Annotated in this window: 45 protein-coding genes (2 of these 45 cut by a window edge); 32 read left to right on the top strand and 13 right to left on the bottom strand. The window is 58.3% G+C overall.

The annotated features are described in order from the left end of the window. Nucleotides 1-24: the 5' portion of a glycerol-3-phosphate 1-O-acyltransferase PlsY gene (gene plsY / locus CPA59_RS18235; protein ID WP_159077958.1), read on the bottom strand. It extends 618 nt beyond the left edge of the window; only the first 24 of its 642 coding nucleotides appear in the window; the start codon lies at nt 22-24; its stop codon lies off the left edge, out of view. Nucleotides 25-131: 107 nt separating this feature from the next. Between plsY and folB the strand changes: the two genes are divergently transcribed. Then, entirely contained in the window at nt 132-494 is a 363-nt protein-coding gene (folB, locus tag CPA59_RS18230) for a bifunctional dihydroneopterin aldolase/7,8-dihydroneopterin epimerase (protein WP_038666140.1), read from the top strand. Nucleotides 495-669: 175 nt separating this feature from the next. Next, nucleotides 670-1,491: an undecaprenyl-diphosphate phosphatase gene (gene bacA / locus CPA59_RS18225; protein ID WP_038666142.1), complete on the top strand. Its 822-nt coding sequence runs from the start codon at nt 670-672 to the stop codon at nt 1,489-1,491. Nucleotides 1,492-1,539: 48 nt separating this feature from the next. Here the strand turns inward: bacA and CPA59_RS18220 are convergent, their stop codons facing one another. Next, nucleotides 1,540-2,787, bottom strand: coding sequence for a multifunctional CCA addition/repair protein (locus CPA59_RS18220; protein ID WP_107760306.1), 1,248 nt, complete (start codon nt 2,785-2,787; stop codon nt 1,540-1,542). Nucleotides 2,788-2,938: 151 nt separating this feature from the next. Continuing rightward, the gene (locus CPA59_RS18215) at nt 2,939-3,559 is read right to left on the bottom strand and encodes a TIGR04211 family SH3 domain-containing protein (protein ID WP_107760885.1); all 621 of its coding nucleotides are present in this window, start codon (nt 3,557-3,559) and stop codon (nt 2,939-2,941) included. Nucleotides 3,560-3,866: 307 nt separating this feature from the next. On the opposite strand from CPA59_RS18215, the gene CPA59_RS18210 reads away from it, so the two are divergent. The 5 genes from CPA59_RS18210 (at nt 3,867) to CPA59_RS18190 (ending at nt 12,013) form a co-directional block, all read left to right on the top strand. Further along, nucleotides 3,867-5,198, top strand: a complete 1,332-nt coding sequence (locus tag CPA59_RS18210; protein ID WP_107760304.1) for an inorganic triphosphatase — start codon at nt 3,867-3,869, stop codon at nt 5,196-5,198. A gap of 112 nt (nt 5,199-5,310) precedes the next feature. Then, nucleotides 5,311-8,160 (top strand): bifunctional [glutamate--ammonia ligase]-adenylyl-L-tyrosine phosphorylase/[glutamate--ammonia-ligase] adenylyltransferase, encoded by a 2,850-nt coding sequence (gene glnE, locus CPA59_RS18205; protein WP_107760302.1) that lies wholly within the window; start codon nt 5,311-5,313, stop codon nt 8,158-8,160. A 133-nt stretch (nt 8,161-8,293) separates the two neighbouring features. Further along, entirely contained in the window at nt 8,294-9,721 is a 1,428-nt protein-coding gene (hldE, locus tag CPA59_RS18200) for a bifunctional D-glycero-beta-D-manno-heptose-7-phosphate kinase/D-glycero-beta-D-manno-heptose 1-phosphate adenylyltransferase HldE (RefSeq protein ID WP_038920083.1), read from the top strand. A gap of 11 nt (nt 9,722-9,732) precedes the next feature. Next, nucleotides 9,733-11,784, top strand: a complete 2,052-nt coding sequence (ligA, locus tag CPA59_RS18195) for an NAD-dependent DNA ligase LigA (RefSeq protein ID WP_049853854.1) — start codon at nt 9,733-9,735, stop codon at nt 11,782-11,784. Between the two features lie 7 nt (nt 11,785-11,791). After that, nucleotides 11,792-12,013 (top strand): DUF3820 family protein, encoded by a 222-nt coding sequence (locus CPA59_RS18190; RefSeq protein WP_049853855.1) that lies wholly within the window; start codon nt 11,792-11,794, stop codon nt 12,011-12,013. Between the two features lie 237 nt (nt 12,014-12,250). On the opposite strand, the gene CPA59_RS18185 is transcribed toward CPA59_RS18190, so the two are convergent. From CPA59_RS18185 to garD, 5 genes are all read right to left on the bottom strand, one after another. Then, complete coding sequence (locus tag CPA59_RS18185) at nt 12,251-12,619, bottom strand: FlxA-like family protein (RefSeq protein ID WP_038920081.1); 369 nt, start codon at nt 12,617-12,619, stop codon at nt 12,251-12,253. Nucleotides 12,620-12,741: 122 nt separating this feature from the next. Then, entirely contained in the window at nt 12,742-13,104 is a 363-nt protein-coding gene (locus tag CPA59_RS18180; protein WP_038920080.1) for a FlxA-like family protein, read from the bottom strand. 176 nt (nt 13,105-13,280) lie between these two features. Further along, nucleotides 13,281-13,613: a hypothetical protein gene (locus CPA59_RS18175; protein WP_022634696.1), complete on the bottom strand. Its 333-nt coding sequence runs from the start codon at nt 13,611-13,613 to the stop codon at nt 13,281-13,283. A gap of 158 nt (nt 13,614-13,771) precedes the next feature. Continuing rightward, nucleotides 13,772-15,307, bottom strand: a complete 1,536-nt coding sequence (locus CPA59_RS18170) for a PAS domain-containing methyl-accepting chemotaxis protein (RefSeq protein ID WP_100850056.1) — start codon at nt 15,305-15,307, stop codon at nt 13,772-13,774. A 584-nt stretch (nt 15,308-15,891) separates the two neighbouring features. Continuing rightward, on the bottom strand, nt 15,892-17,466 hold the full coding sequence (gene garD, locus CPA59_RS18165; RefSeq protein WP_107760300.1) for a galactarate dehydratase: 1,575 nt from the start codon (nt 17,464-17,466) through the stop codon (nt 15,892-15,894). Between the two features lie 787 nt (nt 17,467-18,253). On the opposite strand from garD, the gene CPA59_RS18160 reads away from it, so the two are divergent. From CPA59_RS18160 to CPA59_RS18135, 6 genes are all read left to right on the top strand, one after another. Then, nucleotides 18,254-19,606, top strand: coding sequence for an MFS transporter (locus CPA59_RS18160; RefSeq protein WP_038920077.1), 1,353 nt, complete (start codon nt 18,254-18,256; stop codon nt 19,604-19,606). Nucleotides 19,607-19,626: 20 nt separating this feature from the next. Continuing rightward, nucleotides 19,627-20,988: an enolase C-terminal domain-like protein gene (locus tag CPA59_RS18155; protein ID WP_038920076.1), complete on the top strand. Its 1,362-nt coding sequence runs from the start codon at nt 19,627-19,629 to the stop codon at nt 20,986-20,988. Between the two features lie 15 nt (nt 20,989-21,003). Then, entirely contained in the window at nt 21,004-22,344 is a 1,341-nt protein-coding gene (gudD, locus tag CPA59_RS18150; RefSeq protein ID WP_038920075.1) for a glucarate dehydratase, read from the top strand. 87 nt (nt 22,345-22,431) lie between these two features. Then, complete coding sequence (gene garL / locus CPA59_RS18145) at nt 22,432-23,202, top strand: 2-dehydro-3-deoxyglucarate aldolase (protein WP_022634690.1); 771 nt, start codon at nt 22,432-22,434, stop codon at nt 23,200-23,202. A 68-nt stretch (nt 23,203-23,270) separates the two neighbouring features. Further along, nucleotides 23,271-24,161 (top strand): 2-hydroxy-3-oxopropionate reductase, encoded by an 891-nt coding sequence (gene garR, locus CPA59_RS18140; protein ID WP_038669312.1) that lies wholly within the window; start codon nt 23,271-23,273, stop codon nt 24,159-24,161. 272 nt (nt 24,162-24,433) lie between these two features. Beyond that, on the top strand, nt 24,434-25,576 hold the full coding sequence (locus CPA59_RS18135; protein ID WP_107760298.1) for a glycerate kinase: 1,143 nt from the start codon (nt 24,434-24,436) through the stop codon (nt 25,574-25,576). A 106-nt stretch (nt 25,577-25,682) separates the two neighbouring features. On the opposite strand, the gene barA is transcribed toward CPA59_RS18135, so the two are convergent. Then, nucleotides 25,683-28,454: a two-component sensor histidine kinase BarA gene (barA, locus tag CPA59_RS18130; RefSeq protein ID WP_038920073.1), complete on the bottom strand. Its 2,772-nt coding sequence runs from the start codon at nt 28,452-28,454 to the stop codon at nt 25,683-25,685. 60 nt (nt 28,455-28,514) lie between these two features. Here barA and rlmD point away from each other — a divergent pair, with 60 nt between their 5' ends. The 7 genes from rlmD to CPA59_RS18095 all read left to right on the top strand — a co-directional run bounded on the left by rlmD (nt 28,515) and on the right by CPA59_RS18095 (nt 39,495). After that, nucleotides 28,515-29,849, top strand: a complete 1,335-nt coding sequence (rlmD, locus tag CPA59_RS18125) for a 23S rRNA (uracil(1939)-C(5))-methyltransferase RlmD (RefSeq protein ID WP_107760296.1) — start codon at nt 28,515-28,517, stop codon at nt 29,847-29,849. A gap of 9 nt (nt 29,850-29,858) precedes the next feature. Then, nucleotides 29,859-32,096, top strand: a complete 2,238-nt coding sequence (gene relA, locus CPA59_RS18120; protein ID WP_038666178.1) for a GTP diphosphokinase — start codon at nt 29,859-29,861, stop codon at nt 32,094-32,096. Nucleotides 32,097-32,159: 63 nt separating this feature from the next. Then, complete coding sequence (gene mazG / locus CPA59_RS18115; RefSeq protein WP_049853858.1) at nt 32,160-32,957, top strand: nucleoside triphosphate pyrophosphohydrolase; 798 nt, start codon at nt 32,160-32,162, stop codon at nt 32,955-32,957. Nucleotides 32,958-33,183: 226 nt separating this feature from the next. Next, nucleotides 33,184-34,821, top strand: coding sequence for a glutamine hydrolyzing CTP synthase (gene pyrG, locus CPA59_RS18110; RefSeq protein ID WP_038920069.1), 1,638 nt, complete (start codon nt 33,184-33,186; stop codon nt 34,819-34,821). 97 nt (nt 34,822-34,918) lie between these two features. After that, nucleotides 34,919-36,217: a phosphopyruvate hydratase gene (gene eno / locus CPA59_RS18105; RefSeq protein ID WP_038666183.1), complete on the top strand. Its 1,299-nt coding sequence runs from the start codon at nt 34,919-34,921 to the stop codon at nt 36,215-36,217. Between the two features lie 488 nt (nt 36,218-36,705). Then, on the top strand, nt 36,706-38,280 hold the full coding sequence (locus CPA59_RS18100; protein WP_038920068.1) for an MFS transporter: 1,575 nt from the start codon (nt 36,706-36,708) through the stop codon (nt 38,278-38,280). 75 nt (nt 38,281-38,355) lie between these two features. Further along, nucleotides 38,356-39,495, top strand: coding sequence for a glycoside hydrolase family 105 protein (locus tag CPA59_RS18095; protein ID WP_107760294.1), 1,140 nt, complete (start codon nt 38,356-38,358; stop codon nt 39,493-39,495). A gap of 70 nt (nt 39,496-39,565) precedes the next feature. On the opposite strand, the gene CPA59_RS18090 is transcribed toward CPA59_RS18095, so the two are convergent. Further along, the gene (locus tag CPA59_RS18090; protein ID WP_107760292.1) at nt 39,566-40,540 is read right to left on the bottom strand and encodes an MBL fold metallo-hydrolase; all 975 of its coding nucleotides are present in this window, start codon (nt 40,538-40,540) and stop codon (nt 39,566-39,568) included. 387 nt (nt 40,541-40,927) lie between these two features. Between CPA59_RS18090 and queE the strand changes: the two genes are divergently transcribed. Further along, nucleotides 40,928-41,599, top strand: a complete 672-nt coding sequence (gene queE / locus CPA59_RS18085; RefSeq protein WP_038920065.1) for a 7-carboxy-7-deazaguanine synthase QueE — start codon at nt 40,928-40,930, stop codon at nt 41,597-41,599. A 39-nt stretch (nt 41,600-41,638) separates the two neighbouring features. On the opposite strand, the gene queD is transcribed toward queE, so the two are convergent. After that, a complete protein-coding gene (gene queD / locus CPA59_RS18080) occupies nt 41,639-42,007 on the bottom strand; it encodes a 6-carboxytetrahydropterin synthase QueD (RefSeq protein WP_033569254.1) in 369 nt (122 codons plus the stop codon). 130 nt (nt 42,008-42,137) lie between these two features. Continuing rightward, the gene (locus tag CPA59_RS18075; RefSeq protein ID WP_107760290.1) at nt 42,138-43,472 is read right to left on the bottom strand and encodes a glycoside hydrolase family 28 protein; all 1,335 of its coding nucleotides are present in this window, start codon (nt 43,470-43,472) and stop codon (nt 42,138-42,140) included. Between the two features lie 537 nt (nt 43,473-44,009). Between CPA59_RS18075 and CPA59_RS18070 the strand changes: the two genes are divergently transcribed. Beyond that, complete coding sequence (locus CPA59_RS18070) at nt 44,010-45,299, top strand: ABC transporter substrate-binding protein (RefSeq protein ID WP_082170929.1); 1,290 nt, start codon at nt 44,010-44,012, stop codon at nt 45,297-45,299. Between the two features lie 18 nt (nt 45,300-45,317). Here the strand turns inward: CPA59_RS18070 and CPA59_RS18065 are convergent, their stop codons facing one another. After that, on the bottom strand, nt 45,318-47,051 hold the full coding sequence (locus tag CPA59_RS18065) for a hypothetical protein (RefSeq protein ID WP_107760288.1): 1,734 nt from the start codon (nt 47,049-47,051) through the stop codon (nt 45,318-45,320). Nucleotides 47,052-47,343: 292 nt separating this feature from the next. Here CPA59_RS18065 and cysJ point away from each other — a divergent pair, with 292 nt between their 5' ends. The 10 genes from cysJ to ispD form a co-directional block, all read left to right on the top strand. Next, complete coding sequence (gene cysJ / locus CPA59_RS18060) at nt 47,344-49,167, top strand: NADPH-dependent assimilatory sulfite reductase flavoprotein subunit (protein WP_107760286.1); 1,824 nt, start codon at nt 47,344-47,346, stop codon at nt 49,165-49,167. Beyond that, nucleotides 49,167-50,882, top strand: a complete 1,716-nt coding sequence (gene cysI / locus CPA59_RS18055) for an assimilatory sulfite reductase (NADPH) hemoprotein subunit (RefSeq protein ID WP_107760284.1) — start codon at nt 49,167-49,169, stop codon at nt 50,880-50,882. The genes cysJ and cysI overlap by 1 nt, the downstream gene beginning before the upstream one ends. Nucleotides 50,883-50,894: 12 nt before the next feature. Continuing rightward, nucleotides 50,895-51,629, top strand: coding sequence for a phosphoadenylyl-sulfate reductase (locus CPA59_RS18050; protein ID WP_038920060.1), 735 nt, complete (start codon nt 50,895-50,897; stop codon nt 51,627-51,629). 445 nt (nt 51,630-52,074) lie between these two features. After that, the gene (cysG, locus tag CPA59_RS18045) at nt 52,075-53,496 is read left to right on the top strand and encodes a siroheme synthase CysG (RefSeq protein ID WP_107760282.1); all 1,422 of its coding nucleotides are present in this window, start codon (nt 52,075-52,077) and stop codon (nt 53,494-53,496) included. Nucleotides 53,497-53,506: 10 nt separating this feature from the next. Next, nucleotides 53,507-54,415 carry a sulfate adenylyltransferase subunit CysD gene (cysD, locus tag CPA59_RS18040; protein ID WP_038920058.1) on the top strand — a complete coding sequence of 303 codons (909 nt, stop codon included), beginning with the start codon at nt 53,507-53,509 and terminating at the stop codon, nt 54,413-54,415. Between the two features lie 11 nt (nt 54,416-54,426). Beyond that, nucleotides 54,427-55,854 carry a sulfate adenylyltransferase subunit CysN gene (gene cysN / locus CPA59_RS18035; protein ID WP_107760280.1) on the top strand — a complete coding sequence of 476 codons (1,428 nt, stop codon included), beginning with the start codon at nt 54,427-54,429 and terminating at the stop codon, nt 55,852-55,854. 1 nt (nt 55,855) lies between these two features. Further along, a complete protein-coding gene (gene cysC / locus CPA59_RS18030) occupies nt 55,856-56,479 on the top strand; it encodes an adenylyl-sulfate kinase (protein ID WP_049853867.1) in 624 nt (207 codons plus the stop codon). A gap of 123 nt (nt 56,480-56,602) precedes the next feature. Next, entirely contained in the window at nt 56,603-56,947 is a 345-nt protein-coding gene (locus CPA59_RS18025) for a DUF3561 family protein (protein ID WP_049853868.1), read from the top strand. A gap of 215 nt (nt 56,948-57,162) precedes the next feature. Then, on the top strand, nt 57,163-57,501 hold the full coding sequence (gene ftsB / locus CPA59_RS18020; RefSeq protein WP_038920054.1) for a cell division protein FtsB: 339 nt from the start codon (nt 57,163-57,165) through the stop codon (nt 57,499-57,501). Between the two features lie 2 nt (nt 57,502-57,503). Continuing rightward, nucleotides 57,504-57,671 carry the start of a 2-C-methyl-D-erythritol 4-phosphate cytidylyltransferase gene (gene ispD, locus CPA59_RS18015; protein WP_107760278.1) on the top strand. It continues 561 nt past the right edge of the window, so 168 of the gene's 729 nt are visible here — the first part of the coding sequence; the start codon lies at nt 57,504-57,506; the stop codon falls past the right edge of the window.

Genomic DNA, 57,671 nt, shown 5'->3' with positions numbered 1-57,671 from the left:
CATTCCGGGCGCGATAACACTCATAAACGGCTTCCGTCCAATAAAGGTCGTTTTAAGTTCAGCATCTGTGGATAATACGCACTTTCTGCCGGAAGTGGTATCCGGCGGCGGCAAAAACAGGGGATGACGTGATGGATATCGTGTTTATTGAAGAACTGAGCGTAATCACCACCATCGGTGTTTATGACTGGGAACAGACCATCCAGCAGAAGTTGATGTTCGATATCGAAATGGCCTGGGATAACCGCCCGGCCGCCGCCAGCGACGACGTAGCCGATTGCCTGAGCTATGCCGATGTCAGCGAGGCGGTGATTGAACTGGTCGCCGGCGGGCGATTTGCGCTGGTGGAGCGGGTGGCTGAAGAGGTGGCGGCCACACTGATGCAGCGCTTCGGCATTCCCTGGCTGCGGCTGAAGGTCAGCAAGCCCGGCGCGGTAGCGCAGGCGCGCAGCGTGGGCGTGGTGATTGAACGCGGCGTCCGTCCGTCAGCATGAATCGGTTGGCGATCATTTCGGCGCAAACACAGACCCTTCTTAAGGTAATCAAAAGATAATATCTCTATTTTAAGTTGGTCCCCAAAGCGTGGGACATCTTCGATGTGCTTTATACGTTGCGGCTTGCTGACGGCAAGGCCGCTTTTTTATGTGGCAGGTAGGGAGTTAACGGTCGATGGCGGATCTGCATTCGTTGCTGGTGGCGTTCATTCTTGGGGTGGTGGAAGGGCTCACCGAATTTCTGCCGGTGTCATCCACCGGGCATATGATCATTGTCGGTCACTGGCTGGGGTTCGAGGGCGACACCGCCAAGACCTTTGAAGTCATCATCCAGTTGGGGTCGATCCTGGCGGTGGTAGTGGTGTTCTGGCGGAGAATGTTCGGTTTGATCGGCATTCATTTCGGGCAACCGCCGCAGCATGAAGGGCGCGGCAAAGGCCATCTGACGCTGGCGCACATCGTGCTGGCGATGATCCCCGCCGTGGTATTGGGGCTGGTGTTGCATGACTTCATCAAGTCGCTGTTCAATCCGGTTACCGTGACTTACGCGCTGGTGGTCGGGGGCGTGCTGTTGCTGCTGGCGGAGTGGTTTAAACCGAAAAAAGCGAAGGCGGAAGGGCTGGATGACATCAGCTATCTTCAGGCGTTCCTGATTGGCTGTTTTCAGTGTCTGGCGCTGTGGCCGGGGTTCTCGCGTTCCGGCGCGACCATTTCCGGCGGGATGTTGGTCGGGGTCAATCGCTACGCGGCGTCCGAATTCTCCTTTATTCTTGCGGTGCCGATTATGCTGGGCGCGAGCGGGCTGGATTTGTACAAAAGCTGGCATTTCCTGTCGCTGTCCGACCTGCCGATGTTCGCTACCGGTTTCTTGACCGCGTTTGTGGTGGCGATGATCGCCATCAAGACTTTCCTGCAACTGATTAAGCGCATCTCTTTCGTGCCGTTCGCCATTTATCGCTTCATCGTGGCGGCCGTGGTGTGGCTGGTGCTGATGTAATGCCGCCGGGATGCACCGATGCATCCCGACGATAATGGTGTTATGTGCTTATGATGCCGGCCCGGCAGCTTCGGCGCGCCGGGCTTTCCATTGTTCCAACGCGGCGCAGCGACGGCGCTGCAACTCTTCCCTGATCGCGGCATGCTGGAATCCGGCCGCCACCACTTCCGCGCTGGTTATACTGCTGGCGGCAGCAAAGGCTTCACGCAGATAGTCTCCCTGCGGATAGGGCTGTTGCTCCAGTCCGGCCCGCCCGCGTGCGTCCGCCTCGCTGGCGAGGAGCAACTGTTCCAGACGCTGGGGTTTGCGCCAGACATCGATGGCGTCAAACAGCTTCAGCAGGGTTTTGGGCTGCAGTATCTGCACGGTGTGGACCACATCATGGTATTCGGCCACCAGACAGGCCAGATCGCGCAGCGCGTTAGGCACCCGCAATCGCTGGCACAAGGCCTCCACCAGCGGCACGCCGGCCGGGCCGTGACCATGATGGCGCGGCCACAGTTCCGGCGGCGTCAATCCTTTACCGAGATCGTGACACAGGGTGGCGAAGCGGATATCAAGCGCCGGGCTGAGGCGGGCGGCCATCGCCAGACTCATCATCACGTGGATGCCGGTGTCGATTTCCGGATGCCATTGGGCGGGAGCCGGCACGCCGTAAAGACTGTCGACTTCGGGGAACAGCACCGCCAGCGCGCCGCAGTCGCGCAGCACCTGAAAATAGACCTGCGGATCCTGAGTGGCGAGGGCTTTTTCCGTTTCTTTCCACACCCGTTCCGGCGTCAGGAAATCCAGCTCGCCGTTGCGGGTCATCGTCTGCATCAGGTTCAGGGTTTCTTCGGCAATCAGAAAACCGAGGTGGGCATAACGGGCGGCGAAGCGCGCGACCCGCAGCACCCGCAGCGGATCTTCGCTGAAGGCGCCGGATACATGGCGCAGGAGCCGATTTTGCAAATCACGCTGACCGTCGTAAGGGTCAATCAACCGCCCGTCTTCATCCTGCGCGATGGCGTTGATGGTCAGATCGCGCCGTTGCAGATCCTCTTCCAGCGTGATGTCCGGCGTAGCCTGGCAGGTAAACCCGGTATACCCATTGCCGGATTTGCGCTCGGTACGCGCCAGCGCATACTCCTCTTTGCTCTCCGGGTGCAGGAAAACCGGGAAATCCCGCCCGACCTGCTGGTAGCCTTGCTGCAACAGCATTTCCGGCGTGGCGCCGACCACCACCCAATCGCGTTCGGTGACCGGCCTGCCCAACAGGCCGTCGCGCACTGCGCCCCCTACAAGGTAAATCTTCAAACCCGGCTCCCGATGTTAGGCTGTGTCGATAATTGAAATAATAACCAACCGTAACCGAAATGATAGTTAACGATAATTTCGGTTATTGTTGATTAACATCCTCTCGAACACAACGGGGCGTCCGTGCGGCTGGCGAGCCGGTGTTCAGGTGTTACCCCATCCAACGGTCGTTCTTTTTGCGTCTGGGCAACAGGTGCGGCAACAGCAGCCCCAACACCAAACCACCGCCCGCCACGCCTCCGCCGTACATAAACCACTGCATGATCAGCGTGCGCTGCTTGTCGTCCAATTGCAGGTTGGCTACCTCAAGTTTTTTCTGCGCCACTTCCAACTGGGTTTTCAGCGCCTGATTTTCTTTTTGCAAAGAGGAAAGGGTACCGTCACTGGCGGCGACTTTCTGGCGCAGGTCGACGGTGCGCTGGTTCCAGTCCTGATCGACGCTGTTAAGCTTGTCCGTCAGCGTCTTGACCTGATTTTCCAGTTCCGGCACCCGGGTTTTCAGGCTGGGCGTCTGGCTGAGCTGGTCAAGCTGAATCCAGCTGGTGCGGCCTTTTTCGTCACGAATCTGTGCGTAACCGGCACCGTCGTTGGCGCTGATGAGCGTCACGGCTTCACCGGCATTCAACGTGCCGACGATACGATACTGGTTGCCCGGACCGCTGCGGGTGTAGGTGACAAGTTCATCGGAGATGTAGCGTTTTTCTTCCGCATGCAGGCCCAATGTTGTGGACAGGCCCAGGATCGCGGCAAGGAACAAGGGTAATTTATTCATCATATTCAATATATTAAGTTCATTGAGATTCTGCGGTTAGCGCGCCCAGTCTGACGATGCCGCCGGCAAACCTGAATGGGAACAGTCTTACTCTTGGTTTTGTAAACTTGGTTTTGTAAATCAGTGCGTTGGTTAATTCGTGATGAGGACTCAAGCATAGCCAAAATTCGGCGATGGCGAAAACCGGTTGCATACGCCTTGTGAGAACGCTCGCAGGGCGTTTGCGACGCCATGCCGCAAAAGTGGCAACCTGAGATAAAATGTTATTTACTGGCGACATTTCCGCAATATCCGGTAGTGCAAGACTATGAGCGAAGAGATCGAGTTAAAATTTATCATTCACCCCGATGCGGTGGAGACGGTCAAACAGGGCCTGAAAAACTGGCAGAGCGACGTGGGGCACAGCAACCATCTGCATACCCGTCAACTGGCGAATATTTATTACGAGACCGCCGACGCTTATCTGCGCCGGCATGGCATTGGGCTGCGTATCCGCGGTGAAAACGGCCGTTATGAGATGACGGTGAAGACCGCGGGGAAAGTGGTGGGCGGATTACATCAACACCCGGAATACAACGTGGATCTGCCCGGGCCGCAACTGGATATTCGTCTGCTGCCTGCGGAGATTTGGCCGGAGGATTGCGATATCGATGCGCTGGCTCTGGCGTTGCAGCCGCTGTTCAGCACCGATTTTCAGCGGGAAGCCTGGGTGGTGTCCCACCATCAGAGCCTGATTGAGATCGCCATTGATCAGGGCGAGGTCAGCGCCGGCGAATTCGTCGAACCGCTGTGCGAACTGGAACTGGAGCTGAAAAACGGTCGCACCGCGGATTTGCTGGCGTTCGCCAGCGAACTGGCCGACATCGGCGGCTTACGGCAAGGGAGCCTGAGCAAAGCCGCCCGCGGCTATCATCTGGCGAAAGGCAATCCGGCCCGGCCGCGCAGCGAGCTGGGTTTTCTGCCGGTGGAGCCGAAAATGACGCTCGATCAGGGCATTGCCGCCGGACTGGAATATGCGTTCAGTCACTGGCAATACCATGAGGAACTGTGGGCGCGCGGCGATAATGCGGCACGCCAGGCGTTGCTGGAAGCCGGCGCGATGATGCGGGAACTGCTGGTGCTGGTCGGGGGCGTGGTGCCGCGTAAGATAACCTCGGAATTCCGTGCGGCGTTGACCCATCTTGAAGAGGGGATCGAGCGTACGGAAACGGCGGGTACGCTCTGCTACAGCGCCGATTACCTGAAGGGCAAACTGATTCTGACCTCGTGGTTGGTAAAACACGGCTGGCGCGGCTACATGGACAACCGTGAGCTGATGCGGTTGCAGAGTTCCTGGAAGCGCTTTGCCGATATCATGATGAGCCGCGGGCTGGCTGAACTGAAAGCCGTATTCAGCCATGCGCTGGATGCGTTGCATTACGCCCAGCAATTGCCGCGCTTGCAGCGAGGCGTGTACGCCTTTTTGCTGCTGGGCGGCTCTTATCCGCCGGAGGAGGCCCACCGCTATCTGCAGCCGTGGCGTGAGCTGATGCAACTGATTGAAGCGCTGTCCGCCGGCCAGAGTATACCCAGCGAACTGGAGCACTGCCGCAAGCAGGTGCTCGAACAGCCGCCGTTCTGGCTGCACAGCGGCCAGTAATCCGCCTGTCGCGCTTCGGGGTTATCGCTTTTCCGGCACCGGCAAGGCGGATAACCCCGGTTCAACATTTTATTGAAGCTGCCTGACGGGGCAGCTGTGCAAGGATATCGCCATGACCTGTCATCCCGCATCGTTGTTTCCGCTGTCTGAACCACTGACCGAACAGGCGCGCCATGAGGCGGAACGTCTGTTGACTTCCGATCCGACGCCTCTGGCCGATGAGGCGATGGCAGTGCTGATTTGCAGCGAGTTCGTTAGCGACGCGCTGGCGCGCTATCCGGAGTGGCGGCAGGAGATGGTGCGGCAGCCGCCCCAGCCGGAAGAGTGGCGGCAGTATGCGGACTGGCTATCGCAGACGTTGAGCGGCGTCAGCGATGAAGCGGCGTTAATGCAGGCGCTGCGCCTGTTCCGCCGCCGCATCCTGACGCGCATCGCCTGGGGGCAATGGCTGCAGCTCAGCACCACCGTGCAGACATTGCAGCAACTGAGCGTTCTGGCGGAGGTGTTGATCGTCGCCGCCCGCCAGTGGTTGTATGACGCCTGCTGCCGCGAGTGGGGCACGCCGTGCAATGCGGCGGGCGAGCCTCAGCCATTGCTGATTCTGGGCATGGGCAAACTCGGCGGCGGCGAGCTGAATTTTTCCTCGGATATCGACCTGATTTTCGCCTATCCGGAAAACGGCCAGACCCGCGGCGGACGCCGGGAGCTGGATAACGCCCAGTTCTTTACCCGCCTCGGCCAGCGGCTGATCAAAGCGTTGGACCAGCCGACCGTGGACGGCTTCGTTTACCGGGTGGACATGCGCCTGCGGCCGTTTGGCGACAGCGGCCCGCTGGTGATGAGCTTCGCCGCGCTGGAAGATTACTATCAGGAACAGGGGCGCGACTGGGAGCGGTATGCGATGGTCAAAGCCCGATTGATGGGCGGCGATGACGACCATTACAGCCAGGAGTTGATCCGCATGTTGCGGCCGTTCGTGTTCCGCCGCTATATCGATTTCAGCGTGATTCAATCGCTGCGCAACATGAAGAGCATGATCGCCCGCGAAGTGCGGCGACGAGACCTGCGCAACAACATCAAGCTGGGAGCGGGCGGCATCCGCGAAGTGGAGTTCATCACCCAGGTGTTTCAACTGATTCGCGGCGGCCGCGAGCCCACGTTGCAGGGGCGCTCTCTGCTGCCGACGCTGACGCAGGTCGGCGAGCTGGGGCTGTTGACCCCGGCGCAGGCGGCTCAACTGCGCGAGGCTTATCTGTTTTTGCGTCGGCTGGAAAACCTGTTGCAATCAATCGCCGACGAACAAACGCAAACCCTGCCGGAAGACCCGCTTAATCAGGCGCGGCTGGCGTGGGGGATGCGCTGCGACGACTGGTTGCAACTGAGTGAACGCTTACATCAGCAGATGCATGCGGTGCGTGCGGTGTTCCATGAGCTGATTGGCGATGACGCGCCCGACGGCAGCGAAACCCCGGAACACAGCCATTACAGCAGCCTGTGGCAGGATGGCCTGGATAGTACCGACCTGGCGACGTTGGCGCCTGACCTGACCCCGGAGGTGTGCGAACGGCTGTTGGCGCGGGTGACGGATTTTCGCGCTGATTTATCCCGCCGTACCATCGGGCCGCGCGGGCGCGATGTGCTTGACCAACTGATGCCGGCGTTGCTGGCGCAGGCCTGCGGTCACGCCAACGCCGACGTCATCGTGGCGCGCCTGACGCCGCTGTTGCTGGGTATCGTCACCCGTACCACCTATCTGGAACTGTTGCTGGAGTCGCGCCCGGCGCTGACGCAACTGATTCGTCTGTGCGCCGTGTCGCCGATGATAGCCAGCCAGCTGGCGCGTTATCCGTTGCTGCTGGATGAACTGCTGGACCCGGCTAGCTTGTACCAACCGACCGCGCTGAATGCGTACGCCGACGAATTGCGTCAATACCTGATGCGCGTGCCGGAAGAGGACGAAGAGCAGCAACTGGAAGCGTTGCGTCAGTTCAAGCAGGCGCAGCATCTGCGCATCGCGGCGGCGGATATTGTCGGCGCGCTGCCGGTCATGAAAGTGAGCGATCACTTAACTTATCTGGCGGAGGCGATCATCGCCGCCGTGGTACAGCAGGCGTGGAACCAGATGGTGGCGCGTTACGGCCAGCCTGCCCACCTGCATTCTCATTCCGGGCGCGGGTTCGCCGTGGTGGGGTACGGCAAGCTGGGCGGCTGGGAGTTGGGCTACAGTTCCGACCTTGATCTGGTGTTCCTGATCGATTGCCCGGATAACGTGGCGACCGATGGCGAACGCAGCATCGACGGCCGTCAGTTCTATTTGCGGCTGGCCCAGCGCGTGATGCACCTGTTCAGCACCCGCACCTCGTCCGGCATCTTGTATGAGGTCGACGCCCGTTTAAGGCCATCGGGAGCGGCGGGGATGCTGGTGAGCACCGTGGCGGCGTTCGAGGATTATCAGCGCAATGAAGCCTGGACCTGGGAACATCAGGCGCTGGTGCGCGCCCGGGTGGTGTATGGCGAACCCGCTATTCAGCAGCAGTTTGAGCAGATTCGCCAGCGGATTCTGTGTCGTGAGCGCGATGGCGATGCGCTGCGTACCGAAGTGCGGGAAATGCGGGAAAAAATGCGTCAGCACCACGCCAGCAAAGACCCGGGGTTTGATATCAAGGCCGACGCCGGCGGTATCACCGATATTGAGTTCATCGCCCAGTATCTGGTGCTGCGTTACGCGGCGCAGGAGCCGCGGCTGACGCGCTGGTCCGATAACGTGCGCATTCTGGAACTGCTGGCCCGCCACGGCGTGATGGCGGAAGAAGAGGCTGACGCTTTACGGCTGGCTTACATCACCCTGCGCGATGAAATCCATCATCTGGCGTTGCAGGAACTGCCCGGCCGCGTTGGTCAGGATCGTTTCAGCGCCGAGCGGCGGCAGGTGCAACAGAGCTGGCAAAAGTGGCTGGAGTGAGACGCGCCGCGCAAAACGGCCCACCAGGGCGCTGTGGCTACCCGGTGAGTGTGGTAGTTGAGTGTGATGGTGTGGTAGTTGAATGTGATAGTATAGCGCGCGTTAAAAATGAACCTGTTTTTGGAGCCAGGGAATGAAAGTAACGCTACCTGATTTTCGCCACGCCGGTGTTCTGGTTGTGGGTGACGTAATGCTGGACCGCTACTGGTACGGCCCGACCAGCCGTATTTCGCCGGAAGCGCCGGTGCCGGTGGTCAAGGTGGATACCATCGAAGAACGTCCCGGCGGCGCGGCCAACGTGGCGATGAACATCGCCGCGCTGGGAGCGGGTTCGCGTCTGGTGGGGTTGACCGGCATCGATGATGCCGCCCGCGCCCTGAGCGCCAAACTGAACGAAGTCAACGTCAAATGCGACTTCGTTTCCGTTCCCACCCATCCGACCATCACCAAGCTGCGTGTGCTGTCGCGCAACCAGCAACTGATCCGCCTCGACTTTGAGGAAGGGTTCGACAGCGTCGATCCGCAGCCGATGATTGAACGCATCCAGCAGGCATTGCCGAAAATCGGCGCGCTGGTGCTGTCCGACTACGCCAAAGGGGCGCTGGTGCATGTACAGAGCATGATCCAGACCGCCAGAGCCGCCGGCGTGCCGGTGCTGATCGACCCGAAAGGCACCGATTTCAACCGTTATCGCGGTGCGACTCTGCTGACGCCGAACCTGTCTGAGTTCGAAGCGGTGGCTGGGCGCTGCAAAGATGAAAACGATCTGGTGGAACGCGGCGTGAAGCTGCTGGCGGAGCTGGATCTGTCTGCGCTGCTGGTCACCCGTTCCGAGCAGGGCATGACGTTGCTGCAACCGGGCAAAGCGCCGTTGCATCTGCCGACGCAGGCGCAGGAAGTGTATGACGTCACCGGCGCCGGCGATACCGTAATTGGCGTGCTGGCGGCGGCGCTGGCGGCGGGCAAACCGCTGGAGGAAGCCTGCTTCCTGGCCAACGCGGCGGCCGGCGTGGTGGTCGGCAAACTCGGTACTTCGACGGTAACGCCGATCGAGCTGGAAAACGCCATTCGCGGCCGTGCCGACACCGGCTTTGGCGTCATGACCGAAGCACAGCTGAAAGACGCGGTGGCGCTGGCGCGTCAGCGTGGCGAAACGGTGGTCATGACTAACGGGTGTTTCGATATTCTGCACGCCGGACACGTCTCCTATCTGGCTAATGCGCGCCGTCTGGGCGATCGCCTGATTGTGGCGGTGAACAGCGATGACTCCACCAAACGCCTGAAAGGGCCGAGCCGTCCGGTCAATCCGCTGACGCAGCGTATGATCGTGCTGGGCGCGCTGGAAGCCGTGGACTGGGTGGTGCCGTTCGAGGAAGACACGCCGCAACGCCTGATTAGCGAAGTCCTGCCGGATATTCTGGTGAAGGGCGGCGACTACAAGCCGGAAGACATCGCCGGCAGCAAGGAAGTATGGGCCAATGGCGGCGAGGTGCGGGTGCTGAACTTTGAAGACGGCTGCTCGACCACCAATATCATCAACACCATCAAAGCCAGAGACTGACGGGCGCGCTTATGTTGGAAAAAGAGTCGAAGCCTGCCGACGATATCTCCACCGTGTCGGTGCAGATTGAAGCGCTGCGCGCTCAACTGCGCTATCACGAGTACAAATATCATGTCGAGGATGCGCCGGAAATTCCCGACGCGGAATACGACAAGCTGATGAATGCGCTGAAAACGCTGGAGCAGGTGCATCCTGAACTGGTGACGCCCGATTCGCCGACCCAGCGGGTCGGCGCTGCGCCGCTGGATGCGTTTGACACGATAGCGCATGAAGTGCCGATGCTGTCGCTGGATAACGTCTTCGACGAGACCAGTTTTCTGGCGTTCAGCAAACGTATCAACGACCGTCTGAAAAATGATGGCGAGTTGGCATTTTGCTGTGAACTGAAGCTCGACGGTCTGGCGGTCAGCCTGCTGTATGAAAACGGTCTGTTGGTGCGCGCGGCGACGCGCGGCGATGGCACCACCGGCGAGAATATTACCGCCAATATTCGCACCGTCGGCGCGATTCCGTTGCGTCTGCGCGGCGACAACATCCCGGAACGGCTTGAAGTGCGCGGCGAAGTGTTCATGAAACACAAGGGATTCGAAGCCCTGAATGAGGAAGCGCGCCGTACCGGCGGCAAGGTGTTCGCCAACCCGCGGAATGCCGCGGCCGGTTCGTTGCGTCAACTGGACCCGCGCATCACCGCTACCCGCCCGTTGACCTTTCTGTGCTATGGCGTTGGGATGGTGGAAGGCGGAACCCTGCCGGACACCCACTGGCAGCGGCTGATGCAGTTCCGGGACTGGGGGCTGCCGGTCAGCGACCGCATCCGCCTGTGTACCGGCAGCGATGCGGTGCTGGATTTCTACCGTCAGGTGGAACAGGAACGCGAGACGCTGGGGTTCGACATCGACGGCGTGGTGATTAAGGTCAACGAGCTGACGCTGCAGGAACGGCTGGGGTTTGTCGCTCGTGCGCCGCGCTGGGCGGTGGCGTTCAAGTTCCCGGCGCAGGAGCAGTTGACCTGGCTGCGCGACGTTGAATTTCAGGTCGGCCGTACCGGCGCGATTACGCCGGTGGCGCGGCTGGAGCCGGTCGCCGTCGCCGGGGTGGTGGTCAGCAACGCCACGCTGCACAATGCCGATGAAATCGAGCGTCTGGGGATTCAGATTGGCGACCGGGTTGCAGTAAGACGCGCCGGCGATGTGATCCCGCAGATTGTCAGCGTGGTGCTGTCCGAGCGCCCGGCGGATGCCCGCCCGGTGGTGTTTCCTGAGCAGTGCCCGGTGTGCGGTTCAGAATTGGAGCGGGTAGACGGCGAAGTGGTGACCCGTTGCACCGGCGGCCTGTTCTGCGGCGCGCAGCGTAAAGAAGCGTTGAAGCACTTCGTTTCCCGTCGCGCGCTGGATGTGGAAGGGATGGGCGATAAGATTATCGACCAACTGGTGGAGAAAGAGTACGTCAAGACGCCGGCGGACCTGTTTCGCCTGAGCGCTGGTATTCTTACCGGACTTGACCGTATGGGGCCGAAATCGGCGCAGAATCTGGTGAATGCGCTGAATAAAGCCAAATCCACCACCTTTGCCCGTTTCCTGTATGCGTTGGGGATCCGCGATGTCGGTGAGGCGACCGCCGCCAGTCTGGCGTCGCATTTCGGTACGCTGGAGGCATTGCAGTCCGCCGATCTGGAGGCGCTACAGCAGGTGCAGGACGTCGGCATCGTGGTGGCGACCCATGTGCGTAATTTTCTTGATGAAGCGCACAATCAACAGGTGATTCAGGACTTGATCAGCGAGAGTATTGGCATTCACTGGCCGGCCCCGGTAGTGGTGGATGTTGAGGCTTCGGATAGCCCGTTCGCCGGAAAAACCGTGGTATTGACCGGCTCGCTGACGCTATTATCCCGTGACGAAGCCAAAGATCGCCTCACGGCGTTGGGGGCGAAGGTCAGCGGCAGCGTGTCGAAGAAAACCGATCTGGTGATCGCGGGCGAAGCGGCCGGTTCCAAGCTGACCAAAGCGCAGGAGCTGGGCATTGAGGTCATCGATGAAGCGGAAATGATGCGCCTGCTGGGGTGAGGGGAACATGGAAAAAGCGGATCTGCTGGCGATAGCCAATACGCCGATGCCTTTTGGCAAATACAAAGGCCGGATGCTGATCGACTTGCCGGAAGAGTATCTCCTCTGGTTCGCCCGCAAGGGCGAATTCCCGGTCGGGCGGTTAGGGGAGCTGATGCAGATTACGCTGGCGATCAAGATGGAAGGGTTGCAGGGGCTGGTTAAGCCGCTGCGCCGTCCCCAGCCCTGATACATTGTGGTTCGAATGGGTTGTGCTCTGGAACGTTATCATCTGGGCAGGTTGTTATCAGATTGAGGTTGTCATGGCAGGAGTCCACCGCCGATGATCTCACCGCTTCGCTGTTCTCTGGCGTCTCTATTATTCACGCTGCCTGCCGTATCGAGTCCCCTGAAATAAAAAAGCACCATTAATCCTCTCGATAATGATGCTTTGTTCATGCCAGACAATAATCAGTCAGCTACAGGATTAGATGTAGATATTGATGCTGTTCTCATCCGTCGGCGCGTTGACGCCTTCCTGAGGTTTGGTCGATTGCACTGATGACGATACATCAGACTGTTGGGACTGAGACTGCTGCGTTTTCTGCTGCTGCAACTGCTGAATCTGTGCCTGCAACTGCTGGATTTGCGCCTGAATCAGTACCTGCTGTTGTTTATAAACTTCCTGCTGATTTGCATCCTGGGTTGATGCCAGCTGTGTCGCCAGTTTTGTCGCCTGCTGAGTCAACTTCTGGATCTGTTGATTGAGCTGGGCGATCTGCTGATCAACGCTGGTACCGCTGCTGCCCGAGGATGCAGAGACGGCTGATGTTGCCGAGCCGATAGAGCTTGCCATAAATTCCTCCTGAAAATAGCCATAGTGGCTATGCCGTTATCGACATAGCCCAGCTGCATCCTTACTGGCTTTTCGCTTTCCTGACGATAAACATACAAATACATCAGGATAATAACATCCCGTCAGATGTAGGTATCGATTGTGCGATCGGATGAAAGCGGGTTGGTCTTTTCCTGTTTCTCGGTCTGCGAAGAGACAGCGTCAGTCGCTGATTGTGATTGCTGCTGCGCTTTCTGTTGCTGCAGTTGCTGAATCTGCTGCTGTAATTGCTGGATTTGCGCCTGGACCATTTTTTGTTGCTGCTGCAACAATTGGCGTTCTTCATCGCTCTTGGCTTCGAGCATTTTCGCCACAGTTTTACTCAGATCTTTGGTCAAGGTCTGAATCTGTTTGGTGAGTTGCATGATCTTTTGCTCAATGCCTGCAGTGCTGGTACCTGCTGATCCTGAGGCCGCTGATGTTGCTGAACCGACGGAACTTACCATACCTACCTCCTTTGCTTCCTGAGAAATAATCTACTTCCTAAGAATGATCACACCTGCGATATGGCTATCGGCACCGCTCTCTGGTGACTTTAGCGTCCTTTGTGCCGCTTCCCTAAAAAAGCAAAACCCGCTGTCTGGCAGCGGGCTTGGTTATTCGGTTTCACGCTCTTGACCAATCAAATGTAAATATCGATCGCATGTTCGGCAGACGGACGATTGACGCCTTCAACCGGCTTGACCAGCGGTTTGCTTTCCTGCGGCGGCGGCACTTGCTGAGTCTGCAACTGTGCGATTTGGCCTTGCATCACCACAATCTGAGCCTGCATCGACTGCTGCTGTCCGTTAATCGTGGTTTCCTGCTGCTTTTTAGTGCTCTCGCCCGATGTCTCGGCGGCTTTCAGGTTTTGCAGATTGCGATCGGAAACCTTCTGTTCAGTGTTGGTTTCGACGCTGGTGGATGCTGGCACCGGCATCACTGCAAACGCAGAGCTGGTAATTGGACTCAGCATACATCCTCCTGATTATGTCGTCTGGGCAGGGGACTGTCCCTGCTATCTTTATTATCGGCACCTGGCGCGATCTTATGAGTGATTATTAACCAAAAAGCGAATTCTATCTACCCTTTGTTCGGGGCGAGGCGTAAAGAATTGTATCTTTACGCCAACCATTATTTCCCGTAGACATTAATCGCATCGGTCAACCGCAGAGCCTGTCTGCTGAGGCAGGTGGCGAACTCGGCTGACTGATCGACCATGCCGGTATTGCCGGCGGTCATTTGCTCGATTTGGGCAATCGAGTCGTTGATCAGCGACAGCGCGGCGGTTTGTTCGCGGGTGGCGTTGCTGATCTCGCTGATCATGGTCGCGACCTGTTGCACGTCGTTGACGATGTCCTGAATATGCTGACCGGCTTTGTCCACCAGCGCGCTGCCGTTTTCAACGCTGGTCATGTTGGCGTCGATCAGCGTTTTGATTTCGCGGGCGGCAGACGCGGAATGTTGCGCCAGGCTGCGTACTTCCGCCGCCACGACGGCAAAGCCGCGTCCTTCCACACCGGCCCGCGCCGCTTCCACCGCGGCATTGAGCGCCAGAATGTTGGTCTGAAACGCGATGCTGTCGATGACGCCGATGATATCGACGATTTTGCGGCTGGCGTTTGAAATCGCCTCCATCATACCCACCGCTTCAGCCATGATATCGCCGCCTTTACCAGCGGACAGGCTGGCGTTTTGCGCCATATTGGTCGCCTGCGTGGCGGTGTCCGCGCTCTGTTGAACCGCGACGGTAATCTGCTCGATGGCTGCCGCTGTCTGTTGCAGATTGGCGGAGGTTTCCTCGGTACGCGCGCTCAGATCGCCGTTGCTGTCGGCCAGTTGCTGGCTGACGCTGTTGATGCCCGCGACCTGCGTGCCGACGTCGTCCACCAGCGAATGCAGGTTCAGCCCGAACTGATTGACCACCCGCAGCAGCAGGCCGATTTCATCCACCCGGTTGAGGTGGATACTGTCCGCCCGACGGCCGGACACCACCTGTTGCGCCTGGCGCAGAATCAAACGCAGCGGATGCGCGATTTGCCGTTGCAGAAATCGATCGAGCGCTACCATCAATAGCAGGGTGGCGACCATCGACGTTGCGGCGCCGAAACCCAGTAAGATCAGCGCCAGCGGCACCAGACCGCCAAGCAGAACGGCCAGCCGTAACCGCGAGCGCACCGATAGCCGCTGGAACAGGGACAGAACCGAGAACAGACCGGTCCGGACCACCAGCCCTTTATAAAACCGGATATGGCGGGCCTGCTTATTCTGTACCGCTTCGTACAAGGGTTCCGCAGCCTGAATTTCTTCCGCTTTGGGGGTATTGCGCACCGAAATATAACCGGCGAGCTGATTGTGGTGATAAACCGGCGTGACGTTGGCGCGTACCCAGTAATGATCGCCGTTCTTGCGACGGTTTTTGACCAGACCGGTCCAGCTGTCTCCCTGCTGCAGCGTGTACCACATGTCGGCGAAGGCTTCGATGGGCATATCCGGATGACGCACGATATTGTGCGCCGTTCCCATCAATTCGTCTTCATCAAAACCGCTGACGCGAATAAAGGCGGAATTGGCGTAAGTGATGTGGCTTTTAACATCCGTGGTCGACATTAATGTGGTGTTGTCATCCAACAGGTATTCCTGTTGTGTAATAGGTGCATTAACCCTCATTGGAAACCCCGATGCTGTGTATCAGTAATATATCGTGAGAATAGAAGGGCCGACGTGTGAGCACGGCCTGATTAATCACACGGGCTGAGAGGTGTGTTGAATAATCGTTTTTATTTTTTTAACGCAAAGTTAAAAGATGCGAAAAAAAGGGCGCTTTAAAATTCAAAGCATCCCTGCGTAAAGTTGTTCCATTTTTTTGTAAGGGGGAATTTATGCTTTGCGTCTTTGTGTTGTCAATCAAATCATTTTTTGAGCAGCGTTTTTTTTACCTTCTTTGAGTTTATTAAATATTGTTCGATTTTTTCTTAAACTTAGGATTACAATAAAAACGTTTTATTAACAGCAATAACGAAAAAGTGCGTTATAAAAATAAAAGGCAATAATGCGAATTATTAAGTGAAATTAAATGGTGACTCAATGAAAGGAACGGCGGGTTATTTTCTGTCGTAAATAAATTTACGTAGATGATATCTCTAATTAATGTCGGCGGATTAAAAGGCGACGGGCGGAAAATATTTTAAAACGTTCGCCGCCGGATGAACCATCCGGCGGCGAACAGGGCGATTTACGTCTAACTGCGTATATCAGGTCACCGGCGCCGGGTTGAACACCGACAGGGCGTTGTGCAGACCCCATTGATCGGACCAGGTTTTTTTCTTGCCGCTGGCGATATCCAGAATAAAGCGGAACAACTGCCAGCCCACATCCTCAATAGTGGCTTCGCCGGTGGCGATGGTGCCGGCGTTGATATCCATCAGGTCATGCCAGCGTTCCGCCAGCGCCGTGCGGGTCGCCATCTTGATAACCGGTACGGCTTTCAACCCGTAAGGGGTGCCGCGTCCGGTGGTGAATACCTGTACCGTGATGCCGGAAGCCAGTTGCTGGGTACCGCACACAAAGTCGCTGGCGGGCGTGGCCGCGTAAATCAGGCCGCGTTTGGTCGGGCGCTGACCCGGCGACAGCACTTCGACAATCGCGCTGGTGCCGGATTTGGCGATTGAACCCAGCGCTTTTTCCACCACGTTGGCCAGGCCGCCTTTCTTGTTGCCGGGAGACGGGTTGGCGCTGCGGTCGGTTTTGCCGCTGTCCAGATAATCGTCATACCAGGCCATCTCTTCCAGCAGGCGTTTACCCACCTCTTCATTGATGGCGCGCGGCGTGAGCAGATGGATGGCGTCGCGGACCTCGGTGACTTCGGAAAACATCACCGTGGCGCCGCAGCGCACCAGCAGATCGGAGGCGAATCCCACCGCCGGGTTAGCGGTTACGCCGGAAAAGGCGTCGCTGCCGCCGCACTGCATGCCGACCACCAGTTCGGAAGCCGGCACCGTTTCGCGCTGACGGCGGTTGAGCTGTTGCAGATGTTTATCCGCCATGCTCAGGATGTCGTCCACCATAGATTTGAAACCGACATGATGTTCATCCTGCAGCCGCACGATACTGGTGTCGTCCAGTGAAATGGCCTGTACATCCGGCGTACCCTGCAGCAGACGTTCCGGCTGGAGTTTTTCGCAGCCCAGCCCGACCACCAGCACTTCGCCGCCGAAATTTGGGTTCAGCGCCAGGTTATGGATGGTGCGAATCGGCACTACCGCGGCCGGGGCATTGATCGCCACGCCGCAGCCGTACAGATGGTTCAGCGCTACCACGCCGTCCACGTTGGGGTAACGGGGCAACAGGTCGCGTTCGATCAGCGTGACGACATAATCCACCACGCCGGCGACGCAGTGTACGCTGGTGGTGATGCCAAGCAGGTTTTTGGTGCCGACGCTGCCGTCCGGGTTACGGTAGCCTTCAAAGGTATAACCTTCCAGCGGCGGCAGAGACGGTGGAACCCGGGTCGCCAGCGGCAAGGTTTCCAGCGCCGGGGCGTTGGGCAATTCCACCAGAGATTCATCGATCCAACTGCCGCGGGCGATGTCTCTGAGGGCGTAGCCGATGATTTCGCCATAACGGACGATGGAGTCGCCGAGGGCGATATCGCTTAATGCCACTTTGTGGCCCTGTGGTACGTGCTCTTTCAGTTCCAGGCCGCAGTTGAATCGGGTGCCGGCTTTCAGGCCGTTATTGTTAACGACAATGGCAACATTGTCAGACTCATGGACCTTGATATAAAGCGGCCGCTCACTGGCCACACCCTTGTTTGTGTTATCTGACATGGTGCTAACCTTTATTATGTTATACCCGTCATGCATCAGGTTGCCGGGATGTCGGCGGCGCTACCGGCCCGTACTCAGGCCTGCCGCCCACCGAGTTCAAATCGGCTCGCGCCGGTTTGTCACTTACCTCAGCCGCTGACTGCGATAAGTTCCCTGGGAGTTCACTCGGTCGCCGCGTTACAAGGCTCGTTATGAGCCTTGCCCTGAAGGGCCAACGCGAACGTTTTGTCCTGCAACCCGAATTATTGGGGTATATAACGCTGGTTAAAGTTATAACGCGCGGTTTATTTTCACTGCTGCTAATAATGACTTTGCTCGGCACCAGTATAGGGGAGCTTTCCTCATCCGGGCATTATGCAATTGACTGACATCCTGATGCGCTGTGCTTAATTTCTCTGGCGAAGAAACAACATGCAGTGAGACTTGTCACATTATTCCGTTCCCCTGTCTTTTCCCGCCTTATCGACACCGTCGCGCCCTGTGACCAGAACGACAAAAAACGGCGTTTTCGTGAAATGACTCCCAATTCGTTAGGCGATTGCAAGAATCCGTGTTGGTGATGATGGTAATTGTTGGGCGCTTGTCCAGTGAGGCTCCCAGGGCCGCCCTTTATAATTCTCCCCAGAAGTCGAAGAGGTCTCGTGGTTTATTTTTGCTGTTCTGTTTGTTCCTTTGCTCAGGTTTCAAACCATTACCGACTCTTGATTTCATTCTGGTAACCCAACCCTACATTGTGTTGTTATTCGGAATGAATGAGCTAACCGCTATCTGAAAGTAGGAGTTCATCATGAATACCGTCAGCACAGCAGCAGGCGTATTACAAAAGAAAACCAACGCCCGTTACTGGATTGTCGTGATGCTGTTTATCGTCACGTCATTCAACTATGGCGACCGCGCCACGATCTCCATCGCCGGTTCCGCCATGTCCAAAGAGATTGGTCTTGATGCCGTGGGCATGGGCTATATCTTCTCCGCGTTTTCCTGGGCTTATGTCATAGGCCAAATCCCCGGCGGCTGGCTGCTTGACCGCTTCGGTTCCAAGCGGGTCTACTTCTGGAGTATTTTCACCTGGTCGCTGTTTACCCTGTTGCAAGGGTTCGTGGATCTGTTCCACGGTTCAGCCATTGTGATTTCACTGTTTATGCTGCGTTTTATGGTGGGATTGTGTGAATCCCCGTCCTTCCCTGGTAACAGCCGTATCGTTGCGGCCTGGTTCCCGGCGCAGGAACGCGGCACCGCTGTCGCCATCTTCAACTCCGCACAGTATTTCGCCACCGTTATCTTCGCTCCCATCATGGGCTGGCTGACGCACGAAGTAGGTTGGGCGCACGTGTTCTGGTTCATGGGCGGTCTTGGCATGATCATCAGCTTCCTGTGGCTGAAAGTGATTCACGACCCGAAAGATCACCCGAGCGTGAACAAGGCGGAACTGGAGTACATCGAAGCGGGCGGCGCGCTGGTCAATATGGATGCGGCGGCGACTAAAAAAGAGGTCGCCCGCGGCGAGAAATGGCACCAGATTAAGCAATTACTGACTTCCCGCATGATGATGGGGATTTATCTTGGTCAATACTGCATCAATGCGCTGACTTACTTCTTTATCACCTGGTTCCCGGTGTATCTGGTGCAGGCTCGCGGCATGTCGATTCTGAAAGCCGGCTTTGTGGCCTCTATCCCGGCGATCTGCGGTTTTGTCGGCGGCGTACTGGGCGGGGTGATTTCCGACTTCCTGATGCGTCGTACTCAGTCACTGACTGTCGCGCGTAAAACGCCGATTGTGCTGGGTATGCTGCTGTCCATGTCGATGGTGATTTGTAACTACGTCACCACGGAATGGGTGGTGATTGCGGTGATGGCGGCAGCCTTCTTCGGTAAAGGCATCGGCGCGCTGGGTTGGGCGGTAATGGCGGATACGGCGCCGAGGGAAATCAGCGGCCTGAGCGGCGGTCTGTTCAACATGTTCGGCAACATCTCCGGCATTGTGACCCCGATTGCCATCGGTTACATCGTCGGTAGCACCGGCTCTTTCAACGGCGGCCTGATTTATGTCGGTATCCATGCGCTGGTGGCGATTCTGAGCTTCCTGTTCATCGTGCAGGATATTAAACGTATCGAATTGAAACCTTATCAATCCCGCTGATGCAGGGTAAGGACGTGACTATGAGCAGTACGCAAGATTCCCCCGTCATTACCGACATGAAAGTCATCCCCGTCGCGGGCTATGACAGCATGTTGCTCAACATTGGCGGTGCGCACGGGGCGTATTTCACCCGCAACATCGTGATTCTGAAAGACAACGCCGGGCACACCGGCGTAGGTGAAGCGCCGGGCGGCGAGGTGATTTACAACACGCTGACGGCGGCAATCCCACAGGTGGTGGGGGCGCAGGTGGCGCGCATGAACCATCTGGTGCATCAGGTTCACAAAGGCAACCAGTCTTCGGATTTCGACTCGTTCGGCAAAGGCGCCTGGACGTTCGAATTGCGGGTCAACGCTGTCGCCGCACTGGAAGCCGCCCTGCTGGACCTGCTGGGTCAGCACCTGAATGTACCGGTGGCCGAGTTGCTGGGGCCGGGCAAGCAGCGCGACGAGGTGACGGTGCTTGGTTACCTGTTCTACATCGGCGATCGCACCAAAACCGATCTGCCCTACCTTGAAGGCGAGCAGGGCAAGCATCCGTGGTATCACCTGCGTCACCAAAAGGCGATGGACAGCGAGGCGGTGGTGCGGCTGGCGGAAGCGGCGGCCGATCGCTACGGCTTCAAAGACTTCAAACTGAAAGGCGGCGTACTGCCGGGCGAACTGGAAGTCGACGCCGTCAAGGCGCTGAAAAAACGTTTTCCGGATGCCCGTATCACGGTGGACCCGAACGGCGCCTGGCTGCTGGACGAAGCGATTGGCTTGTGCAAGGACCTGAACGGCGTGCTGACTTACGCCGAAGACCCGTGCGGCGCCGAGCAGGGTTTCTCCGGCCGCGAGGTGATGGCGGAATTCCGCCGCGCCACCGGTTTGCCGGTCGCCACCAACATGATTGCCACCAACTGGCGTGAAATGAACCATGCCGTGATGCTGCAGGCGGTGGATATTCCGCTGGCGGATCCGCATTTCTGGACCATGCACGGTGCGGTGCGGGTGGCGCAACTGTGTGACGAGTGGGGATTGACCTGGGGTTGCCACTCCAACAATCACTTCGATATTTCGCTGGCGATGTTTACCCATGTGGGCGCCGCGGCGCCCGGTAAACCGACCGCCATCGACACCCATTGGATCTGGCAGGAAGGTCAGCATCTGACCAAAGAACCGCTGCAGATTGTGAACGGCAAAATCAAGGTGCCGGAACGCCCGGGGCTGGGTATCGAGCTGGATATGGAACAGGTGATGAAAGCTCATGAGCTACACAAGAAACTGCCGAGCGGCGCGCGTAATGACGCGGCGGCCATGCAGTACCTGATCCCCGGCTGGAAATTTGATCGCAAGCGCCCGGTGTTCGGACGCGAGTTACCTAAGAATTCAACGTTTTAACAGAAGGAAACTATCATGACGTCGCAAAGTTCCACCCCGGTTATTACCAGTATGCAGGTGATCCCTGTCGCCGGGCACGACAGCATGTTGCTGAACCTCAGCGGAGCGCACGCGCCGTACTTCACCCGTAATATCGTGATCCTCCAGGACAATGCGGGCCATACCGGCGTGGGTGAAATCCCTGGCGGCGAGAAAATCCGCCAGACGTTGGAAGATGCCGCTGCGCTGGTAGTGGGTAAAACGCTGGGCGAATACAAAAACGTGATGACCGCGGTGCGTAACCAGTTCGCCGACCGCGATGCCACCGGCCGCGGTCTGCAAACGTTCGACCTGCGCACCACCATTCACGTGGTGACGGGAATCGAAGCCGCGATGCTGGACCTGCTGGGTCAATTCCTGAACGTGCCGGTGGCGGCGTTGCTGGGCGATGGTCAGCAGCGTGACGCGGTGGAGATGCTGGGTTATCTGTTCTACATCGGCGATCGCAACAAGACCGACCTGCCGTACCAGAATCAGTCGAATGAAAAATGCGACTGGTATCGCCTGCGCCACGAAGAGGCGCTGACGCCGGAAACGGTAGTGCGTCTGGCGGAAGCGGCGTACGAAAAATACGGCTTCAACGATTTCAAACTGAAAGGCGGCGTGCTGGCCGGCAGCGAAGAGGCCGAAGCGGTCACCGCGCTGGCTAAACGCTTCCCGCAGGCGCGCATTACGCTGGACCCGAACGGCGCCTGGTCGCTGAACGAGGCGATTGGTCTTGGCAAACAACTGCGCGGCGTGCTGGCTTACGCCGAGGACCCGTGCGGCGCCGAACAGGGCTTCTCCGGCCGTGAAGTGATGGCGGAATTCCGCCGCGCCACCGGGCTGCCCACCGCCACCAACATGATCGCCACCGACTGGCGTCAGATGGGCCACACTATTTCCCTGCAGTCGGTGGATATTCCGCTGGCGGACCCGCACTTCTGGACCATGCAGGGGTCGGTGCGCGTGGCGCAGATGTGCCACGAGTGGGGATTGACCTGGGGCTCGCATTCCAACAACCACTTCGATATTTCGCTGGCGATGTTCACCCACGTGGCTGCCGCCGCGCCGGGTCGGATTACCGCCATTGATACCCACTGGATCTGGCAGGAAGGTAATCAGCGTTTGACCAAAGAGCCGTTACAGATCGTCGGCGGCATGGTCGAAGTGCCGAAGAAACCGGGTCTGGGCGTCGAACTGGATATGGATCAGGTGATGAAGGCCCATGAGCTGTATAAAAACATGGGGCTGGGGGCGCGTAACGACGCCGTCGGCATGCAGTACCTGATCCCCAACTGGACGTTTGATAACAAACGTCCTTGCCTGGTTCGCTAATCCATCGCTGTTCGTTAATTATCGACAGTCGTTAATTGAGGTGCGCCGCCTCATCCGGGGCGGCGAGGTAAAGAGTAAGGACAAAACATGAAGACGCCACTGTTGCCTAACCAATTTCGCCAGGATTTACAGCAGGGGAAAACCCTGATCGGTTGCTGGTGCGCGCTGGGTAATCCTATTTCCACCGAGGTATTGGGACTGGCCGGGTTTGACTGGCTGGTACTGGACGGCGAGCACGCGCCGAACGATATCAACACCTTTATCCCGCAACTGATGGCGCTGAAAGGCAGCCACAGCGCGCCGGTGGTACGTCCGCCCTGCAATGAGCCGGTGATCATCAAGCGATTGCTGGATATTGGTTTCTACAACTTCCTGATCCCGTTTGTGGAAAGTGAAGAAGAGGCGATTCGCGCCGTGGCGTCGACCCGTTATCCGCCGGCCGGTATTCGCGGCGTGTCGGTCGGTCATCGCAGCAACGCCTACGGCACCGAACCGAACTATTTCGCCACCATTAACGACAACATCACCGTGCTGGTGCAGATCGAAACGCAGGAAGGGGTGGACAACCTGGACGCGATCGCCGCGGTGGACGGCGTTGACGGTATTTTCGTCGGCCCGGGCGACCTGTCGGCCGCGCTGGGGTATCTGGGGCAGCCCAACCACCCGGAAGTGCAGAAAGTGATTCGCCATATTTTTGAACGCGCGGCCGCCCACGGTAAGCCGAGCGGCATTCTGGCGCCGGTGGAAGCGGATGCCCGTCGCTATCTGGAATGGGGCGCGCGTTTTGTTGCGGTGGGCAGCGATCTGGGCGTGTTCCGCGGCGCTACGCAGGCGCTGTGCGACAAATTCAAAAAGTAACTTGGATTAATCAGGGCCGCATCGGCCGTAAACATATCTGACCATGTCACTGAATGGACAACGAGGTTATCGCAATGAAAATTGGTTTTATTGGACTGGGTATCATGGGCAAACCGATGAGCAAAAACCTGATCAAAGCGGGTTACTCATTGGTCGTGCTGGACAGAAACAGCGCGGCGGTCGCTGAAGTTGTGGCGGCGGGCGCCACCTCGGCTGAAACGGCGAAAGCCGTGGCTGAGCAGAGCGATATCGTGATTACCATGTTGCCGAACTCCCCTCACGTTAAAGAGGTGGTGCTGGGTGAAAACGGCGTGATTGAAGGCGCGCGTAAAGGCACGGTGGTGATCGACATGAGTTCCATCGCCCCGTTGGCCAGCCGTGAAATTGCCGCGGCGCTGGCGGAAAAAGGCGTCGAGATGCTGGACGCGCCGGTCAGCGGCGGCGAGCCAAAAGCGATCGACGGTACGTTGTCGGTGATGGTGGGCGGCGACAAGGCGGTCTTCGACCGTAGCTATGAGGTGATGAAGGCGATGGCGGGTTCGGTGGTACACACCGGCGATATCGGCGCGGGCAACGTCACCAAGCTGGCGAATCAGGTCATCGTGGCGCTGAATATCGCCGCCATGTCGGAAGCGCTGGTGCTGGCGACCAAAGCCGGCGTGAATCCGGACCTGGTGTATCAGGCGATTCGCGGCGGTCTGGCGGGCAGCACCGTGCTGGATGCCAAAGCGCCGATGGTGATGGACCGCAACTTCAAGCCCGGTTTCCGCATCGACCTGCATATCAAAGATCTGGCCAACGCGCTGGATACGTCTCACGGCGTCGGGGCGCAGCTGCCGCTGACCGCCGCGGTGATGGAAATGATGCAGGCGCTGAAGGCCGATGACCTGGGCGGCGCCGACCACAGCGCGCTGGCTTGTTATTACGAGAAACTGGCGAAAGTGGAAGTTACTCGGTAGTTGACGGGGCGGCGTCGGCGCAAGGCGCGGGGCCGCCCGGTTGACGGAACATTTTTGACTTGCGCCGGTTCCTGGTTGTGTCCCGCAATTGTGCGTGACAGCGGCTGGCGGTCAAATCGCAGCGAGATCGGACGCGAACCGCGTGGTTGGGGAAGCCCAGACACACGTCGGGTCGCGCGGGATACTGCGTTTTGGCCCCGGCTCTGCGCCGGCGACGCGAATAATTGCGGGACACAGCCTACAGCGCGGGTAGTTGATGACGCGAGTCGTTTATGAAAATAGTTATCGCACCGGATTCTTACAAAGAGAGCTTATCCGCCCAGGAAGTGGCGACGCAGATTGAGGCCGGTTTTCGGGAGGTGTTCCCCGACGCCAGCTACGTGAAACTGCCGGTCGCCGATGGGGGAGAGGGAACCGTGGAAGCCATGGTGGCGGCAACCCGCGGTAAAATCGTCAAGGTGAACGTCACCGGTCCGCTGGGCGATGATATCGACGCTTTTTTCGGGCTGTCAGGGGATGAAAAAACGGCGTTTATCGAGATGGCGGCCGCCAGCGGGCTGGAACGGGTGCCGCCGCATCTGCGCAATCCGCTGCTGACCACCAGCTATGGCACCGGCGAGCTGATTCGCAGCGCGCTGGATCACGGCGTTCGCCACTGTATTATCGGCATCGGCGGCAGCGCCACCAACGATGGCGGCGCAGGGATGATGCAGGCGCTGGGCGCGCAGTTGCTGGACGACGCGAAGCAACCGATCGGGTTTGGCGGCGCGGAGTTGGCGCGGCTGGCGCACATTGATATTCATTCGCTGGACCCGCGTATCCGGCAGTGCCGGTTTGAGGTGGCTTGCGATGTCACCAATCCACTGACCGGCAAGCAGGGCGCATCGGCGATATTTGGGCCGCAGAAAGGCGCCACCGAGGCGATGGTAGAACAGTTGGATCAGGCATTACGCCACTATGCGGGCGTGATCCGCAACGATCTGGATATCGACGTGGAGCAGGTGCCGGGCGCGGGCGCCGCCGGCGGCATGGGCGCGGCGTTGCTGGCGTTCTGCGGCGCGGAATTGCGTCGCGGCATTGAGATTGTCACCGAAGCGTTAGGGCTGGATGCGTTGGTCAGGGACGCGTCGCTGGTGATCACCGGCGAAGGCCGTATCGACAGCCAGACTATTCACGGCAAAGTGCCGATCGGCGTTGCTTCTGTGGCTAAACGCTACCACAAACCGGTGATCGGCATTGCCGGCAGCCTGACCGCCGACGTAGGCGTGGTGCACGATCATGGGCTTGATGCGGTATTCAGCGTGCTTTACAACATCTGTTCGCTGGAGGAAGCGCTGGACAACGCCGCCGCCAACGTGCGGATGACTGCGCGCAATATTGCCGCCACCATCAAACTGGCGCAGGCGATTTCCTGAGCTCGTCGCTGGCCGTCACCGCGACGGCTGACCAACCGGCAGGCGCTGCCTTTGCGTGCATCCGCCTGCCTGATGGTATTTCTGGTTTGTTATCGCCGCCGGCGTTTCAGGCTGAGGCTTCCAGCCGTTTGCGTGCCGCTTTTTCCACATTGGTCATTTCGTCCATCAACTCCAGCCATTCCGGCTCCAGTTCATCAGCCGACAGGCCTTTGCGCAGCGACTGTTCGAGGTAGTGACAGATCTGTTTGAGCCGCGGTACGCCGCTATAGCTGCAACTGCCGTGCAGTTTGTGAATGATGTCGACCAGATTGTCCGGTGAGTTGCCCGCCAGCACCGCGTCTACCTGCTGACGGACATCCGGCAGAAAATCCAGCAGCATCGCCAGCAGGTCGCGCGCCAGATCCGGTTTGCTGGCGGCCTGCCGCAACGCCAGATCCCAGTCCAGCGACAGCGGCGATTGCGCCGTGACCGCCATCATCGGCATCGGCGGCGCGGGCAGTTCGCTGGGCGTTTTACAGGCATGGCGCAGCAGCGTCTGGCGCAGCATCTGTTCGTCGATGGGTTTGGACAGATAATCATCCATACCCGATTGCAGCAGCACTTCGCGCTCGCCGCTCATGGTGTGCGCGGTTACCGCCACGATTGGCGTATGCGCGTGCTGCGACAATCGGCGGATATGCTCGCTGGCCTGCAGGCCGTCCATGCCGGGCATCTGTATATCCATCAGAATGATATCCAGATGGGTACCCTGCGCGCGGGCGATAGCGTCGGCGCCGCTTTCGCACAGAATGATGTTTTCCACCTGTTCTTCCAGCAGCGCGCCGATCAGCTTCAGGTTGGCCGGGTTGTCGTCCACCGCCATCACGCTGAGCGGCAAACGGCTGAGCGACGCGGCGGGCGGCGGTAGCGCTCGCTCGCTGCTGTCCTGGCTAAACAGGCTGTTATCCTGCAGCATCGGCAGCAGCCGCGGTGCGGTGATGGGCTTGCTCAGGCTGGCGTGGATGCCGAACGATTTCAACTGCTCCGCTTCCATTTCCGCCATGCTCGGCAGCGCCAGAATCACGCAGGAGGCCAGGCGACAGAAGTCACGAATCTGCGGCGTGAAATCCAACAGCGTATTGCGGTAGTGGATCGGTACGCCGATCAGCAGGATGTCGAAGGTGCGTTCCGGCAACTGTTCCATCGTCGGGCTGTAGCTGACGGTCAGCGGCGTATGCACCAGAATGTCCAGCGTCGCCTGAGCCGCCGCCGGGTTAGCTTCCACATAGGCCAGATGTTTGCCCTGCAAACTATCAAAGTGATAATCAGGCTCCAGCACGTGCGGGTTCATCTGTAGATTAACGGTACACCAGAAGGTGGTGCCCTGATTCAGTTTGCTGTGGAAACTGATGTCGCCGCCCATTTCCCGCACCAGCCGCTGGGTAATCACCAGCCCCAGACCGGTGCCGCCGTGCTGGCGTGAAATACTGGTATCCGCCTGACGGAACGCCTGAAACAGCTGGGTCTGCTGCGCTTCGGCAATGCCGATGCCGGTATCCTTGATCTGGATTTCCAGCAGCACCTGCAAACTCTCCTGCCTGCGCTTTTCGATGCGGATATCAATGTTGCCCTGTTCGGTAAATTTGATGGCGTTGCCCAGCAGATTGGTGATGATTTGCTGCAAGCGCAGCGGGTCGCCGACGAACTGTTCCGGCACGTCATGCTGGATGTTTAGCGTCAGTTCCAGCCCTTTCTCATGGGCGGTATGCGCCAGCAGCATAATCACTTCATCCAGCGTGTTGTGCAGCGAGAACGGGATATTCTCCAGCACCAGTTTCCCGGCTTCCAGCTTGGAGAAGTCCAGTACGTCATTGATGATATTGAGCAGATTGTTGGCGGAGCGCTCAATGGTTTGCAGGTAATCTTTCTGGGTCGGCGTCAGTTGGGTTTTCAGCGTCTGGCGGGTAAAGCCGATGACGCCATTGAGCGGCGTGCGCAGTTCGTGGGACATGTTGGCCAGGAACTCGGATTTGATGCGCGCCGCTTCCTGCGCCCGCTTTTTGGCCAGATCCAGCTCGACGTTCTGGATCTCCATCTGTTCCAGCGTTTCGCGCAGGTCATAGGTAGCCTGATCGATGTTTTGCTGCATCTCCTCATGATAGGCGGTGAGCGACATCGCCATCGAGTTGATGCCGTTTTTCAGCATGTCCAGCTCGCCCAGCATGTGGCCTTCCACCCGGCTGTCCAACTGGCCGCGACGGATACGGTCCACCGTTTCCACCATGTTGCGGATGGGGATGGTGACATCGCGCATCAGCCGATAGGCCAGCAGCATCGCCACGCCCATGCAGAACAGCAATAGCATCGCGGCCATGAACATCTCGCGGTATTGCTGCAACCGGATGGTGTTCAAATCCAGCTCGACTGCGACATAACCCATCGGCGCCTGCCGGCTGATCAGCGTACCGGCGGAGACTTCGCCTTCGTTTTCGATAGGCATCTGCAACACCAGGCACTCTTCTTCGTTTTGCAGCCGCAGGGCGGTCGGCAGCGGATTGCCGGACGGCACCTGCAACAGCTGGCCGTGGGGGTTATTGGGGTTGCTGGTGACGATGAGCTGGTTGCGGGCGTCGAATACGCTGATGGTGCGCACAATGCCGGAATGATGACGATGCAGCATATTGACCAGTTGCCGCAGCGATTCCGGCTGACGCTGGGTCAAGGCATAGGCGCTGTTGACCGCCAGCGGTTGAATGATACTGGCGCCGGCGTCGGCCAACTGTTCCTGCAACTGGTTATAGCGGTGGATGACGAAAAAACTACTGAGCAGCAGACCGATCAGCATGGTCGGGGCCAGAATCAGTATCATCATACGTGCGCGCAGACTGTATTTGGTCATGAGGTTCCAATGTGGGACAATTAAGGTCGACTATTCCATTAAATCAATGACAGCACACTTATGGCGCAATTCTACTCTCCAAACCGGCGCGTGACGACCCGGCAAACCCTTACCGTGACGGCGAATGATCTGGATCCATTCGGACAGGGAGTAGCCCGCCATCAGGGAAAAACGCTGTTCATCCCCGGCGTGCTGCCGGGTGAGCAGGCCGAGGTGCAGTTGACGGAAGAGAAACGCCAGTTTGCCCATGCCCGGCTGCGGCGGTTGTTGACCACCAGCGAAGAGCGCGTGACGCCGCGCTGCCCGCACTTTTCCGTTTGCGGCGGTTGCCAGCAACAGCATGCCAGCCAGCCGTTGCAGCACCGCAGCAAGGCGGCCGCGCTGACACACCTGATGACGCGGGAAACCGGCGCCGTCCCGCCGGAGCCGGAGGTGATCGCCGGATCGGCCTATGCCTACCGCCGCCGCGCGCGCCTTGCATTATACTATCAGGCGAAAACGCGCCGGTTACAGATGGGCTACCGGCAGGCGGGATCGCACGATTTGGTGGATATCGGCGCCTGCCCGATTTTGCGGCCGGAACTGGAAGCGCTGCTGGCGCCGTTGCGCGATTGTCTCGGGCAGTTGCAGGCCGTCCGGCGGCTTGGGCACGTGGAGCTGGTGCTGGCCGAGCAGGGGCCGTTGGTGATCTTGCGCCATCTGGATCCGTTGCGCGACGCTGACCGTCAGGCGCTGACGGCGTTCGCCGCTCAGCATGGCGCGGCGCTGTTTGCGGCGCCGGAAGCCGGCGCGCTGGAATGCCTGCACGGCGACATGCCGTCTTATCGCATCGCCGGATTATCGCTGGCGTTCAGCCCGCGGGATTTCATTCAGGTCAATGACGACATCAACCAGCGTATGGTGGAGCGGGCGTTGACGTGGCTGGATCCGCAGCCGCAGGACCGGGTGCTCGACCTGTTTTGCGGCATGGGCAATTTTACCCTGCCGCTGGCGGCGCGCGCCGCCAGCGTGGTCGGGGTCGAAGGCGTGGCGGCGCTGGTGGACAAAGGGCGGGAAAACGCCCAGCGCAACGGGCTGACGCAGGTCACATTTTATCATCATGACCTGGAAGAGGACGTCACCCGGCAACCGTGGGCGTCGATGGGATTTGATAAGATACTGCTCGATCCGGCCCGCGCCGGCGCGCCGGGCGTGATGCCGCAGATTGTGAAACTGGCTCCCCGGCGGGTGGTGTATATATCCTGTAATCCCACCACGCTGGCGCGGGACAGCAAGGTGCTGATGGCCGCCGGTTATCGTCTGGCCCGGCTGGCCATGCTGGATATGTTTCCACATACCGGACATCTTGAGTCGATGGCACTGTTTTTGCTTGGTTCCGATGGCTCGGTAAAGTAGGGAGAAATTATGGTTGCGGTAAGAAGTGCGCATTTGAATACTGAAGGCAAGTTCGTGCCGGACGCGTGGATTGCCTCCCTGGGTATCGCCAGTAAAACGTCGTGCGAACGCCTCGCCGAAACCTGGCGCTACTGCGAAGAAAAAACAGAAGGCCACCCTGATGCGATGCTGCTGTTGTGGCGCGGCATCGAGATGGTGGAAATCCTCTCCACGCTGAGTATGGATAACGACAGCATGCGCGCGGCGATGCTGTTCCCGCTGGCGGACGCCAACGTGGTGGATGAAGAAACGCTGCGGGAAACCTTCGGCAAGAATATCGTCAATCTGGTGCATGGCGTGCGCGATATGGATGCGATTCGCCAGCTCAAGGCCACCCAGCACGATTCGATGGCCTCCGAGCAGGTGGATAATATCCGCCGTATGCTGCTGGCGATGGTGGAAGATTTCCGTTGCGTGGTGATCAAGCTGGCGGAGCGTATCGCCCACCTGCGCGAAGTGAAGGACGCGCCGGAAGAAGAGCGCGTGCTGGCGGCCAAAGAGTGTACCAATATCTACGCGCCGCTGGCTAACCGGCTGGGTATCGGCCAGCTTAAGTGGGAACTGGAAGATTTCTGCTTCCGCTATCTGCACCCGGATGAGTACAAACGCATCGCCAAACTGCTGCACGAACGCCGTATCGACCGTGAGCAGTACATCGACGATTTCGTCAAAAACCTGCGCGCCTCTATGGCGAAAGAGGAGCTGAAGGCCGAGGTGTATGGCCGGCCTAAACACATCTACAGCATCTGGCGCAAGATGCAGAAGAAATCGCTGTCGTTCGACGAACTGTTCGACGTGCGGGCGGTGCGTATCGTGGTGGAGCGGTTGCAGGACTGCTACGCCGCGCTGGGGATCGTGCATACCCACTATCGTCACCTGCCGGATGAGTTCGACGATTATGTCGCCAACCCCAAACCCAACGGTTATCAGTCGATCCACACCGTGGTGCTGGGGCCGGGCGGCAAGACGCTGGAAATTCAGATTCGTACCCGGCAGATGCACGAAGACGCGGAGCTTGGCGTCGCCGCACACTGGAAATACAAGGAAGGCGCCGCCACCAGCGGACGTTCCGGTTACGAAGAGCGTATCGCCTGGCTGCGTAAATTGCTGGCCTGGCAGGAAGAGATGGCCGACTCGGACGAAATGCTCGACGAAGTGCGCAGCCAGGTGTTCGACGACAGGGTCTATGTGTTTACGCCCAAGGGCGATGTGGTGGATTTGCCGACCGGTTCCACGCCGCTGGATTTTGCCTATCACATCCACAGCGACATCGGCCACCGTTGCATCGGCGCCAAGGTGGGCGGGCGTATCGTGCCGTTCACCTACCAGTTGCAGATGGGCGACCAGATCGAGGTCATCACCCAGAAGCAGCCGAACCCGAGCCGCGACTGGCTGAACCCCAATCTGGGGTACATCACCACCAGCCGCGGACGTTCCAAAATCCACAACTGGTTCCGCAAGCAGGATCGCGACAAGAATATCCTGGCGGGCAAACAGATTCTGGAAGACGAACTGGCGCATCTCGGCGTGAGCCTGAAAATGGCCGAAAAACTGCTGCTGCCGCGTTACAACATCAATTCGATGGATGAATTGCTGGCCGGCATCGGCGGCGGCGATATCCGCCTTAATCAGTTGGTTAACTTCCTGCAGTCGAAGGTGAACCAGCCGAGCGCCGAAGAGCAGGATCGCGAGGCGCTGCGCCAGTTGACGCAGAAATCCCAGCAACCGGCCCAGCGCGCCAGCGCTAAAGACAACGGCCGGGTGGTGGTGGAGGGCGTCGGCAACCTGATGCACCACATCGCGCGTTGCTGTCAGCCGATTCCGGGCGACGATATTATCGGTTTCATCACCCGCGGACGCGGCATTTCCATCCACCGTGCGGACTGCGAACAGCTCGACGACCTGCGCAGTCACGCGCCGGAGCGTATTGTCGAAGCGGTATGGGGCGAAAGCTACTCCAGCGGCTATTCGTTGGTGGTACGGGTGACCGCTAACGATCGCAGCGGCCTGTTGCGTGACATCACCACCATTCTGGCTAACGAAAAGGTCAATGTGTTGGGGGTTTCAAGCCGCAGCGACGTGAAGCAGCAGCTCGCCACTATCGACATGGACATCGAGATCTACAACCTGCAGGTGCTGGGCCGGGTGCTGGCCAAGCTCAATCAACTGCCGGATGTGATCGACGCCCGGCGCTTGCAGGGCAATTGATACTGTTGTTACTACCCTAAGGCGGGCCTGTCCCGCCTTTATCATGTCATTATCAGGATTATTATGAATTCATCCGCCATCGAGCGCTTACTCCACATCATGCAGCAACTGCGCGACCCGGAAACCGGTTGCCCGTGGGATCGCGAGCAGACGTTTGACACCATCGCCCCTTACACGCTGGAGGAAACCTACGAGGTGCTCGACGCCATCAGCCGTAAGGATTTCGACGACCTGCGCAGCGAACTGGGCGACCTGCTGTTTCAGGTGGTGTTTTACGCCCGCATGGCGCAAGAGCAAGGGCTGTTTGATTTCTCGGACGTGTGTGACGCCATTAGCGACAAGCTGGAACGCCGCCATCCGCATATCTTCGGCGATGCCACGCTGCCGGACAGCGACGCGGTGCTGGCTAACTGGGAGCAGACCAAGGCGCAGGAGCGGGCGGAAAAAGATCGTCATTCGCAGTTGGACGACATCCCGCAGGCGCTGCCGGCGCTGATGCAGGCGCATAAAATCCAGCAGCGCTGCGCCGCCGTCGGTTTCGACTGGACCACGCTCGGACCGGTGGTGGACAAACTGTACGAAGAGATCGACGAGGTGATGGTCGAAGCGCAGCAGGCGGTGATCGACCCGGAAAAACTGGGCGAAGAAATTGGCGATATGCTGTTTGCGGCGGTCAATCTGTCTCGCCATCTCGGACACAAGGCGGAAATCGCACTGCAGCAGGCCAATCGCAAGTTCACCCGCCGTTTCCAGCAGGTGGAGCAACTGATTGGCGAAAGCGGCAAATCCCTTGCCGACGCCACGCTTGATGAGATGGAAGCAGCCTGGCAACAGGTAAAAGCATCAGAAAAAAAGGATTGAAATCATTTCCTGAACGAAAGTCGGGTTTTCCCCGGTTTTTGGCGCTATCCGGCTGATTTTAAACCCGGTCATCGTCTCCCGCGTGGGTGGGAGATACCGCATCAGCCGGAGCCTGTCAACGTCACAAAGGGTAAAACGATCATTTGTGACGCCTCCCAGGTTCGGGTATACTACTTTCCCGTCCTGGTCTTTCCATCGTCCTTAAACCTAAACTTTCAGGTTCAGCATGACAACTAATTATATTTTTGTGACCGGCGGGGTCGTATCCTCTCTGGGTAAAGGCATTGCCGCAGCCTCTCTCGCGGCTATTCTCGAAGCCCGTGGCCTCAACGTGACCATCATGAAACTGGACCCGTATATCAATGTGGATCCGGGCACGATGAGCCCGACGCAGCACGGCGAAGTGTTCGTCACCGAAGATGGCGCCGAAACCGACCTCGATCTGGGTCACTACGAGCGTTTTATTCGCACAAAGATGACGCGCCGCAATAACTTCACCACCGGACGCATTTATTCTGACGTTCTGCGCAAGGAGCGTCGGGGCGACTATCTGGGGGCGACCATTCAGGTTATCCCGCACATCACCAACGCCATTAAAGAACGCATTATCGAAGGCGGCGAAGGCCACGACGTGGTGCTGGTGGAAATCGGCGGTACGGTCGGCGATATCGAATCGCTGCCGTTCCTTGAAGCGATTCGCCAGATGGCGGTGGAAGTGGGCCGCGAGCACACCCTGTTCATGCATCTGACGCTGGTGCCGTACATGGCGGCGGCGGGTGAAGTGAAAACCAAGCCGACCCAGCACTCCGTGAAAGAACTGCTGTCCATCGGTATCCAGCCTGATGTATTGATCTGCCGTTCCGACCGCACCGTGCCGGCTAACGAACGCGCAAAAATCGCGCTGTTCTGCAACGTGCCGGAAAAAGCGGTCATCTCGCTGAAGGATATTGATTCTATTTATAAAATTCCGGCGCTATTGAAATCTCAGGGTCTGGACGATTATATTTGTAAACGATTCAGCTTGAACTGTCCGGAAGCAAACCTGTCAGAATGGGAACAGGTTATTTACGAAGAAGCCAATCCGGGCGGCGAAGTGACCATCGGCATGGTCGGCAAGTACGTAGAACTGCCGGATGCCTACAAGTCAGTGATTGAAGCGCTGAAACATGGCGGTCTGAAGAACCGCCTGACGGTCAACATCAAGCTCATTGATTCGCAGGACGTGGAAACGCGCGGCGTCGATGTGCTGAAAGGGTTAGACGCGATTCTGGTGCCGGGCGGGTTCGGCTACCGCGGGGTGGAAGGGAAAATCATGGCGGCGCGCTATGCCCGCGAGAACAACATCCCGTACCTTGGCATCTGTCTGGGTATGCAGGTGGCGCTGATGGAGTTCGCCCGCAATGTCGCCGGTATGGAAGGCGCCAACTCCACCGAGTTTGTGCCAGACTGTAAATACCCGGTGGTGGCGCTGATTACCGAATGGCGTGACGCCGAGGGTAATATCGAAGTGCGCAGCGAAGACGGCGATCTCGGCGGCACCATGCGCGTAGGCGGGCAGCAGTGCCATCTGACTGAAGGCAGCCTGGTGCGCCAGATGTACGGTGAGCCGACGATCATTGAGCGTCATCGTCACCGTTACGAAGTCAACAATATGCTGTTGAAACAGATTGAGGCGGCGGGATTGCGTGTTGCTGGTGTCTCCGCCGACCGTAAGCTGGTGGAGATTATCGAGATCCCTGATCATCCGTGGTTTGTGGCTTGTCAGTTCCATCCGGAATTCACGTCCACGCCGCGTGACGGGCACCCGCTGTTTGCCGGCTTTGTGAAAGCCGCCGGGGCGTACCAGAAGCGTCAGGTGAAGTAAGGTTTTACCGGTGAAATGAGTTTTGCAGCAACGCGCGGTCTTCTGATCGCGCGTTGCCGTCTGAGGTTTTAGTTTAACTTGTACTGAGGAAAATCTGATGTCCAAAATCGTTAAAGTCATTGGCCGTGAAATCATCGACTCACGCGGAAACCCGACCGTTGAAGCTGAAGTTCATCTGGAAGGTGGTTTCGTCGGTCTGGCTGCGGCACCGTCAGGTGCTTCCACGGGTTCCCGCGAAGCGCTGGAACTGCGTGACGGCGACAAATCCCGTTTCCTGGGCAAAGGCGTGACCAAAGCCGTTGCTGCGGTAAACGGTCCGATCGCACAGGCTATTCTGGGCAAAGACGCCAAGGATCAGGCTGCCATCGACAAGATCATGATCGACCTGGACGGCACTGAAAACAAATCCAACTTCGGCGCCAACGCCATTCTGGCCGTTTCTCTGGCTTCAGCTAAAGCTGCTGCGGCTTCTAAAGGCCTGCCGCTGTATGCTCACATCGCTGAACTGAACGGCACCCCGGGCAAATACTCCATGCCGCTGCCGATGATGAACATCATCAACGGTGGTGAACACGCCGACAACAACGTCGACATCCAGGAATTCATGATTCAGCCGGTTGGCGCGAAAACCGTGAAAGAAGCCATCCGTATGGGTTCTGAAGTTTTCCATCACCTGGCTAAAGTGCTGAAAGGCAAAGGCCTGAACACCGCTGTTGGCGACGAAGGCGGCTACGCGCCGAACCTGGGTTCCAACGCCGAAGCGCTGGCTGTTATCGCTGAAGCGGTGAAAGCGGCTGGTTACGTGCTGGGCAAAGACATCACGCTGGCGATGGACTGCGCTGCATCTGAATTCTACAAAGACGGTAAATACGTTCTGGCTGGCGAAGGCAACAAAGCGTTCACCTCTGAAGAATTCACCCACTTCCTGGAAGAGCTGACCAAACAGTACCCGATCGTATCCATCGAAGACGGTCTGGACGAATCCGACTGGGCTGGCTTTGCTTACCAGACCAAAGTGCTGGGCGACAAAATCCAGCTGGTGGGCGACGACCTGTTCGTAACCAACACCAAGATCCTGAAAGAAGGTATCGAGAAAGGCATCGCTAACTCCATCCTGATCAAATTCAACCAGATCGGTTCTCTGACCGAAACGCTGGCTGCTATCAAGATGGCGAAAGACGCAGGCTACACCGCTGTGATCTCTCACCGTTCCGGCGAAACCGAAGACGCTACCATCGCCGACCTGGCGGTAGGTACTGCGGCTGGCCAGATCAAGACCGGTTCCATGAGCCGTTCTGACCGTGTGGCTAAATACAACCAGCTGATTCGTATCGAAGAAGCGCTGGGTGATTCTGCACCGTTCAACGGCCTGAAAGAAGTGAAAGGCCAGGCGTAAGCGCCTGCCGACCGGCGAACTCGACTCGCCGGTCATCACGTCTGACAATCCGGAAGCATTTCTGCTTCCGGATTTTTTTTGCCTGCCGGTTGGCCTCTGTGCGGTTTTATGGCCCGCTATCAGCCTGCCTGATTCTGCGCTGAATCATGTGAATTGCGAGCGTGCTTCCAGACTTTTCTGCCCCGTTGGGTCATGGGCATGACAAAGAATGAACCCGATCCCAAATCCCTTCTTCCCTGCATGCGAGCAGCGTCTCTACCCGCTAGAGTAATTTTGGACCGTAGGTTCTGTTGATTCGAAATCGTATTTCGACCAGAAGTTTGAAGCCGATCGGTTGGTTCTTCCCGCGGATGCCAGTAGCGGCGATGGGGTGGCAAACGCGCAAAGGTTTTTGCCTTGCCGCCTCGTTACCTTAACGCTACGGCGGCAACGATGTTTTTTGGTCCGCCGCAACACCTTCATAAATAAATCAATGAGGAAGGATGGCGATGAAAACACGTAAAATTGGGCTGGCGAATTACCTGGCCTACGGTTCCGGCGATTTCCTCGGGGCCGGCACCACGGCGCTCACCGCCGGCTGGCTGCTCTATTTTTACACCACGTTTTGCGGCCTGACGCCTATCGAGGCGACCTTTATTTTTGCCATGGCCAGGGTACTGGATGCGGTGGTCAGTCCGCTGATGGGGTTCCTGACCGATAATTTCGGCTCTACCTGGCTGGGCAAACGCTTCGGGCGCCGTAAATTTTTTATTTTGCTCGGCATTCCCTGTGTCTTCAGCTACAGCCTGATGTGGGTCGGCCACATGGATTACTGGTACTACCTGATTACCTACCTGCTGTTTGACGTCATCTACACCATGGTGCTGGTGCCGTATGAAACGCTGGTGCCGGAAATGACCGATGATTTCAAACAGAAGACCAAGTTCTCCGGCGCGCGTATCGCGCTGGCGCAACTGTCGGCGATTCTGGCGGCGTTTCTGCCCGGTATCCTGCTGGGGTACTTCGGCAAAGACAATGCGGTGTCCTTCTTCTACTCCAGTCTGGTGTTCTCGGTGATCTGCGCCTGCGTGCTGGCGCTGGTGTACTTCTTCACCTGGGAGCGGCCGCGCGATCAAATGTCGGAAGCCTCGCTGCAGGCGGAAAAAGAACGCCAGTCGCTGACGCTGGGGCAGAGTCTCAGACGCCTGAACATTGAACTGTTGTCCACGCTGCGTATCCGCATCTTCCGTCAGCATCTGGGGATGTATCTGGGTGGATATATCGCACAGGACGTGTTCAACGCGGTGTTCACTTACTACGTGGTGTTCGTGCTGATGCAAAGCCCGACCATGGCGTCCAACCTGATGGGGACGATGGCGATCCTGCAGTTTATTTCGGTGATTGCGATGATCCCGCTGTGCATCAAGTTCGGCCCGGCGCCGTCCTACCGTATGGTGGTCTGCCTGTTTGGTCTGAGCGCGCTCTCCTATGGCTTTCTGTACTACAGCGGCATGCATTCGGCGTTTTCGCTGTTGTTGCTGGTGTCCGGCCTGGCTGGTCTGGGCCGCGGCGGCATCAACTATGTGCCCTGGAATACTTATACCTACATCGCTGACGTGGATGAAGTCATCACCGCTCAGCGCCGTGAAGGGATCTTCGCCGGCATTATGACCCTGACCCGTAAAGCCTCTCAGGCCGGCGCGGTGATGCTGGTGGGCGTGGTGCTGCAGTTGTCCGGCTTTGTTTCCGGTCAGAGCGTGCAGGCGCCGGGCGTCAGCCACACCATTCTGATGGTGCTGTGTTTCGGCACTGTCGGGGTACTGGCGTTAGGCTTCCTGGTGTCGCTGCGCTTCAAGCTGAACCTGCAAACGCATGAAGTGCTGCGTCAGGAAACGGCGAAAATGCGCGAAGCAGGCCGCATCGTACCGGAAAAAGTCACGCCGGAAGCCCGTGCCACGGTGGAAATGCTGGCCGGTATGCCATACGAATCCCTGTGGGGGAACAACAACATTGGTTATCTCAATCGTCACAAGGCGCCGGCCCGGCCGATCACCGGCGGAACGCCTCACCACGGCGTGCATTAAGCCGTGCTGTGCAGATTGATGCGTATCGAGAAGTCATCGATTGATAGTTAATAAAACTGGAATCGGATATCTGTTATGACCATTTTTCCTGTAAAACATAGCGCGCTGCTGCGCCAGCCCGAATACTTCATCTCCCGGGACGATTTAAAGGCGTTGATTTGCCGGGTGACCGACAATCTGATCAATATTGAGGATAAAACCGGTGAATTCCTGCTGCGGCTGGATGACGGCCGGGTGATCGATACCAAAGGCTGGGCCGGCTGGGAGTGGACGCATGGCATCGGGCTGTACGGCATCTACCAGTATTATCGTCAGACCGGCGACGAGCGGATGCGCGCCATCATCGATGAATGGTTCACCGCCCGGCTGGAAGAGGGCACGCCGACCAAAAACGTCAATACCGTGTGTCCGTTCCTGACGCTGGCTTACCGTTATGAAGAAACCGGCGACAGCCGTTGGGTGCCGTATCTCGAACGCTGGGCGGAATGGGTGATGTACGACATGCCGCGCACCCACAAGAACGGTTTGCAGCATATCGTCTACAACAGCGAAAACACCGATCAACTGTGGGACGACACGTTGATGATGAGCGTGCTGCCGCTGGCGAAAATCGGTAAGCTGCTCAACCGCCCCGAATTTGTAGAAGAAGCCACCTACCAGTTCCTGCTGCACGTGCAGTACCTGATGGATCGCCAGAGCGGCCTGTGGTTCCACGGCTGGACTTTCGACGGTAACCACAGTTTTGCGCAGGCCCGCTGGGCGCGCGGCAACAGCTGGCTGACCATCGTGATCCCGGAATTCATCGAATTGCTGGATCTGCCCGAACACAACGCCACCCGTCGTTTTCTGATTCAGGTGCTGGAAAGTCAGGTGGAAGCGCTGGCGAAGTATCAGGACGACAGCGGCCTATGGCACACCTTACTGGATGACCCGACCTCGTATCTGGAAAGCTCGGCGACCGCCGGGTTTGCCTACGGTATCCTCAAAGCGGTGCGCAAGCGCTATATCGATCGTCGCTACGCCGACGTGGCGGAAAAAGCGATGCGCGGCGTGGTAGCGAATATCAGCGAGAACGGAGAGTTGCTGAACGTCTCCTTTGGGACGGCGATGGGTAAGGATCTGGACTACTACCGCCAGATTCCGCTGACCTCGATGCCATACGGTCAGGCGATGGCGATTCTGTGTCTGTCGGAGTATTTGCGCGTCTATCTGTAAAACGTGTCGAAGAGATAGCGAGTTTTGGACGGGCTTCCAGTGGAAGCCCGTTTTTTGAGGCTTGTGTGACTCACAACCCCGACAGACTGTAATTGACCGGCAACCAGCGGTAACCGTTGGTTTTACCGTTAGCGTCATGCTGTAGCGCCACATGACCGATGCCGGGGAACGGCATGTGCGCGCCCGCTACCCAGTAACCCTGCTTCACCGTTTCTTTCAGCAATGCATCGCGGGTGCGAACCGCCTGCTCGCTATCAGAGTCAAACGCGATGGCGGTGTCCGGCAGCGGCATTTGTACCGCTTCGGCGTGCACGATATCACCCCACAGCAGGATTTTCTGGCCGTCGCTGTTGACCAGGAACGATGTATGGCCGGGGGTATGACCTGGCGTCGGCACGGCGGTAATGCTGGCGGGCAGTGACTGATGATCGGTGAAGGTCTTGAGTTTGCCGGCTTCGCGGATATGGCGGAACACTTCCTGCACGCGCTCAAATCCGGCTTTTTTGTCCTGCGGCGCTTTTTTCAGATTGTCCGGGTTTAGCCAGAAATCGGTGTCTTTCTGGTTCACGTAAATGGTGGCGTTGGGGTAAACCAGTTTTCCGTCGCTGACCAGTCCGCCGAAGTGATCGGCATGCAGGTGAGTCACCAGTACGCTATCGACCTGCTCCGGTTTGTACCCGGCGGCTTTCAGGTTGGCCAGCGTCTTACCGGTGGTTTTTCCACCCAACGCGCCGGTGCCGCTATCAACCAAAATCAGGTTTTTTCCGGTATTGATCAGAAACGCGTTGATAGAGGTTTCCACCTGCGGTTTCAGGTAGCTGGCTTCCAGCAGGCTGACGATTTTCTCCCGCGGCGTGCGGGTGAGCAGCTTGTCCATCGGCATGGTGTTGGTACCGTCGGACAGCGCGGTGATTTCATACTGCCCGACCATAATGCGGTAATAACCGGGCTGAGTTTTAACCTGGGCGACCGCTTCGGCATTGGCGAATGCCGGAACCAGAGATAATGACAAACAGAAAACAGCAAGGGGCTTTAATAACGTCATCTTACATTTCCTTATTTGTAAATATACCTTTCATCTTCCACATTGCAGCCGGCAGCGCTCAAATCGGCTTACGCAAACTTGCCGCGCATGCCCGTCGCTTACTGCGGTAAGCAAGCCCAGGGGATTCATGCTGTTACCGCGTTCTACCTTGCCCTAAGGGGCCAACGCGTTGCGTTGTTCAAAACGCAAGCATTTTGTCCTGCAATGCGAGATCGATTGGCGATAGAGGTATGGTCGCATCATGTGCGACCTGTTGATTATTAACCGGGAATCGCACAGGCACAAATTTCGGGCAGCCGTTCTTTTTGGTTATTGCATCCGGCGGTTTGGCATGGCTTGCGCTATCGGCGATAATAGTGGTTTAGCCAGAAGGAATAATGAAACACGATGCTTTACCCGATTAACGAAATGTTCCAGACCCTACAGGGCGAAGGTTTTTTCACCGGCGTCCCGGCGGTGTTTATCCGTTTGCAAGGGTGCCCGGTGGGGTGCAGCTGGTGCGATACCAAACATACCTGGGAAAAACTGCCTGAGCGGCAGATTCCGCTGGCGGAGGTACTGGTTAAAAGCGGGGAAAGCGACGCCTGGAGCGGTTCCAGCGTTGAGGATCTGTTGCAGCAGATGGCATTGCAGGGGTACAGCGCCAGACACGTGGTGATTACCGGCGGCGAGCCTTGTATCCACGATCTGACGCCGTTGACGCAGACGCTGGAGCAGCGGGGGTTCAGTACTCAGATCGAAACCAGCGGCACCCACGAAGTACGCTGCTCACCCGATTGCTGGGTGACGGTTTCTCCCAAAGTGAATATGCGCGGCGGTCTGGCGGTATTGGATCAGGCGCTGCAACGGGCGAATGAAATCAAACATCCGGTGGCGCGCGAGCGGGATATTGAGGCGCTGGATGCGTTGCTGGCAAGACTGGATGACGACAAGGCGCGGGTTGTGGCGTTGCAGCCGATTAGTCAGAAGGACGACGCCACCCGGCTGTGTATTGAAACCTGCATCGCCCGCAACTGGCGTTTATCGATGCAGACCCACAAATACCTCAATATTGCCTGATGGGCGTCGTTTTAGCTGATAGCCGCGCAGGCCGCTGACTCAGTCGTCCTCGCCGCGGTATACGCAACCGGCGGTGCAGGTTTCTTTGACGGTCACCGCGCTTAATAATGGCAGCGTCGGTTTGAGTTGCTGCCAGATCCAGCGCGCCAGCACTTCGCTGGTAGGGTTTTCCAGCCCTGGAATATCGTTCAGGTAATGGTGATCCAACTGTTCCCAGGTGGGTTTGAATGCGGCTTTCAACTCGGCGAAATCCATCACCCAGCCGGTATAAGGATCGACCTCACCGGTAATTTCCAGACGAACCATGAACGAATGACCATGCAGGCGGCCGCATTTATGGCCGTTCGGCACATGGGGAAGCCGGTGCGCGGCTTCGAACTGGAAATCTTTAAACAGTGTGGTTGGCATGGTGAGGCTCTCGTGTCATTCAAAAAACCGTCGCATACTACCGGAAAGTGCCGTGTTAAGCACGTTTCCTGACACCAAACTGTCCTTTCTGCCAGTATCTGCGCGCCATCCTGCCAGGCTGTCAATCGGGCTATTCCGTCAGTTCGATAACCGCATCGTGACTCCAGCCGATGGGCAGCGGAGACGGACGCTGCAACGCCATGTTGTGTAACGTTAATCCGCTGACGCCGCGTGCAAACAGCGCGGGCAGCCCGCTTGGGTAGGTTTCCACCCCGTAAGCGCGCCCGGTCTCCGGGTTGACCAGATAAGCATTGTCCAGCCCCATGCCGGTGGGGCGCTCCGGGTTGCAGGGAGGGCGGACGTCGTACAAGCCCTGTTCCGGCGAATCGCTCGGTCGCTGTTCTAACGTGATGCCGTCGAAATGAATATCGCGGATGTAACCCGCCGGCGTACTGTGCAGGTTGATGGCGCCTTCGCTAACGCCGGACAGCCGCACGAAGCGCACATTCTCAATCACTCCGGGTTCAATCATCGGGTCGCGGTAACGTACCGACACGAATACCGGGTCGGCCTTGCCCCAGTGACAGGGCGGCGCCGCGACGCATTCGAAGGTGATATCGCTGAAACAGATACGGCGAAACGCGCCGCCGTCGCGGGAAATCAGTCCAATCCCCCGGTTGGAGTCGTAGATGGCGCAGTGGCTGACGGTCAGGTCTTCAATGTCGGTGAAGGTTTCGGTACCGATTTTCAGCGCGCAGCTGCGCGAACGCAGCCGGCAGTGACTGACCGTCATTCGCTGGGCCTTATACTGCATGGCGGGGGGCTTGGCGGTGGTTTTGATGCACAAGGCGTCATCGGCGGCGCTCAGGTGACAGTGACGTACCGTCACATCCTGACAGCTGTCGAGATTAAGCGCATCGGTGTTGGCCATGGTCATGTCGTTATCCACCGTCAGGCGTTCAACGTTGACCTGACGGCAACTCACCAGATGGACGGTCCACATCGGCGCCTGTTCGATGGTCACGTCCTGCAAACTGACCTGTTCGCAGTCCTCCAGCACCAGAATCCGCGGGCGATGCTGCGCCGGCAGGCGATAGCCCTGCTCATCGGGCTCGGCTGAGAAGTAGGCGTCGGCGCTACCGGTGATTTTCCCTTTTCCGCACAGGGTGATGTTGCGCTGCCGGCGGGCGTACAGAAACGCGCGATCGGAAAGCTCGGCCACGCTGACGGTAGTGGTTTGAGCAAAATCGTCATAGCAGGCGCTGGCGATCAGTTCCGCTCCGGCGTCCAGTTGCAGGCAGAAATTCGAGGGCAGCCGTAATCCTCCCAGCAGATAACGCCCCGCTTCCACCACCAGTGTGCCGCCGCCTTGCGCGGTCAGGTCGTCGATCGCCCGCTGGAACAGCACGGTGTCGGGGGTAACGCCATCGGCGGCGGGCGTGTAGGAGCGAATGGATAGCCTCATGGTTTTTATCCTGTTTCGATAGGGGTACGGAGGTCATTCCAGCACGGTTTTTCATCGCAGGCAGCCGCGGCGCGGCGGGAAATCGCTCAGGGTTAGAGCGCCTTCACAGCCTGTCTGACGCCATCCGACGGAATGTGAGCGTGATAACGTCATACTCGCTGCGGCCCTAACGCGATGTGTGTTTCATCACGTTTTTTATCCCTTCCGGCGAATGCGCGTAGCGTTGTCGGCGCATAGTGTTTTATTTTTGTTAAATAACTGTGAACTCGATCGCGCGACGTGTTCACAGTTGAACGCTGGTTGTGAGGCAAGGGCGCGGCAATGCGCCGGGCGGTGAACCCGCTTCCATGAAATGAGCGTTACCGGGGTTGTCGACACTCATTTTTTCAGCCTGCTCCGCATAACGCGCATTTGGTCGTTCCCCGGCGCTGGTGAAGAAAAAAACAATCTGCCTATCTTGTTTCCCAGCGGGAGGCGCCCTGTACCTGCCTGATTACCCTTCCGCCCTGAAATAACAACATAAAGAGGATCGGGGACATGATGAAATTGCTGGTAGGACTGGTGTTGTTGGCGTTTACCGTGCTGGGCCAGGTTCAGGCCGCGGAGCAGGTGACATTGCGTATGTCCTGGTGGGGCGGCAACAGCCGTCATCAGGCCACGCTGGCCGCCATTGAAGCCTTTCAGAAAAAATATCCGGGGATCACGGTCAAAGCCGAATATACCGGCTGGGATGGCTACCTCTCGCGCCTGACCACCCAAATCGCCAGCGGCGAAGAGCCGGACGTGGTGCAGATCAACTGGAACTGGATACCGATCTTCTCCCGCACCGGTACCGGCTTTTACGATTTGAACAAACTGAAAGAGACCCTAAAACTGCAGGATTTTCCGGCGGATGCGCTGACCACGGTGGACGGCAAAGTCAACGCCATCTCCACTTCGCTCAACGGGCTGGTGATGTATTACAACGTCGATACCTGGAAAAAGGCCGGTCTGGCGTACCCGACCACCTGGGAGGAGCTGTTCCAGGCTGGCAAGGTGTTCAGGGATAAGCTCGGCGACAACTACTTCCCGCTGGCTTCCCCGGCGCAGGATAGCGGCGAGGGATTGCTGGAGCTTCTCAACACCTATATGACCCAGAAATTTCATATCGGCATGATTGACGAGCAGAACAAACGCTTCAATTACACCGAGGCGCAGTGGCTGGAGGCGTTTCGTTTCTACAAACGGCTGGTGGATGATCATGTCATTCCGTCGGCGAAATACTACAACGCCTTTGGCAAAGCCGGGGTGTTTGAGACAAGGCCGTGGATCAACGGCGAATACGGCGGGGCGCAGCTCTGGGCCTCGGTGGTGAAAAAATACGCCGAACCGCTGGCGCCGCCCGCCAGACTGGAGCTGGGGCCGTACATGATGACGCCGGGCTCCGACAATCCGGGGCAATTCTTCAAACCATCGATGCTGTTTGCCATCAGCAAAAGCAGCAAACACCCGAAAGAAGCGGCGCTGCTGCTCAATTTCCTGATGAATGACCCGGAAGGCAGCCTGCTGATGGGCACCGAGCGCGGCGTACCGCTCAGCCGGGTGGCGCGTCAGGCGTTGCAGGACAGTCAGCGGTTGGATACGCAGGATCTGGCGGTGAAAGGGCTGATGCAAGCGCTGGAAAAACCGATGCAGACGCCAGTGTCCTCGTATATTGAAGATCCGCAACTGGCCAGCCTGATTTTGCAAACGGTTGAACAACTGGATTACGGCAACAGGAGCGTGGAGACGTCGGCGAAGAATTTCAATGACACGGGCAACCGCATCCTGAAACGAGTGATCCGCTGATTTACCGGCCCGGCGGCGTTACGCCTCGTGACGTGACGCCGCCTGATGACCGCCGCCGGTGTCCTGCGTCAGCACAGTCAGCTGTTGTTGCAGGCTGTCTGCCAGCGCGCGCGGGCGGGCGGCATCAAACATGACGTGCATACTCACCGGGTAGTCCCGGTGTTGCAGGCAGAAATCGTCCATTTCATGCGCGATGCCGTAGAGCGCCTGAATATTGGTTTTGGCGATTTCACGCAGCGTCCAGTTGTTTTCCACCCGCTGGCAGTAGTGCAGGGTGAAAAAGGCTTTCTGGGCATGGACGAAGGCGCGGCAATAGAGCGCCAGGCCGCGCCATTCCTGCTGCCAGCGCTGGCGCAGCGGTTCCGGCAGGTCGTGGTCGCGGGCAAACTGGCTGGCGGCCTGCTGGCTCTGGTCGGCCAACTGCCAGGCCGCATCTTTCTCCCGCACAATCTGGTACAGATTCTGGGAAGCCAGTTCCGTTTCGCGGCGATCAAAGGTGATGTCGCGCCCGGAACCGGGCAACCAGTGGTTGCGGTTGAGTTGACCGTACAAGCTCCACACCGCCTGACCGTAACTGGACGGCAGCAGGCTATGGCGGTGGAACACATGGTGACGCGCATACAGCGACAACGACAGCGCCTGCTGCGCCTGTTCCAGCAGGGCGCGCATGGTGTGACGGACCGCATCGTCCGGCTGCCATTGCCAGCATTCCGCCAGCCACTGGCGAAACAGTTCGCTTTCGTTAACCGGCGGCGCGCTGTCGTTCAACAGGCGTGCGCAGGCGAACAGCGTGAATTCGCTCAACGACCCCAGCACGCTGTGGTTATCGACGCCGTCCCAACTGATGCGGCAGGCTGCGCTGACGATGGCCGGGTTCTTTTCCCGACACCACAGCAACCGCCCCTGAATCTCGGTGTAACGCAGAAACGGCAGATTGCCCCAGCCGACTTCCTCGCCCGCCAGATCCAACTCCACCCAAATCTCCCGGTCATCCAGCTCCAGCAGCGCCGGGTTGTTGGGGAATTCCGGCCAGAAGCGTTCCGGCGTCATCTTGATGGCGGCGGAGACGGTGACCTGCAGGCTGCGGATGGCCTCCAGTACGTGAGACATATCGTGATGATTGGCCGGAAAGGCGCGCAAGACCAGATGACGCTGATGGGCGTGAACGACGCGGGAAACGGCGGTAAACAATTGCCGGTAAATTGGTTCGCTGTCTAGTGTTGGCGGCATTGCCGGTGGCATCGTCGGTGAAATAATGCCGCTTTGCATCTCTTCGCCGGGCGGCGGAGCAAAACGTATCAGGCTGTCGCTGTTGGAAATCGCCAGCATCAATCCACTCAAACGCGGGATCTGCTGCATCAACAGATCCACTTTAGCGGCCAGATAATCGCACCAGAAATGGGTGTCGATACGGAACTGACGCGCGTCGTCCAGCAACTGCGGGTGCTGCAGCAATAGGTCGGTGGGGAAGGCCAGCTCCTTGCATTGCAGGTACAACGCCAGCCCCTGTTCGCGACAATAGGCGGCGACCTGATTGAGATAGACGCAGCGCGAGCGTTGCTGGCTGCTGATGCGATCGTCAAAGCGGGCATGTTGATAGGCGGGCGGCGTCACCAGCTTGTCCAGCAGGTCCGCCTGCCCCAGCACCAGCGTATTGAAACCGTAACGGCGGGCGTAGTCCGCCAGCGCGGTAATGTGCCGCCAGTGCCAGATATCCTGGGTGTTCAGTTCCAGTGCGCGACGCTGCCACATAATCGGTGTGCTCCCTGAACCACAGAGCATCAAGTATAACGCCAGCGCGATAGCGCAAAAGAAACATTAAAATAATCAATGCAGTAAATTGTGATCAATAACACTTAAAGCAATAAGTGTTATCAAAAAAACCATTTAGTCGTTTTGGTTATTAAATATTTCCATCATGTCTTTAATTGTTAAGATGGGGATGGTTACCTTATGTCCCATCTGACTTTCTATTTCATGAATTTGACTATTGCGGCAACCCGGCATTAGCGCCCGCGACCAGAACAAGGATACCGACACTACAATGACAACTCCGGCTTCTCCGACTCCGCTGCTCCCGTTGAGCGCGGAGCAACTTTCGCGTCTTCAGGCCGCGACCGGTGATCTTTCACCGACGCAACTGGCCTGGTTGTCCGGCTATTTCTGGGGCGTGATTCAGCAGCAGCCCGGCGCGCTTGCCGCACCGGTTGCAGCGGCGGCGCCAGCGGTTGACGCGGCGCCGCCGGCGTCCATCACGCTGATTTCCGCCTCTCAGACCGGCAATGCCCGCCGCGTGGCGGAGCAGGTGCGCGACGATCTGCTGGCGGCCAGCCTGCCGGTGACGCTGGTGAATGCCGGCGACTACAAATTCAAACAGATTGCGCAGGAAAAACTGCTGCTGGTCGTCACCTCGACGCAGGGCGAAGGCGAGCCGCCGGAAGAAGCCGTGGCGTTGCACAAATTCCTGCTCTCGAAAAAAGCGCCGTCGCTGGCGGGTGCCGCGTTTGCGGTGTTCGGCCTCGGCGATACCTCGTACGAGTTTTTCAGCAAGGCGGGTAAGGATTTTGACGGCCGTCTGGCTGAGTTAGGCGCCGAACGCCTGCTCGATCGCGTCGATGCCGATGTGGAATTCCAGCCGCTGGCGGAGCAGTGGCGTCGTCAGGTTGTGGAAACGTTGAAGGCGCGCTTTGCCAGCCAGACGGCGGTGGCGGTGCAAACCGCGGCCAGCGGTCAGGTCAACGCCATCACCACCAGCCCCTATCACAAAGAGGCGCCTTACACCGCGTCGCTGTCGGTCAACCAGAAGATCACCGGCCGCAACTCGGAGAAAGACGTTCGTCATATCGAAATCGATCTGGGCGATTCCGGACTGCATTATCAGCCGGGTGATGCGCTCGGTGTCTGGTATGAGAACGCCCCGGCGCTGGTGCAGGAACTGCTGGGATTGTTGTGGCTGAAAGGCGACGAATCCGTTGTCGTGGACGGCAATACCCTGCCGTTGAGCGAAGCGCTGCAACGCCATTTCGAACTGACGCAAAATACCGCGCCGATTGTCGCCAAATACGCGGCGTTGTCCCGCAACGAGGCATTGCTGGGGCTGGTTGCCGATAAATCCGCGCTACAGCAGTACGCACAGCGTACTCCGCTGGTGGATATGGTGCGTGAAGCGCCGGTGGAACTGACGCCGGAACAGCTCACCGGATTGCTGCGTCCGTTGACGCCGCGCCTCTATTCCATCGCCTCGTCGCAGGACGATGTCGGCAGCGAAGTGCACATCACCGTCGGCGCCGTGCGTTATGAGTATGAAGGCCGTGCGCGTAGCGGCGGCGCGTCAGGCTATCTGGCGGACCGGTTGGAAGAGGACGGCGACGTTCGCGTGTTCATTGAGCACAATGATAATTTCCGCCTGCCCGCCAACCCCGAAACGCCGGTAATCATGATTGGTCCGGGCACCGGCATCGCGCCGTTTCGCGCGTTTATGCAGCAGCGTGAGGCTGAAGGCGCCGGCGGTAAAAACTGGCTGTTCTTCGGCAACCCGCACTTTACCGAAGATTTCCTCTATCAGGTGGAGTGGCAGCGCTACGTGAAAGACGGGCTGCTGACGACTATCGATCTGGCCTGGTCGCGCGATCAGGCGCACAAGGTCTACGTACAGGACAAAATCCGTGAAAAAGGCGCGGATGTGTGGCGCTGGATTCAGGATGGCGCCCATATTTATGTCTGCGGCGACGCCAATCGCATGGCGAAGGATGTAGAGCAGGCGCTGCTGGCCGTGGTGGCTGAACACGGCGGAATGGACGCCGAACAGGCGGATGAGTTTTTAAGCGAGCTGCGTCTTGAGCGGCGTTATCAGAGAGATGTGTACTAATGAGCGAAAGATATTCTGGTCCGCTGGTGGTCGAGGGCAAGCTGGCTGATGCCGAGCGTTTGAAGCTGGAAAGCAATTACCTGCGCGGCACGATTACAGAGGATTTGAGCGACGGCCTGACCGGCGGCTTTAACGGCGACAACTTTCTGCTGATTCGCTTTCACGGCATGTATCAGCAGGATGACCGCGATATCCGCGCCGAGCGCGCGGAGCAGAAGCTGGAACCGCGTCATGCCATGATGCTGCGCTGCCGCCTGCCGGGCGGGGTGATGACGCCGAAGCAATGGCTCGGCATCGACCAGTTCGCCGGTGAAAAGACGCTGTACGGCAGCATCCGCATCACCAACCGCCAGACGTTCCAGTTTCACGGCATTCTGAAGTCCGACCTGAAATCCGCCCATCAACTGTTGCATGAGGTTGGGCTGGATGCGCTGGCGACCGCCAACGACGTCAACCGTAACGTGCTGTGCACCTCTAACCCGGTGGAGTCAGAGCTGCATCAGCAGGCCTATGAATGGGCGAAGACGATTTCCGAGCACCTGCTGCCGCGCACCCGCGCCTACGCCGAGATTTGGCTGGATAAGGAAAAAGTCGCCACCACCGACGAGGAGCCGATTCTGGGGGCGACCTATCTGCCGCGCAAGTTCAAGACTACGGTGGTGATCCCGCCGCAGAACGATGTGGATCTGCACGCCAACGATTTGAACTTTGTTGCCATTTCAGATAACGGCCAACTGGTAGGTTTTAACGTACTGGTAGGCGGCGGTCTGTCTATCGCCCACGGCGACAAGGCCACCTATCCGCGCACCGCCAGCGAATTGGGCTATATTCCATTAGCGCACACGCTGGCGGTAGCTGAAGCGGTGGTGACCACTCAGCGCGACTGGGGCAATCGCACCAACCGCAAGAACGCCAAGACTAAATACACGCTGGAACGGGTGGGCGTCGAGACGTTCAAACAGGAAGTGGAGCGCCGCGCCGGCATCACTTTTGAGACCGTTCGCCCGTATGCGTTTACCGGTCGCGGCGATCGCATCGGCTGGGTGAAAGGGATCGACAATAAATGGCACCTGACGCTGTTTATTGAAAACGGCCGCATTCTGGATTATCCGGGGCGCCCGCTGAAAACCGGCATGGCGGAGATCGCCAAAATCCACAAGGGCGATTTCCGGTTGACCGCCAACCAGAACCTGATCGTGGCCGGCGTCGCTACCCGCGACAAAGCCAAAATCGAGGCGCTGGCGCGCCAGTATGGCCTGATCGACGACAGCGTCACCGAGCAGCGTCAGAACTCGATGGCCTGCGTATCGTTGCCGACCTGCCCGCTGGCGATGGCCGAAGCGGAGCGCTTCCTGCCGGAGTTTGTCACCAGGGTGGAAGCCATCATGCAGGCGCATGGCGTGGGTGATGACCATATCGTGTTGCGCGTGACCGGCTGCCCTAATGGCTGTGGCCGCGCCATGCTGGCGGAAATCGGTCTGGTGGGTAAAGCCATCGGCCGCTACAACCTGCATATCGGCGGCAACCGCGAAGGCACGCGTATTCCGCGCATGTATCGGGAGAACATCACCGAGAAAGAGATTCTGGCCGATATCGACCAACTGGTCGGGCGCTGGGCCAGCGAACGCGAGAGCGGCGAAGGGTTTGGCGATTTTGCGATCCGTGTCGGCATCGTTAAACCGGTGCTGGATCCCGCCGTTGATTTTTACGACTGACAGGAGAACCTGATGTCTATGTTGAATCTGGAGGCGCTGCGCGCCTTGCCCCAACCGGAACAGGCCGCCGCGCTGGCGGACGTTAACCAACAGCTGGAGAGTCTGTCCGCGCAGGAGCGCGTCAGCTGGGCGCTGGAAAACCTGCCGGGCGAGTTTGTGCTTTCCTCCAGTTTCGGCATTCAGGCAGCGGTGTGCCTGCATCTGGTTACCCGACAGCGGCCGGATATTCCGGTGATCCTCACCGATACCGGTTATCTGTTTACAGAGACGTATCAGTTCATCGATCAACTGACCGAACAGTTGGGTCTTAACCTTCAGGTTTACCGTGCCGCGCAGTCTCCCGCCTGGCAGGAGGCGCGTTACGGCAAACTGTGGGAGCAGGGGCTGACCGGCATTGAGCAGTACAACCAGATCAATAAAGTCGAGCCGATGGATCGGGCGTTGCAAGAACTGCGCGCCGGCACCTGGTTCGCCGGTCTGCGCCGTGAACAGTCGGGCAGCCGCGAAGGGTTGCCGGTGCTGGCGATCAAGCGCGGCGTATTCAAGTTTTTGCCGATCATCGACTGGGATAACCGCACGGTGTACCAGTACCTGAAAGCCAACGGATTGAGCTACCACCCGCTATGGGAACAGGGCTATCTGTCGGTGGGCGATACGCATACCACCCGCAAGTGGGAACCGGGCATGAGCGAGGAAGAAACCCGTTTCTTCGGCCTGAAACGCGAATGCGGGCTGCATGAAGGCTGACTATTATCCTTTTATGGATGAATGTGACGGCAGCAGCAGCACCGAGTCGACCCATCCCGATCGCGGGTATCAACCAGACGATGATTAACCTGTATGATAATTACGGGTAGTTATCTGGCCTGACATTCAGCCGGGCGGTGCTGCATCTTCAGCCCTGGCTTCAGGAAGTCCGGTGGTACCTACGTCAACAGCGTCTTGAAGATTACCAGCCGTATTTTTGTGAAACGTCACCGCCTGCGTGCTGATGTTTCTGCCTGCCCGAAGCAGGCCCAGGCGAACGCGAAGTGTAAAAATAGTCATGAAAACCGTTATTAAGCGTTTTTATTCTTTCCCGCATGGTTTGTTATTCCATTACGGAACTAATCATACTAATTCGGCATTTCATAACCTTTCTCTTCACGTTTTATAGTCGCTTTATAAAATTTTTAGCTTAGTAAAGGCATCTGTGAACTATCTCCCTATATTCGCCGATCTCCGGCAACGCCCCGTGCTGGTCGTCGGGGGCGGCGAGGTGGCAACCCGCAAGATTGACCTGCTGCAGCGCGCCGGGGCTGAGGTTCGGGTGGCGGCGCGGTCGCTGTGCGAGCCGCTGCATGAGCAGCATCAGGCGGGCCGGCTGGCATGGGTCGCGCAGGAATTCTCGCCTGCGCTGCTGGATAACGTGTTTCTGGTGATTGCCGCGACCGATGATGCCGCGCTGAATGCCACGGTATTTGAGGAAGCCAATCGCCGTCAGTTGCTGGTCAATGTGGTGGATGACCAGCCCAAATGCTCATTCATTTTTCCTTCGCTGATCGACCGCTCGCCGTTGATGGTGGCGATTTCGTCCGGCGGTCAGGCACCGGTGCTGGCGCGTTTGCTGCGGGAAAAACTGGAGGCGCTGCTGCCCGCCCGTCTGGGGCAGATGGCGGCGCTGGCCGGAAAATGGCGCGGCCGCATCAAGCAGCGGCTGGCGTCGGTAACGGAACGCCGTCGTTTTTGGGAGCGCATTTTTACCGGTCGTTTTTCCAGTCTGGTGGCCGCCGGGCAACTGGCGCAGGCCGAGCAGGAACTGGAACAGCAACTGGCGCAGCCCGATATTCAGCAAGGCGAGGTGGCGCTGGTTGGCGCCGGGCCGGGCGACGCCGGTTTGCTGACGCTGCGCGGCCTGCAGGTGATTCAGCAGGCGGATGTGGTGCTTTACGACCATCTGGTCAGCGATGAGGTGCTGGATCTGGTGCGCCGTGACGCGGAGCGGATTTGCGTCGGTAAACGCGCCAGCGCGCATCTGCTGCCGCAAGACGAGATTAACGCGCTGCTGGTGAGGCTGGCGCAGGAAGGCAAGCGGGTAGTGCGGCTGAAAGGCGGCGACCCCTTTATTTTTGGTCGCGGCGGCGAAGAGCTGCAGCAGGTGGCGCAGGCGGGGATTCCGTTTCAGGTGGTGCCGGGCATCACCGCGGCGGCTGGCGCCACGGCGTATGCCGGCATTCCGCTGACGCACCGGGATTACGCGCAGAGTGTGATATTTATCACCGGGCACTGCCGCCCGGATGGCGACGCGCTGGATTGGTCGACGCTGGCGCGCGGCCGACAGACACTGGCTATTTACATGGGTGCGGTCAAGTCGGCGGAAATCAGCCAGCAGTTGATCGCGCATGGCCGGGCGCCGCACACGCCGGTGGCGGTAATCGGCCGCGGCACGCGGCAGGATCAACAGGTGCTGACCGGCACGCTGACGGAACTGGAACAACTGGCGCAGCAGGCTCCGACGCCGGCGCTGCTGGTGATTGGCGAGGTGGTGAATTTACATCAACACATCGCCTGGTTTGGTGAACAAGCGCGGATGACGCCGACTGACGGGCGCTCGGCCGTGGTGAATCTGGCTTAAGGTTAAGGTTATGGACGAGAAAAGACTCACGCATTTAAAACAGCTTGAAGCGGAAAGTATTCATATCATTCGTGAGGTAGCGGCTGAGTTCAGCAACCCGGTGATGATGTATTCCATCGGCAAGGACTCCTCCGTGATGCTGCATCTGGCCCGTAAGGCGTTCTTTCCGGGCACGCTGCCGTTCCCGCTGTTGCATGTGGATACCGGCTGGAAATTCCGCGAAATGTACCAATTCCGTGATCGCACCGCCAAAGCCTACGGCTGCGAACTGTTGGTGCACCGCAACCCGGAAGGGGTAGCGATGGGCATCAACCCGTTTGTGCACGGCAGCGCCAAGCATACCGACATCATGAAAACCGAAGGGTTGAAACAGGCGCTGGACAAGTACGGCTTTGACGCCGCGTTCGGCGGCGCCCGCCGCGACGAGGAGAAATCCCGCGCCAAAGAGCGTATCTACTCTTTCCGCGATCGCTTCCATCGCTGGGACCCGAAAAACCAGCGTCCGGAGCTGTGGAACAACTATAACGGCCAGATCAACAAGGGCGAGAGCATCCGTGTGTTCCCGCTGTCCAACTGGACCGAACTGGATATCTGGCAGTACATCTATCTGGAAAATATCGATATCGTGCCGCTGTATCTGGCCGCTGAGCGTCCGGTGCTGGAGCGCGACGGCATGTTGCTGATGGTGGACGACGACCGCATCGACCTGCAGCCTGGCGAAGTAATTACCCAGCGCATGGTGCGTTTCCGTACGCTCGGCTGCTGGCCGCTGACCGGCGCGGTGGAATCGCAGGCGCAGACGCTGCCGGAAATCATTGAAGAGATGCTGGTGTCGACCACCAGCGAGCGTCAGGGACGGGTGATTGACCGCGATCAGGCCGGCTCGATGGAGCTGAAAAAGCGTCAAGGGTATTTCTGAGGAATCGTCAAATGAATCATAGTATTGCAAAACAGATTGCCGATCAGGGCGGGGTTGAGGCTTATCTTCACGCACAGCAGAACAAAAGCCTGTTGCGTTTTCTGACCTGCGGCAGCGTTGACGATGGCAAAAGCACCCTGATCGGCCGGCTGTTGCACGATACCCGTCAGATTTACGAAGATCAGCTCTCTACGCTGCACAATGACAGCAAGCGCCTTGGCACCCAGGGCGAAAAACTCGATCTGGCGCTGCTGGTGGACGGCTTGCAGGCGGAACGCGAGCAGGGCATTACCATTGATGTGGCTTACCGCTATTTTTCCACGGAAAAACGCAAGTTCATCATTGCCGACACACCGGGGCATGAGCAGTACACCCGCAATATGGCGACCGGCGCTTCCACCTGCGAGCTGGCGATCCTGCTGATCGACGCGCGCAAGGGCGTGCTGGATCAGACTCGCCGCCACAGCTTTATCGCCACGCTGCTGGGCATTCGTCATCTGGTGGTGGCGGTCAACAAGATGGATCTGGTGGGGTATCAGCAGGCGGTCTTCGAGCAGTTCAAACAGGATTATCTGGACTTCGCCAGTCAACTGCCGACCGATCTGGATATCACCTTTGTGCCGATTTCCGCGCTGGATGGCGACAATGTCGCGACGCCGAGCACGACCATGAACTGGTACCGCGGTCCGACGCTGCTGGATGTGCTGGAGACGGTCAATGTCTCTTCCCGCAGTCTGAGCCAGCCGATGCGTTTCCCGGTGCAGTACGTCAACCGCCCGAACCTTGATTTTCGCGGCTACGCCGGCACGGTGGCGTCTGGCGTGGTGCGGGTCGGACAGCGTGTGAAAGTGCTGCCGTCCGGCGTGGAGTCCAGCGTCAGCCGCATCGTCACCTTTGATGGCGACCTGCAACAGGCACAGGCTGGCGAAGCGGTGACGCTGGTGTTGTCCAGCGAAGTCGACATCAGTCGGGGCGACCTGCTGGTCGGCAGCGAGGAAACGCTCCAGCCGGTACGCAGCGCGAAGGTGGATGTGGTGTGGATGGCGGAGCAGCCGCTGGTGTCGGGACAAAGCTACGACATCAAGATTGCCGGTAAGAAAACCCGCGCGCGGGTGGAAAACATCGACTATCAGGTGGAAATCAATACGCTGACTCAGCGGGTTACCGAGTCGCTGCCGCTCAACGGCATTGGTCTGGTCGAGCTGACCTTTGATGAACCGCTGGTGCTGGACAAATATCAGCAAAATTCTGTCACCGGCGGCATGATTTTCATCGATCGTCTGAGCAACGTGACGGTCGGCGCCGGGCTGGTGCGTGAGCCGGTCGAGCTGGCGGAAACGGAAACCGGCAGTTACAGCGCTTTTGAGCTGGAACTGAATGCGCTGATTCGCCGCCACTTCCCGCACTGGGGCGCGCGCGATCTGCTGGGAGGAAAATAACGTGGCGCAAACGCATTCCCGGCCGGGCGCGCCGGCCGACGACAATGTGGTGTGGCACGACCATGCGGTCACGCGCGAAGACCGTGAGCGTCAGCACGGGCACCGTGGGGCGGTGGTGTGGTTCACCGGGCTGTCCGGTTCCGGTAAATCTACGCTGGCCGGCGCACTGGAGCAGGCCTTGTTTGCCCGTGGCGTCAGCACCTATCTGCTGGATGGCGATAACGTTCGGCATGGGCTGTGCCGGGATTTGGGATTCAGCGATGACGACCGGCGGGAGAACATCCGCCGGGTGGGGGAAGTGGCCCGGTTGATGGTCGATTCCGGGCTGGTTGTATTAACCGCGTTTATCTCTCCGCACCGTGCTGAACGGCAGATGGTGCGAGAACTGCTTGATCAGGAGCAGTTTCTTGAAGTGTTCGTCGATACGCCGCTGGCTATTTGTGAAGCCCGCGACCCCAAAGGTTTATACAGGAAAGCCCGTGCCGGCGAGTTGCGCAATTTCACCGGCATTGACGCGGTTTATGAGGCGCCGGAACAGCCGGAATTGCATCTGGACGGCCAACAATTGGTAACAAATTTAGTCGCTGAATTATTAGATATGCTGCACGGTCGAGCTATCATCTAAGCCTCAGCTTGCCCCTTTGCAGGCGCTACGGTATGCGTGTTTTGCCTCGCTGCCGTTTGCCTGACGAAGGGGCAGTCTTCAGGCCCAACGGTTACCCGGTGATGGGGTAAAGCAGGAACGATGATGCAGAGTGTGACGCCATTACCTGATAGCAATACGCAAGCCGACCATGCCGAGGAGGAGGACGCGTCCTTCGTTTCTTGCAGCCCGCTGGTAGGGGCGCTGGCAGGCTTCTGCTTTTACTGGTTGGCTTTTTCTCTGCCGTTTATCGTGTATGGCCTGAATTCCACGCTATTGCTGATGCTTTACACCTGGCCCTTTTTTCTGGCGCTGATGCCCCTGTCGGTATTGATCGGCATGCTGTTTCGCGTGCTGTTGCCGAATCATGTGGTGTGGATGATGCTCTGCTGCGCAGTCAGCATTCCGGGCGTGTTCTGGCTGGTGTTCTTACTGATCACCGGGTGGTAGCGGCTCAGGCAACGCATCTCACCAGGATATCGATTTCAGAGAAACCGATTTCAGATTATTTACTCCTTTCGTGAAACTATTTCCCTGTGTGAGCAATTTTATCCTTCGCCACTCGGCGTGTGCCTGGCTTTTTCCTGCCGGAGGGGAATGCTGTTGGCGAAGGTGGAGTCCTGACAAAAGTTATGGGATGATTAGGCGGCTTTTCAGGGGGCTGGATGGGAAAACTTTCGCTGTTATTGTTGATTCTTCTCGGTTGGTTGCAATATTCGCTCTGGCTGGGGAAAAACGGTGTTCATGACTACGTGCGGGTGAAGGATGACGTGGCGGTGCAACAGGCCAACAACGTCAAACTGAAATCCCGCAACGAACAGCTGTTTGCGGAAATAGACGATCTCAATGGTGGTCAGGAAGCCATTGAGGAACGGGCGCGCAACGAGCTGGGCATGACTAAACCCGGAGAAAGCTTTTATCGTCTGGTGGCCGACCAGGCGGATCGTCGCGTCGGCGCGAACCCGTCGACGGCCCCTTCCACTTCATCATCGACGTCTCGCTAGGTATGTCTACTCCAAATCAGTCTTTGGCTGAGGTGGTTGCTGTTTTGCCTGCGGCCGGTAACGGCAGCCGGATGCAGAGCGACCGCCCCAAGCAGTACCTTTCCATCGGCGGTAAAACCATTCTTGAGCACACGGTCGCGGCTTTGTTGCGTCATCCGCGTATTCAACGG

The organism is Dickeya sp. Secpp 1600, assembly GCF_003049805.1.
Taxonomy (GTDB): Bacteria; Pseudomonadota; Gammaproteobacteria; order Enterobacterales; family Enterobacteriaceae; genus Dickeya; species Dickeya fangzhongdai.
This window is presented reverse-complemented; position numbering and strand designations above follow the sequence as displayed.

Coding starts and splice junctions, on each gene's coding strand:
- folB (WP_038666140.1), top strand. CDS start 132: ATGGATATCGTGTTTATTGAAGAACTGAGCGTAATCACCACCATCGGT.
- bacA (WP_038666142.1), top strand. CDS start 670: ATGGCGGATCTGCATTCGTTGCTGGTGGCGTTCATTCTTGGGGTGGTG.
- CPA59_RS18215 (WP_107760885.1), bottom strand. CDS start 3,559: ATGAATAAATTACCCTTGTTCCTTGCCGCGATCCTGGGCCTGTCCACA.
- CPA59_RS18210 (WP_107760304.1), top strand. CDS start 3,867: ATGAGCGAAGAGATCGAGTTAAAATTTATCATTCACCCCGATGCGGTG.
- glnE (WP_107760302.1), top strand. CDS start 5,311: ATGACCTGTCATCCCGCATCGTTGTTTCCGCTGTCTGAACCACTGACC.
- hldE (WP_038920083.1), top strand. CDS start 8,294: ATGAAAGTAACGCTACCTGATTTTCGCCACGCCGGTGTTCTGGTTGTG.
- ligA (WP_049853854.1), top strand. CDS start 9,733: ATGTTGGAAAAAGAGTCGAAGCCTGCCGACGATATCTCCACCGTGTCG.
- CPA59_RS18190 (WP_049853855.1), top strand. CDS start 11,792: ATGGAAAAAGCGGATCTGCTGGCGATAGCCAATACGCCGATGCCTTTT.
- CPA59_RS18185 (WP_038920081.1), bottom strand. CDS start 12,619: ATGGCAAGCTCTATCGGCTCGGCAACATCAGCCGTCTCTGCATCCTCG.
- CPA59_RS18180 (WP_038920080.1), bottom strand. CDS start 13,104: ATGGTAAGTTCCGTCGGTTCAGCAACATCAGCGGCCTCAGGATCAGCA.
- CPA59_RS18175 (WP_022634696.1), bottom strand. CDS start 13,613: ATGCTGAGTCCAATTACCAGCTCTGCGTTTGCAGTGATGCCGGTGCCA.
- CPA59_RS18170 (WP_100850056.1), bottom strand. CDS start 15,307: ATGAGGGTTAATGCACCTATTACACAACAGGAATACCTGTTGGATGAC.
- garD (WP_107760300.1), bottom strand. CDS start 17,466: ATGTCAGATAACACAAACAAGGGTGTGGCCAGTGAGCGGCCGCTTTAT.
- CPA59_RS18160 (WP_038920077.1), top strand. CDS start 18,254: ATGAATACCGTCAGCACAGCAGCAGGCGTATTACAAAAGAAAACCAAC.
- CPA59_RS18155 (WP_038920076.1), top strand. CDS start 19,627: ATGAGCAGTACGCAAGATTCCCCCGTCATTACCGACATGAAAGTCATC.
- gudD (WP_038920075.1), top strand. CDS start 21,004: ATGACGTCGCAAAGTTCCACCCCGGTTATTACCAGTATGCAGGTGATC.
- garL (WP_022634690.1), top strand. CDS start 22,432: ATGAAGACGCCACTGTTGCCTAACCAATTTCGCCAGGATTTACAGCAG.
- CPA59_RS18135 (WP_107760298.1), top strand. CDS start 24,434: ATGAAAATAGTTATCGCACCGGATTCTTACAAAGAGAGCTTATCCGCC.
- barA (WP_038920073.1), bottom strand. CDS start 28,454: ATGACCAAATACAGTCTGCGCGCACGTATGATGATACTGATTCTGGCC.
- rlmD (WP_107760296.1), top strand. CDS start 28,515: ATGGCGCAATTCTACTCTCCAAACCGGCGCGTGACGACCCGGCAAACC.
- relA (WP_038666178.1), top strand. CDS start 29,859: ATGGTTGCGGTAAGAAGTGCGCATTTGAATACTGAAGGCAAGTTCGTG.
- mazG (WP_049853858.1), top strand. CDS start 32,160: ATGAATTCATCCGCCATCGAGCGCTTACTCCACATCATGCAGCAACTG.
- pyrG (WP_038920069.1), top strand. CDS start 33,184: ATGACAACTAATTATATTTTTGTGACCGGCGGGGTCGTATCCTCTCTG.
- eno (WP_038666183.1), top strand. CDS start 34,919: ATGTCCAAAATCGTTAAAGTCATTGGCCGTGAAATCATCGACTCACGC.
- CPA59_RS18100 (WP_038920068.1), top strand. CDS start 36,706: ATGAAAACACGTAAAATTGGGCTGGCGAATTACCTGGCCTACGGTTCC.
- CPA59_RS18095 (WP_107760294.1), top strand. CDS start 38,356: ATGACCATTTTTCCTGTAAAACATAGCGCGCTGCTGCGCCAGCCCGAA.
- CPA59_RS18090 (WP_107760292.1), bottom strand. CDS start 40,540: ATGACGTTATTAAAGCCCCTTGCTGTTTTCTGTTTGTCATTATCTCTG.
- queE (WP_038920065.1), top strand. CDS start 40,928: ATGCTTTACCCGATTAACGAAATGTTCCAGACCCTACAGGGCGAAGGT.
- queD (WP_033569254.1), bottom strand. CDS start 42,007: ATGCCAACCACACTGTTTAAAGATTTCCAGTTCGAAGCCGCGCACCGG.
- CPA59_RS18075 (WP_107760290.1), bottom strand. CDS start 43,472: ATGAGGCTATCCATTCGCTCCTACACGCCCGCCGCCGATGGCGTTACC.
- CPA59_RS18070 (WP_082170929.1), top strand. CDS start 44,010: ATGATGAAATTGCTGGTAGGACTGGTGTTGTTGGCGTTTACCGTGCTG.
- CPA59_RS18065 (WP_107760288.1), bottom strand. CDS start 47,051: ATGTGGCAGCGTCGCGCACTGGAACTGAACACCCAGGATATCTGGCAC.
- cysJ (WP_107760286.1), top strand. CDS start 47,344: ATGACAACTCCGGCTTCTCCGACTCCGCTGCTCCCGTTGAGCGCGGAG.
- cysI (WP_107760284.1), top strand. CDS start 49,167: ATGAGCGAAAGATATTCTGGTCCGCTGGTGGTCGAGGGCAAGCTGGCT.
- CPA59_RS18050 (WP_038920060.1), top strand. CDS start 50,895: ATGTCTATGTTGAATCTGGAGGCGCTGCGCGCCTTGCCCCAACCGGAA.
- cysD (WP_038920058.1), top strand. CDS start 53,507: ATGGACGAGAAAAGACTCACGCATTTAAAACAGCTTGAAGCGGAAAGT.
- cysN (WP_107760280.1), top strand. CDS start 54,427: ATGAATCATAGTATTGCAAAACAGATTGCCGATCAGGGCGGGGTTGAG.
- CPA59_RS18025 (WP_049853868.1), top strand. CDS start 56,603: ATGCAGAGTGTGACGCCATTACCTGATAGCAATACGCAAGCCGACCAT.
- ftsB (WP_038920054.1), top strand. CDS start 57,163: ATGGGAAAACTTTCGCTGTTATTGTTGATTCTTCTCGGTTGGTTGCAA.